The organism is Streptomyces sp. NPDC058470, assembly GCF_042721055.1.
Classification (GTDB): domain Bacteria; phylum Actinomycetota; class Actinomycetes; order Streptomycetales; family Streptomycetaceae; genus Streptomyces.
This window is the reverse complement of the sequence record NZ_JBHXMF010000032.1, coordinates 56,689-107,139: the sequence shown is the minus strand read 5'-3', so window position 1 is coordinate 107,139 and position 50,451 is coordinate 56,689. Positions and strand designations below refer to the sequence as shown.

49 protein-coding genes and 1 pseudogene (1 of these 50 only partly in view) are annotated in these 50,451 nt (G+C 70.8%); 25 read left to right on the top strand and 25 right to left on the bottom strand.

Features of this window, described 5'->3' with window-relative positions:
* Nucleotides 1-498: 498 nt before the first annotated feature.
* Nucleotides 499-762: a peptidoglycan-binding protein gene (locus ACFWP7_RS23755; RefSeq protein ID WP_384384226.1), complete on the bottom strand. Its 264-nt coding sequence runs from the start codon at nt 760-762 to the stop codon at nt 499-501.
* Between ACFWP7_RS23755 and ACFWP7_RS23750 the strand changes: the two genes are divergently transcribed.
* Nucleotides 752-1,303: a hypothetical protein gene (locus ACFWP7_RS23750; RefSeq protein WP_384384224.1), complete on the top strand. Its 552-nt coding sequence runs from the start codon at nt 752-754 to the stop codon at nt 1,301-1,303. The two genes, ACFWP7_RS23755 and ACFWP7_RS23750, sit on opposite strands and share 11 nt — an antisense overlap.
* A gap of 349 nt (nt 1,304-1,652) precedes the next feature.
* Nucleotides 1,653-3,827 carry a DHA2 family efflux MFS transporter permease subunit gene (locus ACFWP7_RS23745; protein WP_384384221.1) on the top strand — a complete coding sequence of 725 codons (2,175 nt, stop codon included), beginning with the start codon at nt 1,653-1,655 and terminating at the stop codon, nt 3,825-3,827.
* 3 nt (nt 3,828-3,830) lie between these two features.
* On the opposite strand, the gene ACFWP7_RS23740 is transcribed toward ACFWP7_RS23745, so the two are convergent.
* Nucleotides 3,831-4,364 (bottom strand): GNAT family N-acetyltransferase, encoded by a 534-nt coding sequence (locus ACFWP7_RS23740; RefSeq protein ID WP_384384218.1) that lies wholly within the window; start codon nt 4,362-4,364, stop codon nt 3,831-3,833.
* Between the two features lie 140 nt (nt 4,365-4,504).
* On the opposite strand from ACFWP7_RS23740, the gene ACFWP7_RS23735 reads away from it, so the two are divergent.
* Nucleotides 4,505-5,200, top strand: coding sequence for a hypothetical protein (locus ACFWP7_RS23735; protein ID WP_384384215.1), 696 nt, complete (start codon nt 4,505-4,507; stop codon nt 5,198-5,200).
* Nucleotides 5,201-5,205: 5 nt separating this feature from the next.
* Nucleotides 5,206-6,054, top strand: coding sequence for a hypothetical protein (locus ACFWP7_RS23730; RefSeq protein WP_384384213.1), 849 nt, complete (start codon nt 5,206-5,208; stop codon nt 6,052-6,054).
* Nucleotides 6,055-6,141: 87 nt separating this feature from the next.
* On the opposite strand, the gene ACFWP7_RS23725 is transcribed toward ACFWP7_RS23730, so the two are convergent.
* Complete coding sequence (locus ACFWP7_RS23725; RefSeq protein WP_384384211.1) at nt 6,142-6,564, bottom strand: DUF1992 domain-containing protein; 423 nt, start codon at nt 6,562-6,564, stop codon at nt 6,142-6,144.
* A gap of 118 nt (nt 6,565-6,682) precedes the next feature.
* Between ACFWP7_RS23725 and ACFWP7_RS23720 the strand changes: the two genes are divergently transcribed.
* A complete protein-coding gene (locus tag ACFWP7_RS23720; RefSeq protein ID WP_384384209.1) occupies nt 6,683-7,078 on the top strand; it encodes a hypothetical protein in 396 nt (131 codons plus the stop codon).
* A gap of 9 nt (nt 7,079-7,087) precedes the next feature.
* Here the strand turns inward: ACFWP7_RS23720 and ACFWP7_RS23715 are convergent, their stop codons facing one another.
* Nucleotides 7,088-7,759: an O-methyltransferase gene (locus ACFWP7_RS23715; RefSeq protein WP_384384206.1), complete on the bottom strand. Its 672-nt coding sequence runs from the start codon at nt 7,757-7,759 to the stop codon at nt 7,088-7,090.
* A gap of 362 nt (nt 7,760-8,121) precedes the next feature.
* On the opposite strand from ACFWP7_RS23715, the gene ACFWP7_RS23710 reads away from it, so the two are divergent.
* Nucleotides 8,122-10,173, top strand: a complete 2,052-nt coding sequence (locus ACFWP7_RS23710; RefSeq protein ID WP_384384204.1) for a bifunctional glycosyltransferase 87/phosphatase PAP2 family protein — start codon at nt 8,122-8,124, stop codon at nt 10,171-10,173.
* Here ACFWP7_RS23710 and ACFWP7_RS23705 read toward each other — a convergent pair.
* On the bottom strand, nt 10,127-11,764 hold the full coding sequence (locus ACFWP7_RS23705; RefSeq protein ID WP_384384201.1) for a hypothetical protein: 1,638 nt from the start codon (nt 11,762-11,764) through the stop codon (nt 10,127-10,129). The two genes, ACFWP7_RS23710 and ACFWP7_RS23705, sit on opposite strands and share 47 nt — an antisense overlap.
* Before the next feature lie 134 nt (nt 11,765-11,898).
* Here ACFWP7_RS23705 and ACFWP7_RS23700 point away from each other — a divergent pair, with 134 nt between their 5' ends.
* From ACFWP7_RS23700 to ACFWP7_RS23690, 3 genes are all read left to right on the top strand, one after another.
* Nucleotides 11,899-13,647, top strand: coding sequence for a LuxR C-terminal-related transcriptional regulator (locus ACFWP7_RS23700; protein WP_384384198.1), 1,749 nt, complete (start codon nt 11,899-11,901; stop codon nt 13,645-13,647).
* A 174-nt stretch (nt 13,648-13,821) separates the two neighbouring features.
* Entirely contained in the window at nt 13,822-14,979 is a 1,158-nt protein-coding gene (locus tag ACFWP7_RS23695) for a flavin-containing monooxygenase (RefSeq protein ID WP_384384196.1), read from the top strand.
* 20 nt (nt 14,980-14,999) lie between these two features.
* A complete protein-coding gene (locus ACFWP7_RS23690) occupies nt 15,000-15,191 on the top strand; it encodes a hypothetical protein (protein ID WP_384384193.1) in 192 nt (63 codons plus the stop codon).
* Between the two features lie 7 nt (nt 15,192-15,198).
* Here the strand turns inward: ACFWP7_RS23690 and ACFWP7_RS23685 are convergent, their stop codons facing one another.
* The gene (locus ACFWP7_RS23685) at nt 15,199-15,618 is read right to left on the bottom strand and encodes an ATP-binding protein (protein ID WP_384384190.1); all 420 of its coding nucleotides are present in this window, start codon (nt 15,616-15,618) and stop codon (nt 15,199-15,201) included.
* Nucleotides 15,619-15,705: 87 nt separating this feature from the next.
* Between ACFWP7_RS23685 and ACFWP7_RS23680 the strand changes: the two genes are divergently transcribed.
* Nucleotides 15,706-16,554, top strand: coding sequence for a helix-turn-helix domain-containing protein (locus ACFWP7_RS23680; RefSeq protein WP_384384187.1), 849 nt, complete (start codon nt 15,706-15,708; stop codon nt 16,552-16,554).
* The gene (locus ACFWP7_RS23675) at nt 16,514-16,777 is read left to right on the top strand and encodes a DUF397 domain-containing protein (RefSeq protein ID WP_384384184.1); all 264 of its coding nucleotides are present in this window, start codon (nt 16,514-16,516) and stop codon (nt 16,775-16,777) included. The genes ACFWP7_RS23680 and ACFWP7_RS23675 overlap by 41 nt, the downstream gene beginning before the upstream one ends.
* A gap of 16 nt (nt 16,778-16,793) precedes the next feature.
* Here the strand turns inward: ACFWP7_RS23675 and ACFWP7_RS23670 are convergent, their stop codons facing one another.
* The gene (locus tag ACFWP7_RS23670; protein WP_384384181.1) at nt 16,794-17,681 is read right to left on the bottom strand and encodes an SAM-dependent methyltransferase; all 888 of its coding nucleotides are present in this window, start codon (nt 17,679-17,681) and stop codon (nt 16,794-16,796) included.
* 181 nt (nt 17,682-17,862) lie between these two features.
* Between ACFWP7_RS23670 and ACFWP7_RS23665 the strand changes: the two genes are divergently transcribed.
* A complete protein-coding gene (locus ACFWP7_RS23665) occupies nt 17,863-18,282 on the top strand; it encodes a hypothetical protein (RefSeq protein WP_384384179.1) in 420 nt (139 codons plus the stop codon).
* Between the two features lie 6 nt (nt 18,283-18,288).
* On the opposite strand, the gene ACFWP7_RS23660 is transcribed toward ACFWP7_RS23665, so the two are convergent.
* Nucleotides 18,289-18,879 carry a cysteine hydrolase family protein gene (locus ACFWP7_RS23660; RefSeq protein ID WP_384384176.1) on the bottom strand — a complete coding sequence of 197 codons (591 nt, stop codon included), beginning with the start codon at nt 18,877-18,879 and terminating at the stop codon, nt 18,289-18,291.
* Nucleotides 18,880-18,953: 74 nt separating this feature from the next.
* On the opposite strand from ACFWP7_RS23660, the gene ACFWP7_RS23655 reads away from it, so the two are divergent.
* Nucleotides 18,954-19,973 (top strand): GlxA family transcriptional regulator, encoded by a 1,020-nt coding sequence (locus ACFWP7_RS23655; protein WP_384384173.1) that lies wholly within the window; start codon nt 18,954-18,956, stop codon nt 19,971-19,973.
* An 82-nt stretch (nt 19,974-20,055) separates the two neighbouring features.
* Here ACFWP7_RS23655 and ACFWP7_RS23650 read toward each other — a convergent pair whose 3' ends face one another.
* Complete coding sequence (locus ACFWP7_RS23650) at nt 20,056-21,300, bottom strand: cytochrome P450 (protein WP_384384171.1); 1,245 nt, start codon at nt 21,298-21,300, stop codon at nt 20,056-20,058.
* Nucleotides 21,301-21,610: 310 nt separating this feature from the next.
* Between ACFWP7_RS23650 and ACFWP7_RS23645 the strand changes: the two genes are divergently transcribed.
* The gene (locus tag ACFWP7_RS23645) at nt 21,611-22,780 is read left to right on the top strand and encodes a steroid 3-ketoacyl-CoA thiolase (protein WP_384384168.1); all 1,170 of its coding nucleotides are present in this window, start codon (nt 21,611-21,613) and stop codon (nt 22,778-22,780) included.
* Between the two features lie 25 nt (nt 22,781-22,805).
* On the opposite strand, the gene ACFWP7_RS23640 is transcribed toward ACFWP7_RS23645, so the two are convergent.
* Entirely contained in the window at nt 22,806-23,441 is a 636-nt protein-coding gene (locus ACFWP7_RS23640; protein WP_384384165.1) for a TetR/AcrR family transcriptional regulator, read from the bottom strand.
* Nucleotides 23,442-23,626: 185 nt separating this feature from the next.
* On the opposite strand from ACFWP7_RS23640, the gene ACFWP7_RS23635 reads away from it, so the two are divergent.
* Nucleotides 23,627-24,562 carry an SMP-30/gluconolactonase/LRE family protein gene (locus ACFWP7_RS23635; protein WP_384384162.1) on the top strand — a complete coding sequence of 312 codons (936 nt, stop codon included), beginning with the start codon at nt 23,627-23,629 and terminating at the stop codon, nt 24,560-24,562.
* Between the two features lie 20 nt (nt 24,563-24,582).
* Here the strand turns inward: ACFWP7_RS23635 and ACFWP7_RS23630 are convergent.
* Together ACFWP7_RS23630 and ACFWP7_RS23625 are read right to left on the bottom strand one after the other, a co-directional pair.
* A pseudogene (locus ACFWP7_RS23630) lies at nt 24,583-25,268 on the bottom strand (YoaK family protein).
* A gap of 130 nt (nt 25,269-25,398) precedes the next feature.
* Entirely contained in the window at nt 25,399-25,812 is a 414-nt protein-coding gene (locus tag ACFWP7_RS23625) for a transglycosylase SLT domain-containing protein (RefSeq protein ID WP_384384159.1), read from the bottom strand.
* A 460-nt stretch (nt 25,813-26,272) separates the two neighbouring features.
* Here ACFWP7_RS23625 and ACFWP7_RS23620 point away from each other — a divergent pair, with 460 nt between their 5' ends.
* Nucleotides 26,273-26,962 carry a phosphotransferase gene (locus ACFWP7_RS23620; protein WP_384384156.1) on the top strand — a complete coding sequence of 230 codons (690 nt, stop codon included), beginning with the start codon at nt 26,273-26,275 and terminating at the stop codon, nt 26,960-26,962.
* Nucleotides 26,963-26,965: 3 nt separating this feature from the next.
* On the opposite strand, the gene ACFWP7_RS23615 is transcribed toward ACFWP7_RS23620, so the two are convergent.
* Entirely contained in the window at nt 26,966-28,192 is a 1,227-nt protein-coding gene (locus ACFWP7_RS23615) for a PP2C family protein-serine/threonine phosphatase (protein WP_384384154.1), read from the bottom strand.
* Nucleotides 28,193-28,478: 286 nt separating this feature from the next.
* Between ACFWP7_RS23615 and ACFWP7_RS23610 the strand changes: the two genes are divergently transcribed.
* Entirely contained in the window at nt 28,479-31,097 is a 2,619-nt protein-coding gene (locus ACFWP7_RS23610) for an NB-ARC domain-containing protein (protein WP_384384152.1), read from the top strand.
* A gap of 28 nt (nt 31,098-31,125) precedes the next feature.
* Here ACFWP7_RS23610 and ACFWP7_RS23605 read toward each other — a convergent pair whose 3' ends face one another.
* The gene (locus tag ACFWP7_RS23605) at nt 31,126-32,151 is read right to left on the bottom strand and encodes an MBL fold metallo-hydrolase (RefSeq protein WP_384384150.1); all 1,026 of its coding nucleotides are present in this window, start codon (nt 32,149-32,151) and stop codon (nt 31,126-31,128) included.
* 251 nt (nt 32,152-32,402) lie between these two features.
* Here ACFWP7_RS23605 and ACFWP7_RS23600 point away from each other — a divergent pair, with 251 nt between their 5' ends.
* Together ACFWP7_RS23600 and ACFWP7_RS23595 are read left to right on the top strand one after the other, a co-directional pair.
* Complete coding sequence (locus ACFWP7_RS23600; protein WP_384384147.1) at nt 32,403-33,860, top strand: aldehyde dehydrogenase; 1,458 nt, start codon at nt 32,403-32,405, stop codon at nt 33,858-33,860.
* 2 nt (nt 33,861-33,862) lie between these two features.
* The gene (locus ACFWP7_RS23595; RefSeq protein ID WP_384384144.1) at nt 33,863-34,096 is read left to right on the top strand and encodes a ferredoxin; all 234 of its coding nucleotides are present in this window, start codon (nt 33,863-33,865) and stop codon (nt 34,094-34,096) included.
* Between the two features lie 14 nt (nt 34,097-34,110).
* Here ACFWP7_RS23595 and ACFWP7_RS23590 read toward each other — a convergent pair whose 3' ends face one another.
* Nucleotides 34,111-34,851, bottom strand: coding sequence for a TetR family transcriptional regulator (locus tag ACFWP7_RS23590; RefSeq protein ID WP_384384142.1), 741 nt, complete (start codon nt 34,849-34,851; stop codon nt 34,111-34,113).
* Between the two features lie 250 nt (nt 34,852-35,101).
* On the opposite strand from ACFWP7_RS23590, the gene ACFWP7_RS23585 reads away from it, so the two are divergent.
* From ACFWP7_RS23585 to ACFWP7_RS23575, 3 genes are read left to right on the top strand one after another with little or no spacing between them, the layout of a single operon-like run.
* On the top strand, nt 35,102-36,616 hold the full coding sequence (locus ACFWP7_RS23585) for a glycosyltransferase family 4 protein (protein ID WP_384384139.1): 1,515 nt from the start codon (nt 35,102-35,104) through the stop codon (nt 36,614-36,616).
* Nucleotides 36,610-37,410, top strand: coding sequence for a class I SAM-dependent methyltransferase (locus tag ACFWP7_RS23580; RefSeq protein WP_384384137.1), 801 nt, complete (start codon nt 36,610-36,612; stop codon nt 37,408-37,410). Before ACFWP7_RS23585 ends, ACFWP7_RS23580 begins: the two co-directional genes overlap by 7 nt.
* Nucleotides 37,407-38,477 carry a prenyltransferase/squalene oxidase repeat-containing protein gene (locus tag ACFWP7_RS23575; RefSeq protein ID WP_384384135.1) on the top strand — a complete coding sequence of 357 codons (1,071 nt, stop codon included), beginning with the start codon at nt 37,407-37,409 and terminating at the stop codon, nt 38,475-38,477. The genes ACFWP7_RS23580 and ACFWP7_RS23575 overlap by 4 nt, the downstream gene beginning before the upstream one ends.
* 34 nt (nt 38,478-38,511) lie before the next feature.
* On the opposite strand, the gene ACFWP7_RS23570 is transcribed toward ACFWP7_RS23575, so the two are convergent.
* From ACFWP7_RS23570 to ACFWP7_RS23530, 9 genes are all read right to left on the bottom strand, one after another.
* Nucleotides 38,512-38,805 carry a hypothetical protein gene (locus tag ACFWP7_RS23570; RefSeq protein WP_384384132.1) on the bottom strand — a complete coding sequence of 98 codons (294 nt, stop codon included), beginning with the start codon at nt 38,803-38,805 and terminating at the stop codon, nt 38,512-38,514.
* Nucleotides 38,806-38,868: 63 nt separating this feature from the next.
* On the bottom strand, nt 38,869-39,879 hold the full coding sequence (locus ACFWP7_RS23565; RefSeq protein WP_384384130.1) for an LLM class F420-dependent oxidoreductase: 1,011 nt from the start codon (nt 39,877-39,879) through the stop codon (nt 38,869-38,871).
* Nucleotides 39,880-39,990: 111 nt separating this feature from the next.
* On the bottom strand, nt 39,991-40,830 hold the full coding sequence (locus ACFWP7_RS23560) for a hypothetical protein (RefSeq protein WP_384384128.1): 840 nt from the start codon (nt 40,828-40,830) through the stop codon (nt 39,991-39,993).
* A gap of 163 nt (nt 40,831-40,993) precedes the next feature.
* Nucleotides 40,994-41,938 carry an N-acetylmuramoyl-L-alanine amidase gene (locus tag ACFWP7_RS23555; RefSeq protein WP_384384125.1) on the bottom strand — a complete coding sequence of 315 codons (945 nt, stop codon included), beginning with the start codon at nt 41,936-41,938 and terminating at the stop codon, nt 40,994-40,996.
* A 73-nt stretch (nt 41,939-42,011) separates the two neighbouring features.
* On the bottom strand, nt 42,012-42,659 hold the full coding sequence (locus tag ACFWP7_RS23550) for a LysE family translocator (RefSeq protein ID WP_384384123.1): 648 nt from the start codon (nt 42,657-42,659) through the stop codon (nt 42,012-42,014).
* A 55-nt stretch (nt 42,660-42,714) separates the two neighbouring features.
* On the bottom strand, nt 42,715-43,365 hold the full coding sequence (locus ACFWP7_RS23545; protein WP_384384121.1) for a class I SAM-dependent methyltransferase: 651 nt from the start codon (nt 43,363-43,365) through the stop codon (nt 42,715-42,717).
* Nucleotides 43,366-43,474: 109 nt separating this feature from the next.
* Nucleotides 43,475-45,214, bottom strand: coding sequence for an MFS transporter (locus ACFWP7_RS23540; RefSeq protein WP_384384118.1), 1,740 nt, complete (start codon nt 45,212-45,214; stop codon nt 43,475-43,477).
* Nucleotides 45,215-45,413: 199 nt separating this feature from the next.
* Entirely contained in the window at nt 45,414-46,046 is a 633-nt protein-coding gene (locus ACFWP7_RS23535; RefSeq protein ID WP_384384236.1) for a response regulator, read from the bottom strand.
* A 5-nt stretch (nt 46,047-46,051) separates the two neighbouring features.
* The gene (locus tag ACFWP7_RS23530; RefSeq protein WP_384384115.1) at nt 46,052-46,564 is read right to left on the bottom strand and encodes a MarR family winged helix-turn-helix transcriptional regulator; all 513 of its coding nucleotides are present in this window, start codon (nt 46,562-46,564) and stop codon (nt 46,052-46,054) included.
* Nucleotides 46,565-46,746: 182 nt separating this feature from the next.
* On the opposite strand from ACFWP7_RS23530, the gene ACFWP7_RS23525 reads away from it, so the two are divergent.
* Nucleotides 46,747-47,712 carry a zinc-binding alcohol dehydrogenase family protein gene (locus ACFWP7_RS23525; RefSeq protein WP_384384112.1) on the top strand — a complete coding sequence of 322 codons (966 nt, stop codon included), beginning with the start codon at nt 46,747-46,749 and terminating at the stop codon, nt 47,710-47,712.
* Here ACFWP7_RS23525 and ACFWP7_RS23520 read toward each other — a convergent pair.
* Complete coding sequence (locus tag ACFWP7_RS23520; protein ID WP_384384110.1) at nt 47,696-48,910, bottom strand: sensor histidine kinase; 1,215 nt, start codon at nt 48,908-48,910, stop codon at nt 47,696-47,698. The genes ACFWP7_RS23525 and ACFWP7_RS23520 overlap by 17 nt on opposite strands.
* A 411-nt stretch (nt 48,911-49,321) precedes the next feature.
* On the opposite strand from ACFWP7_RS23520, the gene ACFWP7_RS23515 reads away from it, so the two are divergent.
* On the top strand, nt 49,322-50,197 hold the full coding sequence (locus tag ACFWP7_RS23515; protein WP_384384107.1) for a MaoC/PaaZ C-terminal domain-containing protein: 876 nt from the start codon (nt 49,322-49,324) through the stop codon (nt 50,195-50,197).
* A 58-nt stretch (nt 50,198-50,255) separates the two neighbouring features.
* A protein-coding gene (locus ACFWP7_RS23510; RefSeq protein WP_384384104.1) for a Zn-dependent alcohol dehydrogenase crosses the window boundary here: on the top strand, nt 50,256-50,451 show its 5' end (the start). It continues 881 nt past the right edge of the window; only the first 196 of its 1,077 coding nucleotides appear in the window; its start codon is at nt 50,256-50,258; its stop codon lies beyond the right edge, outside the window.

Below are 50,451 nucleotides of genomic sequence, written 5' to 3'. Positions count from 1 at the left end.
CGCCCCTACCCGTCCCTTGTTCCTGGGGGCTGCCGCCCCCAGACCCCCGCTGTCGCGCTGAACGCGCTTGTCCTCAAACGCCGGACGGGCTGAAAGTGCTGCCCCCGTGGGTGGGTGGGGGATCGGGATGGCGTCGCGTCGCGGTCGAACGCCAGGCGGGCTGAAAGATCTCTGGGTCGGGGCTGGGTGGTAGCGCCTCGTCCTCAAGTACTGGGCGGGCTGAGAGGTTTCCCCCGGGTGGGAGGTCGGGATGGCAGCGCATCTCTCGCCACCCGCCGCAGACCCGGAGACCGCCGGGCCGGAGCCGAAAAGCATTGCTGCCGCCCCACGGCCCGCAGCCGAAGGGCGGCGGAAGGGGGCGTGCCGGTACGTCCAGATGCCCGTCGCGTACGTTCGCGTCACCGGACCCGCCACTCCCTGCCCGACGTCTGATCCGGCGGCGACGGGCGGGACGTACCGGTGCGCCCCCGACCCACCCACCCACTCAGCCGGGCGCGTTCACGGCTCCGCGGTCTTCGCCTCCAGGCTCGTGCGAGTCGCCCGGCCGTACGTCCCCGGCTCGTCGGCCGTGATCCCCCATGTCCGCTGGAAGAGGGTCACGGCATCCTCGACCTGACTGTCGTAGTCGCCGTCGGCTTCACCGATGTACAGGGCCAACTCGGCCAGGCGCAGCTGAAGTTCGGTGACCTCGGGGCCGCTGTCGCCGCGGTGCAGGACCTCGACGGCGGTCTCGTCGTCCGGTGCGACGCCGGTGGCCTCCACCGCGTCGTCGGCGTTCTCCGGCGTGGTCGTCCGCGTTGGGGTGGCTGAGGAGGACGCGGTCGCGGCGGAGCTCGATGCGGGTGGCGCCGAGGCCGACCGGCTCGTGCTGGGCGACGGGGCCGGGGCGGCCGGCGCCGGCGTCGCCGACGACTCGCTCGCGGACGGCGACGCTGAAGGGGACGAGGGCGACGCGTCCGGCACGCTCGCCCGTATGAGGTCCGGCGCGGCCTCGTCCCGGGAGGGAGACTCGTACGTGAAGAACCCGCTCGCGAACCCCGCAGCGGCCACCACCGTGGCCACGGCCCCGCCGACGCCCAGGAACACGAACCGCCGCCGACGCCGGGCCGGCTCATCCGGACGCTCGCCGACGCCGACGCCGACGCCGGCCCCGGCCGCGACCCCGCCCGGCACCGCGGCAAGCCGCATCGTCGCCGCCGAGGCCTCCTCGGAGACCTCCGGCACGGCGACCGGCACCGGCGCGTACTTCGGCACCAAACCACTGGTGCCGCTACCCGCCTCCCCCGCCTCCAACTCCACGTAAGGCCGAATCCGCAGCGGATCAAAGTCCTCCGCCGCAGCTGCCTCCGCGGTACGCGCATCCCGCAGCGCGTCCGACGCCCGCTGGGTGCAGCCGCATGTCGGGGTGCCCTGCGGCGTGCGGGGTGCTGTGCACTCGGGGCAGACATGCTTGTTCGGTTCAGTCACGCGTGGGTCCCTCCCCTCTCCTCCCCCTGAGGAACTCCAGAGATTATCCGTATGTCCCCCATAAACTCCCCGGAGCCCCCGGAATCTCTCCCTCCGCAGGAGCAGACGGGACTCAACAGGCCATAATCGGTCACACCGATCAGGATGGAGGATGACCGAGACGCGGGGACCGGCGGGAGGTCCGCATGACCGAGGACGGGCACGGCACGGACGGCGAGCAGCCCGGGCCGCAGGGTGGGAACCCCGCCCCGCTGGGACAGGGGGGAACCCCCGCTCCGCTGGGACAGGGTGAGAACCCCACCCCGCGGGGTGTGAACGAGAGCGCCGACCGGCGCCGCGACGCGGCCGCCACCGATGCCGGCGAGACCGCCCACGGCAGCGTCATCGTCTCGATCGGCGCACTGCTGCTCGGCATGCTGATCGCCTCCCTCGACCAGACGATCGTGTCGACCGCGCTGCCGACCATCGTCAGCGACCTGGGCGGCATGGAGCACCTGTCGTGGGTCGTCACCGCGTACCTGCTCGCGTCGACCGCGGCGACCCCGCTGTGGGGCAAGCTCGGCGACCAGTACGGCCGGAAGAGGCTTTTCCAGACCGCGATCGTGATCTTCCTGATCGGTTCCGCGCTGTGCGGCCTCGCACAGAGCATGCCTCAGCTGATCGCCTTCCGGGCGTTGCAGGGCCTGGGCGGCGGCGGACTCATCGTGCTGTCGATGGCGATCGTCGGAGACATCGTCTCGCCGCGCGAACGCGGCAAGTACCAGGGCCTGTTCGGCGCGGTCTTCGGTATGTCGAGCGTGCTCGGCCCGCTCCTCGGCGGGCTCTTCACCGAACACCTGAGCTGGCGCTGGGTCTTCTACATCAACCTGCCCATCGGCATCGTGGCGCTCACCGTGATCGCGACCGTCCTGCACATTCCGGTCCGCTCCAAGAAGCATGTCATCGACTACCTCGGCACCTTCCTCATCGCCGCCGTCGCCACATGCCTGGTCATGGTGGCCTCGCTCGGCGGCAGCACCTGGGGCTGGGGCTCGCCGCAGATCATCGGCCTCGCGGTGCTGGGCGTCGCACTGGCCGTGGTCTTCGTCAACGTGGAACGCAGGGCGGCCGAACCCGTCCTCCCGCTCAAGCTCTTCCGCATCCGCACCTTCGTCCTCGCTGCCGTCATCAGCTTCATCGTCGGCTTCGGGATGTTCGGTGCGATGACCTATCTGCCGACGTTCCTCCAGGTCGTCCAGGGTGTGACGCCGACGATGTCCGGCGTGCACATGCTGCCTATGGTGTTCGGCCTGCTCATCGCCTCCACCGGCTCCGGGCAGATCGTCAGCCGCACCGGCCGCTGGAAGGTGTTTCCCATCGCCGGTACGGGGGTCATGGCCCTCGGCCTGCTGCTGCTCCACCAGCTCGACGAGTTCAGCGGCACCTGGGAGATGAGCGCGTACTTCTTCGTCTTCGGTCTGGGCCTCGGTCTGGTCATGCAGGTGCTGGTGCTGATCGTGCAGAACTCGGTCTCGTACGAGGATCTGGGCGTCGCCACCTCCGGCGCCACCTTCTTCCGCTCAATCGGCGCCTCGTTCGGTGTGGCCATCTTCGGCTCGCTCTTCGCGAGCCGTCTCGGCGACAGGCTGACGATCGCGCTGAGCGGACAGCAGCTCCCGGCGGGCATCAGCGTGAACACGCTCAAGGCCGACCCGAAGGGCATCGCCGACCTGCCGTCCGCGCTGCGACCGCCGGTCGTGCACGCGTACGCCTCCTCCATCACCGATGTCTTCCTGTACGCCGCCCCGGTCGCCCTTCTGGGCTTCGTACTGGCGTGGTTCCTGCGCGAGGACAAGCTGCGCGGGTCGGTCACGGCGCCGGACGCCGCCCAGACGCTCGCGACCAATCCGGTGCAGCGTTCGTCGTACGACGAGGTGTGCCGGGCGCTGTCCGTGCTCGGCACCCGCGAGGGGCGGCGGGAGATCTACGAGAAGATCACCGCGCGGGCCGGCTACGACCTGCTGCCCGCCGCGAGCTGGCTGCTGCTGCGGATCAGGAAGTACGGATGGGCCGAGCCCGCCCAGCTGTCCGAGGGCAGCGCCGTACCGCTGCCCGTCGTGATGGCCGCGGCCCGGCAGATCGAGGAGCGCCGGCTCGCCGTCCGCGAGGGACTCGACCTCGTGCTGACGGACGAGGGCCGGGAGGCCGCCGGGAAGCTGTCCCAGGCGCGTGAGGAGTCCCTGGGGGAGTTGCTCGGCGACTGGTGGGGCCCGGACCGCCCGGCCGATCTGGCAGGCCTGGTCAAGGAGTTGAACGCGGAGCTGTGCGGCTCCGACGGAGAACGCCCCCACAACGGCACGGTGCCCCGCCGCACCACCTGACCCTCACCGGCCCGACGTACCCACCCGCTTCTGGAACCAGTGCTCGGCGTAGACGTCGTCGTTGTGCGCCGCGGTCTCCACGTAGCCGTGCCGGGCATACAGCGCACGCGCCTCCACCAGGTCACCGCGGGTGTCGAGAACCAGCCGCTCGGCGCCGAGACGCCGCGCCGCCTCCTCGGCCGCCGCGAGGAGCACGGGGCCGCCGCCCTTGCCGCGCAGGTCCTCGCGCACGAAGACCCGTTTCAGTTCACCGGTGCCAGCGTCGAGCAACCGCACGCCCGCCGTGCCGCCGGGCTCCCCGGCGTACCGGGCGACCAGCAGTATCCCGCCCGGCGGCACGAAACAGGCCCCGTCGTCGGCGGCGACCTCCCGCTCCAGCTCCTCGGGATCCGTCGGGTGCCCCTCGTGCAGCCGGTACCAGCGGTCGCTGACCTCCGTGTAGTACGACCGCCAGAGCGCGGCGGCGATCGGGGAGTCGAAGGGTTCGGGGGCGACGGTCCAGGAAGCCGGCGTACGGGGCGTGGTCATGGCGGGCATTGTCGCGGGTCGTCGTGCCGGGCAGGCAAGCGGATTTCGGTGGACGGCCCTGCGGCGCGCACTGTTTGAGAGGCGCTGTGCGGGCAACCCGGTTGGTGCACCGGCCCGACGTTGGGCCGGGAATACCTCGGAAGGCACCCATGTCCACAGGCGTGATCATCGCTCTGATCGTGATCGTGGCGGCCGTTGTCGTTGTCGCGGCCGCCGTGACCCTCCTCGCTCGAAGGCCGCAGGGCGGGCGCAGCCTGCAGCGGCGCTTCGGGCCCGAATACGACCGGGCCGTCGCCCGGCACCACGGAGACGTGAAGGCCGCGGAGCAGGACCTCGCGGAACGCGTGAGCCGGCACGGTTCGCTGCGGGAGCGGGCCATCGAGCCCGCGGTCCGCGAGCAGTACGCGGCCCGCTGGGCGGCCGCCCAGGAACGTTTCGTCGAGTCGCCGCAAGAAGCCGTGGCCGAGGCCGACCAGCTGCTCGGCGAAGTGGCCGGCGCCCGGGGGTTCCCCGACGGCGGCCAGTACGACGAGCAGTACGCGGCACTCTCCGTCCACCACGGCCCGCACGTCCACGGCTACCGCCGGGTGCACCGGGCCGCGCAGGCCCGCGTCCCGGACGGTCATGGCAGTACCGAGGAGCTGCGCGAGGCCATGATCGAGGCCCGCGTCCTCTTCGAGGAACTGGTGACCCCCAGCGGCCAGGACGCCCCCCGTCACCGGACGGACGCGGACGAGAAGTCGTCCACCGCACGGACCACAGCCACCCGCCCCGAGGGCTCCGCCCCCGAGGGCCGATCCCACCTGCCCTGGTCGGTCAACAAACGCCAGGCGAAGGGGAGTTGAGAAACGTGAAGGACATCTCGGACGACGGCACCAAGGACCCGGCCCGCCGCGACGAGTCACGCCCCGACGCGGTCCGCCCGGACCCGACCCGCCGCGATGAGCCCCGCCCCGACGCGACCCGTTCGGACGCGGCCCGCTCGGACTCGACACGTTCGGATCCGACCCGCTCCGACCCGATGAAGGGCCGCGTTCCCCCGGTGCCCGGCGAGGCCCCTCCGGCCCGCGAGGTTCCCGCGGGCCAGAAGTCCCCGCTGGGCGAGGACACGAACGCCCGCCGGACGGACCCGGCCCGCCCCACCGCGGCCCCCGCCTCCGCCCCTGGTAGCGCGCCCCGTGAGGGCATCGGCACCTCCGGCATGGGTTCCCGCGAGGGCACCGGCGCCCTCGACCGGGAGACCGGCGACAGCGCGAACCGCGACAGCGCGAACCGCGAGAGTGCGGCCCGCGAGGGCAAGGGCGCCACACCTACGGGCGCCCACGCACGGCCCACCGCGCAAGAAACCCGGCAGCTCCCGGACCAGGATCACGATCACGATCACGATCACGATCACGGCACCCGTCTGCTCCCGCAGGACGAGTGCGACAAGTTCGAGCTGCGGATGCGGCACGCGGTCGGTGGGTTCGTCGACGGGCCCCGGGACTCCGTGGCGGAGGCCGACCAGGTGCTGGAGGAGCTCGCCGCACGGTTCTCGGACGCCGTCACCCGGCGGCGCAGCACGCTGCGTACGTCGTGGCAGCAGAAGACCGGCGAGAAGAAGACCGACGAGAAGACCGGCAACGGCGCCGACACCGAGCAGCTCCGGATCGCCCTGCGGGACTACCGCGAGGTGACCGAACGCCTGCTCCACTTCTGAACCGGCGACGCACCCGGCGTACGGGTGCACAACAGGCACCTAGTGAGGCCGCGCCCCGGACCATGTCCCGGGGCGCGGCCTCAGTCGTCACCGGGCGGCGGCGGCCGGACCTTCCCGGCGCTCGCGCCACTCCCGGACGATCTCCTCGACGTCGTACGGCTTGAGCCCGAGGGGAGGGCCGGGCGGCGGCTTGAACATGACCTCGCGGATCTTGGCGTTGATGTCCTCGACGATGCGGCGCACGACCCGCTCCGAGGGTGCCGCGGAAGCCGCCACGAGCGCGTCCTCGGCCTCTTTGCGCAGGGCCAGCGTGGGAGGCAGCACGGAGAGGCCCTCGCGGACCATCTTCCGCTTGATCCACCACAGTTCGTCGTACGACGTGTCCGTGATCTCGGGCATCGGCTTGCCCGCACCGGGGAGATCCGCGAACTCCCCGCGCGCCTCCGCTTCACGGATCTGCCGGTCGACCCACGTCTCGAAGCTGACACCGGGTGGCTTGCGCTCGGTCATGGGTCCATTGTGCAGGAGGCTGCACGCAGGGGCGACGGGGCGAACTATCATTCGGCGGCGGCGCGTCAAGCACGCTCCGTAGGTGGACAATTGGACGGCGGGAACCGAAGGAGCGCACGTGCTCGAACTCACCATGGCATCGGTCACCGGGGCGGACGCGGGCGCGACGGCCGGGATGCTGATGGCCGACGCGCCGAGCGACCCCGGTGCCATGCTGCGGGTGGGCCGGGACAAGGCCGTGTGCCGTCTCGTGACCCCGGATGACTGGCTGTTCGTGTCCAGGGTGCACCTGGAGTTCCTGTGCGGCCCGGACGGCTCCTGGCAGGTCACCTGGCTCCAGGGCTCCCAGCCCGAGCCGTCCTCCGAGGTGCGGCTGACGCTGGCCGGCGAGCTGACCCAGCCCCTCCCGTACGGCGGTACGGCCAGGCTTCCCGCAGGCAGCTCCGGCGAGATCGTGATCCTGGACCGCACCGGCCCGTACAGCGTGAACGTGGGCTTCTACCACGAGGTGTGACCGGTGTATCTAGGCCAATACCCGCGCCAGCGCGAACCCGTCGTACCCCTTGCTTCCCACCGTCTGGATCGCCGTACCGCTCAACTTCGGGTGAGTGGCGATCAGTTCGAGCGCGGCCCGGGTGCCCCGCACGCTCGGGTCGGTGCTGCCCGCGTCGGTGACCGCGCCGCTCCGGACGACGTTGTCGACGATGATCAGGCTGCCCGGCCGGGTGAGCTTGACGGCCCACTCGACGTAGTGCGGGTTGTTTACCTTGTCCGCGTCGATGAAGACGAGGTCGAACGGCTCCGGGTTCTCCTCGGCCAGCTTCGGGAGCGACTCCAGGGCGGGCCCGACCCGTACCTCGGCGATCTTGTCGAGGCCCGCGCGGGCGAGGTTGCCGCGGGCGACCTCGGCGTGTGTGGGGTCGTACTCGAAGGTGATCAGGCGGCCGTCGGCCGGGAGGGCGCGGCCCAGCCAGATCGTGCTGTAGCCGCCGAGGGTGCCGATCTCAAGGATGCGGCGGGCGCCCTGGATCTGGGCGAGGAGGTGGAGCAGTTTGCCCTGGTTCGGGGCGACGTGGATGGGGGGCAGTCCGGCCGCGTCGCTGTCGCGCAGTGCGGCGATGAGGGCCTCGTCGGCGGGGGCGAGGAGGGTGGTGAAGTAGTCGTCGACGTCGTTCCAGAGCTGCGACTCGGTCATGCACCATGCCTTTCGTATGCCTAGTTAGATGCGCTAACTAGTCCATGAGGGGAATCTAGTCGCGGAAGCCGGGCGTTGTCAGTGGGTTTCGCCCTGTTCACGCCCGGAACCCGGTCGGGCGACGGTGGTTTCGAGCCAGGCCCAGGCGGTGGTGGGAGGCTCTCTGTGACCTGCGTCGCGGACCCGGGGTGGAACGGAACCGTGCGCCGACTATCGTCATCCGGACAAAAGACGGAAGGACGTCAGGTGAAGAGGGGGTTGCCTGCGTCTTTCACCGGAGGCGGTGCGAGCCTCATGGGGACCGGGACGGGAACCCGCGCACGGGACGCGTGGGACGAGCGGGGCGGGAGGGCCGGCGCGGCGTGGCGAATGTGGAGCACGGCGGAAGAGCGGGTAATGCCTTCGGCGCGGGGGCGGCCGAGCGGGCGAAGGCACGGCTGAGGGTTCTCCGCATCGGGCTGTGGGTGATAGCCGGGATCCTCGCGGTACGGCAGCTCGCCGTGGTCCTGAGCACCCCGAAAGGGGAGCGGGTGACGGATCTGGAGACCTGGGTCGGCACGAACGGCGTGCTTCATGTGAAGGGGTCGCTGTACGACTCGACCAAGTTCACCGGCACCCCCTTCGGCGGACTCGTCCTCAAACCTCTCACCCGTTCCGCGGAGCAGGCCCTCGGCTGGGGCTGGACCTTCGGCACCCTGCTGCTGGTCGTCGCGCTCGGCCTGGTCGCGGCACGCGCCCTGCCCAAGCCCGTGACCCGGCGGGCGTCCCTGCTCGCCGCGCCCGTCACGATCAGCCTGCTGATGCTGTCGCTGCCGGTGCGCAACACCCTCTACCTCGGCCAGACCAGCATCATCCCGGTGCTGCTCGTCCTGCTCGGCTGCTTCGCCGTACGCGGGCAGCGGGCCAGCGGCGTCCTGATCGGCCTCGCCGCCGCCCTCCAGCCCACCGTGCTGCTCTTCGCACCGCTGCTCTGGTTCACCGGCCGCAGACACGCGGCCGTGTCCACGGGGGTCACCTTCGCCGCCCTCACGGCGGTCGCGTGGGCCGCGATGCCGCACGACTCGTACACGTACTGGGTGCACCACCTGGCCGGCGTCGGGCTCGGCGGCAAGGCGGACGACCTCGCCAACCAGTCGCTGCACGGGGCGCTGCTGCGGCTCGGCCTCGAAGGCCCGCTGGAGATCGGGCTGTTCCTGCTGCTCGGGGCGGCCGTCGCGGTCCTCGGCATGCGCCGCGCCGTGCGCTACGCACGCGACGGACAGCTGCTCCTGGCCGTCGCGATCACCGGCTGTGTCGCGGTCGCCGTCTCACCCACGACCTGGCAGCACCAGCTGCTGTGGGTGCTGCTCGCGGTCGTCGGCCGGGTCGGCAAGAAGACCTCGGACCGCTATATGTGGCCCGTCGCCGTCGTCCTCGTGATGACGCTGCCCGCCAAGATGATGCTGCCGAACATGCCGGCGCTCTACCCGCTGCGCGACAACGTGGTGCTGATGGCCGCGCTCGCCGCCGCCCTCCTCGTGCCCTTCCTGTCCCGCACGTCCGAGTACTACCGACGGCCGATCCCCACCGAGTACGCGCCCCCGGTCCCCACCCGGTGGAGCCGTCTCCCGCTGCTCCCGTTCCTCGGCAGGGTCTTCTCCCGCCCGAACCTGCTGCTCGAACTCCTGCTGATCCGGGTCGGCTACTCCGCGTACCAGCAGGTCAGGCTGGCCGCGACGGGCGGCAGCAACGCGGGTGGCCGGGTCACCGCCGAACAGCACGGCGACCAGATCCTCTCGATGGAGCGGTTCCTGCACATCGACATCGAGCGCTGGGTCAACCACACGGTCGTGAAGATCGACTGGCTGCGGAGCTTCTTCGACTTCTACTACGCGTCGTTCCACTTCATCGTGCCGCTGTCGGTCCTCGCCGTCCTCTACGTCCGCCGCCCGGCCGACTACCGCTGGGCGCGCTCGGCGCTCGGCTTCGCCACCCTGGTCGCGCTCGTCGGCTTCTGGCTCTACCCGCTGGCCCCGCCGCGCCTGATGCCCGGCCTCGGCATCGTCGACACGGTGCACGGCGTCCAGGACTTCTCCAAGCCGGACTACGGCACTCTCACCGCCCTCACCAACCAGTACGCGGCGATGCCCTCGCTGCACTTCGGCTGGTCCCTGTGGTGCGGTGTGGTGATCGCGATCCTGGCGGCGAAGTGGTGGATGAAGGCGCTGGGCCTGCTGCACCCCTTCTTCACCGCCTCGGCGATCGTGGCGACCGGCAACCACTGGATCCTGGACGCGGTGGGCGGCGCGATGGTCGTGGCCGCGGGCTTCGGACTGACCTATCTGCTCCAGGGGCCGCGGCCCCTGGAGCAGCTGAAACCGGTCGAGGTCAGCACGAGGGAGCGGGTTGCGGTGACGGGCCGTACTCGGAGCTGATCCGGTACTCGCCCGAGCGGAAGACCGTCAGCCGCGTGAACTCGCCTTCCTGCGCGAGGCAGGCCCCGTCGGCGTGCAGCCACGGTGAGTACGCGATCCGCACGGTCACCGAGCCGGTCCGCGGCACCCGCACGTCGACCTCGGCGCTCGTGGTCCGCGCCACGGTGGCGGGCGCCGTCACCAGCGGCACCGCGTCACGCACCCGGAACACCCGCCAGTGGGCGTCGCTCCACACCGGCTCCAGCCACGCGGGCGGGTTCTGGACCAGGCGGGCCTCCTCCTCGGCGAACCCGTCCGGCTTTCCGTCGGGCAGGACGACGAGGCCGACGGCCCAGCGGTCCAGCCAGGCACGGTAGGTCGCCGCCGAGAAGGTGCCGTCGTAGAAGAGCCGGCCGCGCTCCATGTCCAGCTGGCGGTTCCAGCCGCGCGCCATGTTCACGTGCGGGGCGAGCGCGGTGGCCTCGCGGTGGTTGCGGGCCGGGACCACCTCGACGCGGGTGCGGTCCGCGCCGAGCCGGTCCAGGGCGCCGATGACTCCCTCGGTGTCGGCGGCCCAGGCGGGCACGACGGTCGACACCTCCAGGTCATCGACGGTCTTCTGGCCGACCCAGAAGAGCGAGTAGCACAGGGCCGCGATCAGCGCGGTGCGCCGGACCCTCCGCAGACGCGGCGTGCCCAGCAGCACCGCAAGCAGCACGGCCGGTGCGAACAGCTCCGCGAACCGCTCGACGTTCGTGCCGACGGGCGAGGCGATCAGATACGTCAGCACGGTCCCGGCCGCGTAGACGACGCCGCTCCACCGCGCCACCCGCCAGCCGCGCGGGGCCAGCACGGCCACCACCAGCCCGAACAGCACAGGTGGCCAGATACGGCCGGGCGGCATCAACTGCTCGCCGCTGAACGGGAACAGCAGCGTCGTCGCCCCGACCACGACAGCCGGCGGCGCCAGCAGCACACAGGCCCGCACCCGGTCCCGTGCGACGAGATACGCCGCCCCCACCACCGCAAGGAACAGCCCGGCCACCGGACTTGCCATCGTCGCGAGGGCCGCGTACGCCGTCGCGAGCAGCAGTCGCCGCTCGCGGGTCAGCAGGACGCAGGCGGCGAGCCCGAAGGCCACGCCGAGCGTGAAGGTGGCACGCCCCGACGCGACGTTGCACCACAGCGCGAGCGAGGCGAGCAGCGCCGGGCCCAGCGGCCGCCGTATCCCCGTACGGCCGATCAGCACAGCCGCCAGCCAGCAGGCGGCGAGCCCGGAGACCACGGTGACCGTGCGCACGCCGAGCCCGGCCATCAAGTACGGCGAAATCAGGCTGTAGTTGGCCGTGTGCATCCCGCCGTACCAGAACAGGTTGTACGCCGATCCGCCGTTCCGCGACGCGAAGCCCGCCCAGGCCTCCTGGGCCGCGAGATCGCCGCCGCCGGTGGCGAGGAACACCCACCACACCACGTACAGCGGAAGCGTGGGGAGCGTCGCGAGGAGCGGGAGGCGGTGTCGGCGCAGGAAGCCGCGGACGCGATGGTTCCGGGGCGGAGCCGAAGTGTCCGGCCGGACGGCGGTTGTCAGGTCGGTCAGTTCGGCGGAGACCACGGCTCTGATTCGTCCATTCGAAGTCTTTGAAGGTGTGGGTTGGTTGCGCCCAGTGTGAAGACGCGAGATGGATCAGAAACGTTCATCAGGATGCCGCGGGAAGTCGGGCCAAGGACAATGTCGGTGGAGGCCGCATGGACGGTGACGACATGGGCAACGGTGACGGTGTGGAGACGGACCTCGTGAGGGGGCGGGAGGCCTGTCGGCGGGGGGCCTGGGACGAGGCGTACGAGCTGCTCGTACGGGCCGACGCGGGGAGTCCGCTGCCTGCCGGTGACCTGGAGCGGCTCGCCGAGGCCGCCGACATGGTCGGGCGCTGCGACGACACGGTGCGGCTGCTGCGGCGGGCATATCAGGAGCACGCCGGGTCCGGCGCCGTCGGGCCCGCGCTGCGCTGTGCGTACTGGCTGTGCAAGACGCTGGCGTGGGGCGGCGAGTTCGCGCAGTCGGGGGTCTGGTCGACGCGGGCGCGACGGCTGGCCGATGCCTCTGCCTCGCAGGACTGTCCGGAGTTCGCCTACCTGCTCCTGCTCGACGCGGAGCTGCTGTTCAGGGCGGGGGAGTACGCCGAGTGCCTTGCGGTGGCGCGGCGGATGGGCCCGTTGGCCGAGGCGGGCGAGGATCCCGACCTCGTGGCGTGCGTGGCGATGACGCTCGGGATCGGGCTGGTCAAGAGCGGCGAGATCGGGGCCGGGCTCGCCCAGCTCGACGAGGCGATGACGGCGGTTGCCGGCGGAGAGCCGTCGGCACGGGCGACCGCGATGGTCTACTGCGTCGTCATCGGCGTCTGCGAGGAGTACCAGGAGGTCCGCCGGGCCCGTGAGTGGTCCGACGCGCTGGCCGACTGGTGCGCGGCGCAGCCCGACTTCACCGGCGCCTACCGCGGCCTGTGCCGGGTGCACCGGGTGGCGATCCTCCGGCAGGGCGGCGAGTGGCCGGACGCGGTCCGCGAGGCACGGCTGGCCTGCGACCAGCTGACGGGCGGATACGGTACGGCCGTCGCGGGCGGGGCGTACTACCAGCTCGGCGAAGTCCACCGGCTGCGTGGTGAGTTCGCCGACGCCGAGCAGGCGTACCAGGACGCCCTGCGGTACGGCTGGGATCCACAGCCCGGCACGGCGCTGCTACGGCTGGCCCAGGGCAGGCGGGACACGGCCGTGGCGGTGATCCGCAGGGCCCTCGCCGAGACGTCCGGGACGACCGCGACGCCGGGACCGGGCGGTACGGCCGGCGCGGGGGAGCCGATGTCCCGGGTACGACTGCTGCCCGCGGCCGTGGAGATCCTGACCGGCACGGAGACGGCTGCCGTTCCCGACGACGACCTGGCCGATGCCGCACGGGCCGCCGCCGAGCTGGCCGCCTTCGCCGAGGCGTACCCGGACACCACGGCACTGCAGGCGATGTCCGGGCACGCCACCGGCGCGGTGCGGCTCGCCGGGGGAGCCGCGGGAGACGCGCTGCCGCTTCTCCGCCAGGCCGTCCGGCTCTGGCACGAGCTGGACCTGCCGTACGAGTCGGCCAGGACGCGGGTGCTGATCGCCCGGGCCTGCCGGACGCTGGGCGACGAGGACTCCGCCGCGATGGAGCTCGACGCGGCCCGCCAGACGTTCGCCCGGCTCGGCGCCGCCCCGGACCTCGCCCGCGCCTCCTCCGCCCCCGGCGGGCGGGACGGCGACTGCGGGCTGTCGCCCCGCGAGCTGGAGGTGGTCCGGCTGCTCGCGGCGGGCGGCACCAACCACGCCATCGCGGCCGAACTGGTCCTCAGCGAGCGCACGGTTGCCCGGCACGTGAGCAATATCTTCGGCAAGCTCAAGGTCGGCTCGCGTACGGCGGCAGCCGCGTACGCCTTCGAACACGGGCTCGTAGGGCGGGACAGACCTTAGAGCCCCCGGTGCGGCGCGGCCGGGACCTGGGCCTGCTGCGGCGACCGGGCGTGATGCGTAGAACTGCCCATGCCCGCTCCTGCCGGTTGGGCATTCCTGTCGATGCGGGCGGGGTCGGTGCGCGGCGAGTATCGATATCCGGCCGGATGTCCGGCAGGAGAGGAGCACGCTGTGATGAGGACCGAGCGGATCGAGACCGTGGTCGTGGGTGGCGGCCAGGCAGGGCTCGCGACGGGATACCACCTGGCCCGGCGCGGGCGGTCGTTCGTGATCCTGGACGCGGGTGAGCGGATCGGCGACGCGTGGCGCAAGCGCTGGGATTCACTGCGGCTGTTCACCCCGGCCCGCTACGACTCCCTGCCCGGCCTGCCGTTTCCCGGCCGGAGCTGGTCGTTCCCCTCCGCCGCCGAGTTCGCCGACTATCTGCGGGACTACGCGGCGTGGTGCGAACTGCCGGTGCGCACCGGTGTCTTCGTACGACGGCTGTGGCACGACGGGGAGCGATACGTCGTCGAGACGGCCGAGTCGGCGGACGACGGGTCGGCGGACCGGGAGTGTCGTTACGAGGCGGAGAACGTCGTCGTGGCCGCGGGCTTCGACCGCCTCCCCAAGACCCCCGACTTCGCGGCCGACCTCGCCCCCGACGTCGTACGGCTGCACGCCGTCGACTACCGCGGCCCCGCCCAACTGCGGGACGGCGACGTGCTGGTGGTCGGTGCCGGAAACTCGGGGGCGGACATCGCCCTGGAACTGTCCGCGACCCACCGCGTCCTGCTGTCCGGCAGGCATCCGGGGAACCTGCCATGGCGGATCGACTCCGCGGCGGCCCGGGTGCTCAGCCCCCTCCTCTTCTTCGCCTTCCGGCACGTCCTGACCGTACGCACACCGATCGGCCGCAAGGCCCGGCCCCGCATCCTGACGCACAGCGGCCCGCTGATCCGGGTGAAGTCCAGGGATCTCGCCGCCGCGGGAGTGGAACGCGTGGGCCGCGTGGTCGGCGTACGCGACGGGCAGCCCTTCTTCGCCGACGGCTCCGACGGCTCCGACGGAGGCGCGGCCCGGGTTGCCAACGTCGTGTGGTGTACGGGCTTTGCCCCGGACCACAGCTGGATCGACCTGCCGGTCTTCGGCACGGACGGCGAACCGCGGCAGCGACGCGGAGTGGTGGACGCACAGCCCGGCCTCTACTTCGTGGGCGGGCTCTTCCAGCACTCCTTGTCCTCGTCGATGGTGCAGGGGGTTGGGCGGGACGCGGGCCATGTCGTCGAGCACCTCGACGCGCGAGCGGGGCGGGTGACGCGGGCGGCACGGCTCACGGGTGCGCGCGGCTGAGGAACCGGGTGGTCCGGGCGATGGCCCGGTTCCCGGGCCGCGTCGGTGTCCTGCTCCGCCGGTTCACCGGCGCGGGGCGGTCGCCGGACGCCCCTGGAGTCCGGCGTGGCGCAACTGGTGGGCCGGGCCCGTCGCCCGGAGAGGTTGTCGTACCCGCCGCCGCAGCCGCGGCGACCATCGCCTCCGCCGACATCTCCAGCCGCACCCCCTGAACAACCGTCACGTCTCCGACGGGGCGAGAGTTCCTCCCAGGCACTCGAACCACACGGTCTTGCCGTCCCCGGTCGGCTCCACGCCCCACTCGTCGGCCATCGCCTCGACCAGGACGAGGCCACGGCCGCCCTCCGAGTCGCTGTCGTGGGCCGCGACGGTCGGGAGGTCGGCCGAGCTGTCCGACACCTCGACGCGGACGCCGTACGGCTGTCGCAGGACCAGCAACTCGCAGCGGCGGTCCGGCACATGACGCAGCACGTTGGCGAGCAGCTCGGTGACCGCCAGGCCCACCGGGTCGGCCAGTTCCGGCATCTCCCAGTAGCGGAGGTACGCGCGGACGATCCGCCGGACGTGACCGGCCGAGTGTTCGCCTACCGTGAAGCGCATGCCGTACTGGACAGGTGGGGGAGGAATGAGTTCGTTCACAGGACGAGCGTGACGGCCACTCGCTACGCTGAGCTACCGAGCGAACACAACTGACTCGCGGGCCGAGTTGGGCGAGAGGGGCCGTGCGTGACCAACATCAGCATCCTCGATCCGAGCGCGTCGCCGCTGGACTACTACGGCTTCGAGCTGCGGCGGCACCGGGAGGCCGCAGGACTGACACAGAAGCAGTTCGGAGACATCGTCAACTACACCGGGTCACTGGTGGGACAGATCGAGACGGCTCGGAAGCTGCCGACGGTGGTGTTCAGCGAGCGGGCGGATGCGGCGCTGGGGACCGGGGGGTTGTTGTCGCGGTTGGTGGGGCTGGTGTTGCGGAGTCAGCTTCCCGGGTGGTTTCAGCAGGTGGCGGAGCTTGAGGCTCGGGCGATCGAGATCTGTACTTTCCAGGCGCAGATGGTGCACGGGCTGTTGCAGACCGAGGCGTACGCGCGTTCCGTGCTCGGAGCGCTGGACAGCAGCAGGCTGGATGACCGGACGGCCGTGCGGCTGGCACGGCAGCGCATCTTCGAGAAGGCCGAACCGCCGGTGCTCTGGGCGGTCATCAGCGAGGCCGCGCTCTACCAGGAGATGGGCGGTCCGGAGACCATGCGGGGTCAACTGGCCCAGCTGTTGGATTTCGAGGCGAACCCTCGGGTCAACATCCAGGTGCTGCCGTACTCGGCCGGTGCCCATACCGGGCTACAGGGTTCCTACACCCTCTTCCGCTTCGCGAGCGACCCGGACATCTCCTACACCGAGGGTTACGGGATGGGTCATCCGACCGCCAACCCGGACACTGTCAAGGACTGTTCGCTCCGTTACGATCATCTTCAGGCCGCCGCGCTGTCCCTCAGGGACTCGGCGGAGGTGATCCGGCGCGCAATGGAGGAACGCTATGGGGAACAACGCGATTCCGACCGGCATCCAGTGGCGTAGGTCCAGCTACAGCGGCGACCAGGGGGGCGAGTGCGTCGAGTGCGCCCCGCTCGGCCCGCTGGCCTGGCGAAAGTCGACGTACAGTGGCGACCAGGGCGGCAGCTGCGTCGAGATCGCCCCAACTCCCTGCGCCGCCATCGCCGTTCGCGACTCCAAAGTTCCCGGGGGCCCCGCCCTCACCCTGACCCCGGCCGCCTTCACGGCCTTCGTCACCCAGCTCTAGCCCCCCGGGGATACGGCTACCGGGTCTTCTCACCCATGATCCATCGAGATTTCTCAATGGCGTCATGGACGTCGGGCTCTGGCCCCCTGCCGTATTTCTCGGTGAAATGGGAAACGGGGTGGCTGGACAGCTCCCACCCGGACCGGCGCAGTGCTTCCGCGGAGTCGGGGCGGGCGTCGGAGTTGAACAGTGAGCTGAGGTGTACGCCCATTTTCTCTTTGGTTTCGGCGTAGATCTCGCTGGCGCGCAGCTCTTCCTTGTCCTGGTCGACAAGGATCTCGTAGCCGATCCGGCTTCCTGGAGCCGATGCCGCGTTGATCGCCGCGAACATGCGCGTCTCGGTGTCCGCGGACAGGTACGGGACGACGCCTTCGATGGACCACACGGTTTTCCTGTTGCGGTCGAAACCTGCCGTCAGCAGGGCGTCGTCCCAGGCTTCTTCCAGGTCTGCGGGCACGTAGTGGTGATCAACAAACGTGGTTGCCTCGATCTCCGCGAGAACGCTTCGCTTGAAGCGGTGTACGGCGGGCCGGTCGATTTCATGGAGAGTGGTTCCCGGCTTCCAGTCGAGCCTGGCGACCCTCATGTCCAGCCCTGCGCCCAGGAGCACAACCTGTTGAATTCCGTCGTGATTCGCCTTGAGAAGGAAATCGTCGAACGCTCGGCAGCGCAGTCCGAAGTACCTTCCGCCGCGTCCCCATACGGAATCGTCGTCGCCTTGCTCAACGTCTTCAATGCGCAGGGGAAGCTGGTGTGTGGCGTCGGCGGCCTTCACGAAACGCTCCGCGTAGGGGTCGCTGATCAGGCCGTTGACATGGTGAGTCTCGATGGACCGCGCCGCGGCGACCACAAGGGCGGTCCAGCCGAGCTCGTCGACAACGGGAGAACGCTCGGGCTCACTCATGGCCGTCTCTCCTGTGTGGGGGATTGCAGGAGTAAACAGTAGCTAGGGCCGTTGTGGATTCGGTAAGAGCCCGCACTCCAAGGGCTGTCCAGTAAGTGATCTCGGGGCCGGTTCAGACACCCCGCGCACACGGTTGACCAAGCCTCGATGACAGGATGGTCGCCCACGATCCTGAGGGGCCATGTCCGTGCACACGCCTGCCGAGAAGCTCGAACTGGCGCGCGCCGAGCAGGACAGCTCCGTCCTCCATCCACTGGCGCGATGTCCGTACCCCTTTGTCTGGCATGCGCTGGCCGCCAATCCCCATACGGCGCCCGAGACTCTCCTGGAACTGAGCACGGCTCAAGACAGTTCCTGGAACGACAACAGGCTCCTTCGCCTCCTGGCGGAACATCCCCGCGCGGACCGCACAGTGCTGCGAGCCGTCCGTGATGCCGCGGCGGCCAAGCTCACCGAGGGCGAGCGACCCTATGCCGCCGTGCTCGCGCTGGCAGGACGGACGGAACTTGCGGCGGAAGAGGTGAGACAGCTCGGTGCTCTCCGTGGAACATCTGCTCGGCTGCGCAGCCACCTCGACCGGCGCCTGAAGCTTCGCGCTTGACCCGCTTCAGGCGGACCGGACCGCGGACACCAGCTCCTCCGCGGTGACCACCCGGGCGAAGCCCCCGCCGTGCAGGGTCACGGCAGTCGCTCGGGACAGCTCGTCGGCCGTCAGGGACCAGCCGAACGGGCCCGCCTGGTCGAAGGTGTACGTGGCGTCGTAGGCGAACAGGACGTCGTAGCCGAGGTTGCCGCCCATGCGGGCGGTCGTCTCAGCGCACATGTTGGTCTGGATACCGGCGACGGCGATCTGGGTGATGCCCTCGGCCTTGAACCAGGCGTCCAGGTCGGGGGTGCCGTAGAACGCCGAGTTCACGGTCTTGGTGATGAACAGTTCCGGGCCCTTGCCCAGTCCGCGCCGTTGCTCGACGTAGTCCTTGAGGTCGTTGCCCGGCTGTCCGGGCCGCAGCGGCGAATCGGGCTTGACCGAGTCGTGCCGTACGAAGACGACCGGGCGGCCGGTGTCCTGCCAGGCGGCGAGGAGGGCGGCGATGTTCTCGTCGGCGGCGGGGTTGTTGCGTGGGCCCCAGGACCCCAGGTCGTCGAAGCCCTGCTGTACGTCCACCACTACCAGCGCCGCGTTCTCTGTGATCTCCATGCTGACCATCGTGCCGCCGTCCGCACATTCGGGCCAGGGGGCAGGAAGCCAGCGTTCGATGGTTTACTGCCAGGGTGACCAAGTCGACCACACTGTCTCATCGCATCGCCCTTCTCGCCTTCCCCGGCGTTCGGGCCTTCGACGTCAGCGTGATCACCGAGGTGTGGGGTGTGGACCGTACCGACCGTGGCGCACCCGCCTTCGACCTGCGGCGGGTCGCCGCCGACCCCGCCCCCGTGGCGATGCGCGGCGGGCTCGCGGTCACCCCGGACCGGACGCTGGCGTGGCTGGCGAGGGCCGAGCTGATCGTGGTGCCGGGGCTCGATGATCACGTGACGCCCGCGCCGGAACCCGTGCTGGAGGCGCTGCAGCGGGCCCATGCCCGGGGGACGACCATCGCGGCGCTGTGCGGCGGCGCTTTCACGCTGGCGCAGGCGGGGCTTCTGGACGGCCGGCGCGCGCTGACGCACTGGAATCTGATCGACCAGTTGCGGCAGCGGCATCCGGGGGTGCGGGTCGAGCAGGACGCGTTGTTCGTCGAGGACGGCAACATCTGGACGGCCGCGGGGACGGCCGCCGGGATCGACCTGTGCCTGCATCTCGTTCGTACCGCTCATGGCGCGGAGGCCGCGGCGGCGGTGGCCCGTTCGATGGTCACGGCGCCGTTCAGGACCGGGACCCAGGCGCAGTTCATCGAGCACCCGGTGGCAGCCGCGGACCCGGACGCCGACGCGCTGGCCGCCGTACGGGAGTACGCGCTCGGGCATCTCCACGAGCCGCTCACCGTGCCCCGGCTCGCCGCCCGCGCCGGGATGTCACCGCGTTCGTTCGCACGGCACTTCGTGGCGGCCACCGGGTCAACTCCGGTGCGCTGGTTGCTGGATCAGCGCGTCGCGGCCGCGCAGAGGCTGCTGGAGGGAACCGGTCTGGCCATGCCCGAAGTGGCCCGTCGGGCGGGTTTCGGGAGTGAGGTCACCATGCGGCAGCACTTCGCGGCGAGGCTGGCGACGAGCCCGCGCGCGTACCGTGCGTCGTTCGCAGGGGCAGGGGCAGGGGCAGGTGGAGAGGGCGGGGGAGGCAGGGGCGGGGCGTAGGGACGGTGGGTGCCCCTGCCTCCCCCGAGACGGGCCGACGGTGCCGGGAGGGCGTCGGCCCGAGCGCGGATGCGGCGTTGCGTTATGTGTGGCTGACCTGGAGTTCCTTGACGCCGTTGAGCCAGGCGGAACGGAGGCGACGGGGGTCGCCGGCGAGGCGGAGGTTCGGCATGGCGTCGGCGATGGCGTTGAAGATGAGGTCGATTTCGAGGGTGGCGAGGGACTTGCCCAGGCAGAAGTGCGGGCCTCCGCCGCCGAAGCCCAGGTGGGGGTTCGGGTCGCGGGTGATGTCGAAGAGTTCCGGCCGGTCGAAGACCTCGGGGTCGTTGTTGGCGGAGGAGTAGAAGATGCCGACGCGCTGGCCCTTCCTGATCTGCTGCCCGCCCAGCTCGGTGTCCTGGGTCGCGGTGCGCTGGAAGGAGACGACGGGGGTCGCCCAGCGGACGATCTCCTCGGCGGTCGTCTTCGGGCGTTCGCGCTTGTAGAGGTCCCACTGGTCGGGGTGGGTGAGGAAGGCGTGCATGCCGTGGGTGATGGCGTTGCGGGTCGTCTCGTTGCCGGCGACGGCCAACAGCAGGACGAAGAAGCCGAATTCGTCGGAGGCCAGGTTGCCCTCGTCCTCCGCCGCCACCAGCGTGCTGACGATGTCCTTGGCCGGGCACTGCTTGCGGTCGGCAGCCAGGTTCATGGCGTACGAGATGAGTTCGGTGGCCGACTCGGCGCCCACCTCCTCGGTGATCGCGTACTCCGGATCGTCGTACGCCACCATCTTGTTGGACCAGTCGAAGATCTTGGCGCGGTCGTCCTGCGGGACGCCGATGAGCTCGGCGATGGCCTGGAGGGGCAGTTCGCTGGCGACCTGGGTGACGAAGTCGAAGGCGCCGTCGGGGCCCGCGCCCGCGAGCGCGCTCTCGACGATCGAACCGGCCCGGGCGCGCAGGGCGTTCTCCAGGGAGCGGATCGCGCGCGGGGTGAAGCCGCGCTGCACGATCTGGCGGACCCTGGTGTGCTCGGGCGGGTCCATGTTGAGCATGATCAGCCGCTGGACCTCTATCGTTTCGCGCTTCATGTGCTCGTTGAAACGGATGACGGCGGCGTTGAGGAACGAGGAGAAGAGTTCGGGGTGTGTGGAGACGTACTTGACGTCCGCGTGCCGCGTCACGGCCCAGTAGCCGTCGTCCTGGAAGCCGGCTATTCCGTGCCGTTGGGCGATCCAGTGGACCGGTTCGGTCGCGCGCACCTCGGCGAACTCCGGGAGAGGCACCCGGTGGTGCAGCAGATCGGGGTCGGTGAAATCGAACCCTTCGGGCAGCGCTGGACAGGGCATCGGCAACTCCCGCCGTTCAGACGGCCTTCTGGTCTTCTCGGTGTCCCCGACTGTTCTGACGGTCCATCAGGGATGGGGAAACTGCCGTGAAGGTAGTAACGGGTTCTACAACCCGCAAGGGGCACGGCAGCCCGAATCGTGTGCGGGATTCGTACGGAACGCGAGTTCTACGGCTGCACGACCCTTGCGGCACCGGGGGGTTGCTCAGCAGACTGCACACAGAACTAGAACGCGTACTAGTTCGGCGCGGCGGGTGGCCGGGACGCCCGCGCCGCGCGGGTGGACAGGCCCAAGGAGAGGACGAGCCCCCATGGTCGCGGAACCCGTCATCGTCGAAGCCGTACGCACCCCCATAGGCAAGCGCGGCGGCGCGCTCGCCAATCTGCACCCCGCCTACCTGTTGGGCGAGACCTACCGTGAACTGCTGGGCCGCACCGGCATCCAGGCCGACTGCGTCGAGCAGATCGTCGGCGGCACGGTGACCCACGCCGGCGAACAGTCCATGAACCCCGCCCGCATCGCCTGGCTCACCATGGGCCTGCCGTACGAGACCGCCGCGACGACGGTCGACTGTCAGTGCGGCTCCTCGCAGCAGGCCTCGCACATGGTCGCCAACATGGTCGCGGCGGGCGTCATCGATGTCGGGATCTCCTGCGGCGTCGAGGCGATGTCGCGGGTGCCGCTGGGGTCCGGGTCCAAGCACGGGCCGGGCAAGCCGTTCCCCGACGAGTGGAACGTCGACCTGCCGAACCAGTTCGAAGCGGCGGAGCGCATCGCGCGCAATCGCGGTCTGACCCGCGAGAACGTCGACTCGCTCGGGCTGATCTCGCAGGAGCGCGCCGCGGGCGCCTGGTCCGAGGAACGCTTCAAGCGCGAGACCTTCGCCGTACAGGTGCCGACCACGGAGGAGGAGCAGCGGGCCGGGCAGGGCATGTGGCGGCTCGTCGACCGTGACGAGGGTCTGCGCGACACGTCCATGGAGGCACTGGCCCGCCTGAAGCCGGTCATGCCCACCGCCGTTCACACGGCCGGCAACTCCTCCCAGATCTCCGACGGCGCCTGCGCGATCATGTGGGCGTCCAAGCGGATGGCCCGTGCGCTGAAACTGCGCCCGCGCGCCCGGATCGTCGCCCAGGCCCTGGTCGGCGCCGACCCGCACTTCCACCTCGACGGGCCGATCGACGCGACGCGCGCCGTGCTCGGGAAGGCCGGCATGTCCCTGAAGGACATCGACATCGTCGAGATCAACGAGGCCTTCGCGTCAGTGGTGTTGAGCTGGGCCCAGGTCTTCGGGCAGGACCTGGAGAAGGTCAACGTCAACGGCGGCGGAATCGCCCTTGGGCATCCGGTCGGCGCGACGGGGGCGCGGCTGATCACCACGGCCCTGCACGAACTGGAGCGCAGGGGCAAGGAGTTCGCGCTGGTGACCATGTGCGCCGGTGGGGGGCTGGCCACCGGGACGATCATTCAGCGGTTGTAGGCGTTTGGCCGAGGGTTCGTCATTGTCAGCCGGCCGGGCGATCGTCAGCTCGGTCGGCGTCGTCCTGTGAGCTTGGCAGCCGTAGTCCCGCGATCAGGAGCTCGACCAGGCGGCGGGCGTCGTACTGGGGGTCGTCGTGTGCGCCGATGCAGAGGTTTCCGACGCCTCGCATGAGTTCGTAGGCCTGGATGTCGGGGCGGATCTCGCCGGAAGTGACTGCCGCGTCGAGGAGTTGGGTGCAGACGGGCAGGAGGCGGTCGAGGAAGTAGGCGTGCAGGGTTTCGAAGCCGGTGCTGTCGGACTGGAGTGCGGCGGCGAGGCCGTGTTTGGTGACCAGGAAGTCGACGAAGAGGTTGATCCACTGGCCCAGTGCGGCGTGCGGGGTCGCGCTGGTCGCCAGCAGGGCCGGGCCGGCCTCGGCGCAGGCTTCGACCTGGTGCCGGTAGACGGCGATGATGAGGTCCGCCCGGGTCGGGAAGTGGCGGTAGATCGTGCCGAGGCCGACGCCCGCCTTGGCCGCGATGTCCCGTACCGGCGCCTCCACGCCCGAGGTGACGAAGACCGCGGCGGCCGCGGCGAGCAGGGTCTCGTTGTTACGCCGGGCGTCCTTGCGCTTGGACGGGGCCGCTGCCTGGCCGGCTCCCTCTTCGCTGTCGTTCACGGTGCCGCCGCTCCTTTCGCCATGGCTCGCTGTCGCGCGCTAACGGAACATGGTTCCGTTTGCTCATGATGCCACGACGCCTGACGATCTTCTCAGGCCGGTGACAGCTTCACGTGTGAGCATGGGCGCCGCCCCGGCGGGAGCGTTTCCGGCGGCGGCCGTACTGCTTTTCTGTGGAGGTCCATATGAGTTCCTACCGAGCCATGTCCCTGCTGACCACCGTCCTGGCGGCGGGAATGGCGACGACGCTCGCGGTAGCCCCCGCGTTCGCGGTCACCGCACCGCTGACCCACCCGACGGTGGTCGCGCACTTCGACGTCGCTACCAAGCAGCAGCCCGAGAACATCACCGTGGAGCCGAACGGGTCGGCCGACGTCACCTTCGCCCGGGCCCGGCAGATCGCCCACATCGACAAGGACGGCAAGGTCACGGTCCTGGCGACGCTGCCCGCGGCCACCACGGGCACGGCGTCCGCGTCGGGCATCGTCCGCACCTCCGACGGCACGCTGTACGTCAACTACAACGCCGGTGCGAACTCCGGCATCTACCGGCTGCGGCCGGGCGGCACGCCTGAACTGATCGCCTCCCTTCCCGATGTCGGCGCCCTCAACGGGCTCGCGCTGGACCAGAAGACGGGGACCCTGTATGCCACCGACTCCAAGAAGGGCGGAGTCTGGCGGGTCTCGCTGAAGACCGACGCGGTCGATCTCTGGGCCTCGGGTGAGCAGTTCGATCCCGGCGCCGCGGGAATCGCCTCCAACGGCATCAAGGTGCACAACGGTGCGGTGTGGGTCGGCAACACGGACCAGGGCACCCTGACCCGTATCCCCATCCGCGCCAACGGCAGCGCCGGCACCTTCACGACGGAGGCCACCGGGCTGGGCGGCATGGACGACTTCGCGTTCACGGGCAAGGGTGACACCGTGCTGGCGGCGATCAATGTCGCGAGCGAGGTCTACCTGGTGAAGCCCGACGGCACCCACACGACCGTGCTCACCAGCGCCGACGGGCTGTCCAACCCGACCTCGGTCGCGGTACGGGGGAACACCGCGTACATCGCCAGCGGGGCGTACTTCACGGCGAAGGACCCGAACCTGCTGGAGGCGCAGATCGCCCACTGACCGGACCTCTCGGTGATGGGTCACCGCTCCCGGCCGAACGCGGTCACCGCAAGGAGCCCCACCGCCAGAGCGGCGATCAGGAGCGGAATCCCCAGACCGTGGTGGAGCATCAGCCACGCGCCGAGCAGCGCTCCCGCGAGAAGCGCGAGCACTGAAGCGGCACGGCGCGTGGCTCGGGTATTCTTTCTGCCGGTCAGGTGGGAGTCCGAGACCAGGCCCGTCAGAGTCATCGTCATGACGGTGGTCGTCAGGTCGGGTACGCCGAGCTTGCGTGCGGTCGCGTTGCGCGGGCCCATCGCGAGGGCGCACAGGGCGATGACCGCGTACGTCGTACCGGTCGCGTCCGGGGCCGCGAAGATCACCGCCGGCGCCGTGCCCACCAGCACCGCCTCCGCGGCGAGGGTCACCGGGTCCAGGTCCGCCGCGAACCGCCGCCGAGCCAGGTCGCGACGCGCCCTCCGGCCGGCGCACCCGCCAGGAAGCAGCCAAGCGATGTCGCGGTGTGGGGCGCCGAGAAGCCAGGCGCCCCGGCGGCGGCGAAGCCGAGCACGACCACGTTGCCGGTCATGTTCGCCGTGAAGACGTGACGGAGCCCCAGATAGCTCACCGCGTCGATCAGCCCACTGACCACCGTCAGCGCAAGCAGCACGACAACGAGGGGCAGGCCGCGCGCTTCGGGGTCGCGGGTCGGTGGCTCGGTGCTCACCGGTCCAGTGGACGATGGACGTGGTGGTTGGTCATGTAGGGCAGTACCTGGGCGTGACCGGCCGTTCGTGGGTGTGCGAAAGCGGCGGCCCCGGGGATCGGGGGCCGCCGCGTTCTGCGTGTGTGGTGGCTTAGTACCAGCCGTTGGCCTGCCAGAAGTTCCAGGCGCCGACCGGGCTGCCGTAGCGGTCGTTCATGTAGTTGAGGCCCCACTCGATCTGGGTCTCGGGGTTGGTCTTCCAGTCGGAGCCGGCGGAGGCCATCTTCGAGCCGGGCAGGGCCTGGACCAGGCCGTAGGCGCCGGAGGAGGAGTTGGTGGCGTCGACGTCCCAGCCGCTCTCGTGCTCGACGATCTTGCTGAACGCGCTGTACTGCGAGGCGTCCGGGATCATCTTGTGCGCGATCGTCTTGGCGGAGGAGGCCGAGGTCGTCGCAGCCTGCGCCGGAGCGGCGGTCAGCACCATGCCGGTCGTGGCGGCGGCCAGGGCGACGGCGGTGAGGGCCTTCTTCGGGGAAGCGATGCGACGGATGACGGAGACGGACACGGAGAACCTTTTTCTTCGGGGACAAGGAGTCGTCGTACGCATGCCGGAGCCACGCGGTGCGTGGTGGGAATGCGTCGGCGCCGAGGCCCGGGTGGGCTCGTCGGCGCCTGGCGACTGCTCCAGAGAAACAGGCTGGAGGCCCGTCCGCAATGACCCCTTTTACTAGTGGTGGTCGCATGCGAGTAGAAAGTACCTTGTGTGATGTGGCTCTCAAACCCCAGGTCAGAGGGGTTGCGGACGCGTACATGCCATCACTTTCACCTACGACCGCGCTTCGTATGTGACCAAGGTCCTGTGGGACGGCTCACCCTCCGTGTGACGGACGGCGTGCGCCTGTGCACCGCGTGCTGCCGGACGGTGTGACGGGCACCACGGAACGCCCGGGTTCGAAGGTGACCAGGGTCTCGAAAGCGGCCCGGCCCAGGGCCTTGCGCCGGTGAGCCCCCGGTAGGTTCGGCTCATGAGGTCAACGGGGAGACTGCTCGGCTCGGGGCGTTCGGCGGACGTCTACGAGATGGACGAGGCGTGGGTGCTGCGCCGGATCCGTGGAGGATGGGGCGATGCCACCGCCGAAGCCGCGGTGATGGCACACGTACGAGGTCATGACTTTCCGGCGCCGGGTGTGCGGCTGGCGACCCGCACGGACCTGGTGATGGAGCGGCTGTCCGGGCCGACCATGCTGGAGGCGTTCGTTGCCGGGGAGCTCGACCCCCAGGAGGCCGGCGTCACGCTCGCCCGACTGCTCCGCGCCCTGCACGCCGTGCCCGCCCGGCTCTCCGCCGACCCCGCCGTCCGCGTCCTGCATCTGGACCTGCACCCCGACAACGTGATGCTCACCCCCGAAGGCCCCAAGGTCATCGACTGGGCCAATGCCGAGGAGGGCCCGCCCGGACTCGACTGGGGCATGTCCGCCGTGATCCTCGCCCAGGTCGCCGTCAGCGGCGAAGCGCACGCTGAGTCGGCCCGCGAGACGCTGGTCGCGATGCTCGGCGACGGCCCATCCGGCGTGACCGACACCGGCCTCAGGGAGGCGAGGCAGCGACGGGCGGTCAATCCGACGATGAGCGAGACCGAGGTGCAGATCCTGGGCGAGGCGGAGGAGCTGGTCCGTAGGCTGCTGCCGCCCTTTTCGCGGTCTGCTCGTCCTTGAACCTCACCATGTGCGCGCCGGGATCGTCGTTGCTGTGGGCTGCAACAGGACGAGGGCCAGATCGTCGGTGGGGGTGGCGGTGCCGGTGTGGACGGCCAGGCGGGCGCAGAGGGTGTTGAGGGCCTCGTCGGGGAGGGGTTCGCGCAGGGCCAGGGCGGCCTCGCCGAGGAGCGGGAAAGGGGTGCCCTCCGCGTCGCGAGCCTCGGTCAGGCCGTCGGTGTAGAGGAGGAGACGGTCGCCGGGCTGGAGGCGTACGCGGTACTGGCGTGGTTCCGGGTGCAGCCCCAACGGCGGTGTGGGGACGACGGGTTCGAGGAACTCGACTCGGTGGCCGGAGCGCAGGGGCGGCGGGTGGCCGCAGTTGACGAGCCGCACCTCACCGGGCGCGAACTCGGCGAACACGGCGGTGACGAAGTCCTCGGGCCCCAGCTCCGGGGCGAGCCGGGTGTCGAGGGCGCCGACCAGGACGGTCAAGGTGGGTACGGTATAGGCGAGTTCACGGAAGGCCGCGATGGTGTCGGCGGTCAGCCGGACGGCGTCGAGGCCGTGACCGCGTACGTCACCGATGAGGACACGCAGTCCGTACGGCGTCACCGCGACGTCGTACAGATCGCCCCCTACGGTCGACTCGTGGGCGGCGCTGTGGTAGCGGGTGCACACCCGAGTGCCGTCCAGCGTGCGGGAAATGGGCCGCAGAATCGCCTCCTGGGTGATCCGGGCCACCTCGCGGGCCTGGGCGAGTGTCATGGTCAGGCGCTCGCACTGCCGGGCCGCGTACACGGTGAGGGCGCACCCGAACAGCAGCCCGATCCACCGCACGCCGAACTCGAAACCCGGCACCGTGCCGTCACCGATGCCCATTGCCAGGCCCAGCGCCGCGGACCAGCAGCAGACCACCACGGTGTGCCGCACCCCGAACCTGACGCAGGCCAGCAGCGGTCCGATCAGCAACAGCGTGATGAGCGGCGGCACCTGGGAGACGAGCAGATCCGGCAGGGCGATCAGCAGGCAGGCGACCAGCGGGGCGAGCAGTAGCCGACGGGCCCGCCACTCGGCCCCGGGCGGCAGCGGCACCGGCAGGGGGCGCCGCGTGCGTCTTCCGACGCCCGGCGGGGGCGCCAGCAGTCGCGCAGGTCTCTCGGTGTGCTGGGCCGGCATCCGTCGCGTCAGCCTCTCGGCGCCCGCGGGCCGCCTCCCGATGCCCCCACCGCCTCCGCCCGTGGCGGCCATCCGTTCCCCAGCTCCCTCTCGTCCGTTCATCACTCACCCGACAATCACCGAATATCGGCCTTCTCGCCCTCACCAACAGGGAGTTGATCGCATCTCGTCGAAAGCTGCCCGGAAGTGATTGAGCTCCGTCGTCTTTCTGTCCGAGTTGTCGGACATCGGCAACGGGTGGGTGTGATCGGGTCAGACTGGTCGATGTGTCCGACGAGACGAACATCGGTGTGTCCGACGAGGCGATCCGACGAGACGAGACGGTATGAGCGCGCGCCCGGCGAGGGATGAGCCCGAGATGAGCGAGAGCGGTGGCCGGGCCGCCGCCCAACCCGGTCGTCCCGGCGATCCGCATCCCGGTCGTCCCGATGGTTCCGGCCGTCCCCAACGTCCCGGCAATCTGCTTCCGGAGACACGGAGCTTCGTCGGGCGGGTCGAGGAACTCGCCTGGCTGGACGAGGAGTTGAATCCGGGGAGCGGTGTCGGCCGGCTAGTGAGCCTCGTCGGAGTCGGCGGGGTCGGCAAGACCCGGCTCGCATCGCGGGCCGCTGCCCGGGTCCGGGACGCGTACCCCGACGGCGTCTGGCTGGTGGAGCTCTCCGCGCTGCACACCGCCGGCCTGGTGGGCCTGGCCGTCGTGGAGGCGCTGCGGCTCGCGGACCAGTCGACGGGCCCGGTCACCGAGGTGGTGGTCGAATGGGCCAGGGGCAAGCGGCTGCTGCTGATCCTCGACTCCTGCGAACACGTCCTCGCGGACTGCGTGGCGCTCGCCGAGACGCTGCTGCCCGTCCTGCCGGGGCTGCGCATCCTCGTCACCAGCCGGGAGCAGCTCGGCCTGCCGGGTGAACGCGTGCTCCCAGTGGATCCGCTGCCGGTCGCCGACGACGCGGTGGCTCTGTTCGCCGAACGCGCGGCCGCCACCGGATTCACACTCGACGACACCAATCGGCCCGCCGTGGAAGCCGTCTGCCGCCACCTCGACGGCATCCCGCTCGCCATCGAACTCGCGGCCGTACGCCTCTCGGAACTCTCCCTGACCGAACTGCACGGCCGCCTCGGCGAACACCTGGCATCCCGCCTCGACGTGCTCGTCCCGCGAGGCGAGGACCCGGGGACCGGCGGCGAGGGGGGCGGCGGCCCGCGGAACGGCGACCCGCGGAACGGCGATCAGGGGAGCCGTCTCCCGGGGGGCGGCAAGTCGGGAGACGAAGGCTCGCGACACGGCGACGTGCGGGGCGGTGACGTGTGGGGCGGTGAAGGCCTGCCTCGTGACGTGCAGGGCGGTGACGTGCGGGAACGCGACGGCCTGCCTCGCGACGTGCGGGGCGGTGACGCACGGGACCGCGAAGGCTCGCCTCGCGAGGCACAAGACCGTGACGCACGGGACCGCGAAGGCTCGCCTCGCGAGGCATGGGACCGCGAGGCATGGGACCGCGAGGCATGGGACCGCGAGGCATGGGACCGCGAGGCACAAGACCGTGACGCACAGGACCGCGAAGGCTCGCCTCGCGAGGCACATGACCGCGACGCACAAGACCGCGAAGGCCCGCCCCGCGACGGACCGTGGCCCGAAGGTCTGCTCCCCGAAGGCCCACCCCGCCACCACACCCTCCGTACCACCATCGGCTGGAGCCACGAGCTGTGCGAACCGCTGGAACGGCTGCTGTGGGCCCGCCTCTCGGTGTTCACCGACGGCTTCTGCGTGGGCGCCGCCGAGGAGGTCTGCGCGGGCGGCCCGCTGCCCGCCCGGCGCATCGCGGGGCTGCTGACCCGCCTCGTCGAGCAGTCCATCGTGCGACGCCACCGCACCGACCCGGCCCGCTTCCAGTTCCTCGACACGTTGCGGGAGTTCGGCGCCGACTGGCTGCGCGCCCTCGGTGAGGAGCGCGCCGTACGCCTGCGCCATCGTGACCACTACCGGCGCCTGGCCCGCGAGGGCTGCGCAGAGTGGAACACCGGACGCCAGGTCGCCTGGTGCGAACGCGTCCTCATCGAACACGCCAACCTGCGCGCCGCCGTGGACTGCGCGCTCACCGAACCCGACAGCCGCGTCGCCCTCGAAATGGCCGCCGACGTCGGCTTCCTCTGGCGGCACTGCGGCTATCTGCGCGACGCCCAGCACTGCCTGGACCTGGCGCTCGCCACCGACCCGGCCCCCGGACCCGACCGCACCCGCGCCCTGTGGGTGCGCGGCTCGGTCGCCCTGTTCCAGGGCGACCTGAAGGTCGCGGCCCACTGGGCGGTGCGCTGCGCGGACGCGGCCCAGGAGCAGGGCGATCCGGTGTCGATGGTCGCCGCCACATATCTGACGGGCGGTCAAATCGCTTTGAGCGGACGCCTGTCGGAAGCGGTCGACGTCCTGTCCTCGGCTCCCCGGCTGCCCATCGGGGCGGACGCGTTCGGGGCCGCCCAGCTCCAGGTCCGCGTCGCGCTCTCCTTCACGCACCTGCTGGGCGGCGACTACGAACGCGCCCGCACGGTGGCCGACGAGGCGCGCGAGGCCAGTGCGGAGTGCGGCGAGTCCTGGGCGGGTGCCTTCGCCGACGGAATCGTCGCGCACGCGGACCTGGCGTCCGGCAACGTCCGCGCGGCGGTCCGCAACGCCCGCACCGCACTGGCCGGGCACCTCCTGATGCACAACACCGTCGGCGCCGCCCTGGCCCTGGACGTTCTCGCCGCCGCCGTCGTCGCGGCCGGCGACGGGCCCCGCGCCGCCCGCCTCCTCGGCATAGCCGCCCGCGTCTGGGAGCTCACCGGCCGCGCCCAGATGGACTCACCCGACCTCATCGCCACCCGCCGCTCGCACGAGCTCCGCGTCCGCGACGAGATCGGCGAAACGGCATACAAGAAGGCGTACGAGGAGGGGCGCACCATGCGCTACGAAGAGGGGCTCGACTACGCGGTCCACGGCCACTGACGGTGCTCACCGCAGAGACACGGTTGCCCTAGACAGCCACGTACGTCACCGGATCGGTCCCCGTCACGGCCTCAGCTCGCCCCAGTTTCACCAGCCGCCGCACATGGGCCTCCGCCTCCGAGACGGCGATGGTCCTTGATCCGTACGGGATCTGGTCCCAGGGCCGGTTCCATTCCATGCGCTCGGCGAGCTGCCAGGGGGTGAGCGGAGCCGAGAGGAGGGTGTGGAGGCCGGTGAGGCGGTCCTCGTGGTGGTCGAGCAACTCCCGTACGCGGGCAGGGGCGTCGGCGAACGCGTGCTGGTGGGCCGGGAGGACCTCCGCGGGGGCCAGGCGCCCGACGCGCTCCAGGGAGTCGAGGTAGTCGCCGAGCGGGTCGGTGACGGTGGCGTCGTCCGGATCCTCGTACAGGCCGATGTGCGGGGTGATCTCCGGGAGCAGGTGATCGCCGGAGAACAGGCGTCCGTTTCCCGGGAGTTGGGCGGGATGGGCCTCCTCCAGGTGGAGGCAGACATGGCCGGGGGTGTGGCCGGGGGTCCAGATCGCGCGGAGGCGGCGGCCGGGCAGACCGAGGAGTTCGCCGGGGACGATCTCGCGGTCGGGGAGCGCGGGGGAGAAGCCGGGCAGGCCGCCGGGGCGGGCCCTCCGCAGGGGTGCCAGGTGCTCCTCGGGCGCGCCGGCGGCCGTCAACTTCGCCGTCATGTACGCGTACCACCGCTCGGGCCGGTTCTCCCGGGTGCGCCGTACGACGGAGGCGTCCGCCGCGTGCATCGCGAGCCACGCCCCGGACGCCTCCCGCACCTTGCCCGACAGGCCGTGGTGGTCGGGGTGATGGTGGGTGATGACCACACCGTGCACCTCGGCGACGGAGGTGCCGCAGGCGGTGAGCCCCTCGGCGAGAGTGTCCCAGGAGGTGGGGTCGTCCCAGCCGGTGTCGATCAGGACGGCGCCGCGGTCGGTGTCGACGACGTACACGAGCGTGTGGCCGAGGGGGTTGTCCGGGATGGGGACCCGGATCGACCGTACGCCGCCGCTGTGATCGGTCACCTGCGTCATGGGCTTCCACCAATCGCCGCGTCCCGGGTACCGGCCAACTATAACTAGAACCAGTTCCAATGGGAGCCCGAGACGACTGTCCGCCCTAAGGGCCCGAAGAGCCGAAGAGCCGAAGAGTCGAAGAGTCGAAGAGTGAACCGAAGGGCCCGAAGAGCCGCGAGTCCGACCCGTGGACTCCACTCACCGGAACTGGTATCAGTTCTAGTCATCTGATGCATCGTCAGAGAACGTCCCCGGGGAGGCAGTCGGCCATGACCGAACTCACGGAACACGGACAGTTGTTCATAGGCGGGGAGTTGACGGACCCCCTGGGCAAGGACGTCATCGAGGTGATCTCGCCGCACACGGAGGAGGTCATCGGGAGGGTGCCGCACGCCTCCACGGCGGACGTCGACCGGGCCGTCGCCGTCGCGCGGCAGGCGTTCGACGAGGGACCCTGGCCACGGATGAGCCTCGACGAGCGGATCGAGGTGGTGAACCGGATCAAGGACGGGATCGCCGTACGGCACGAGGAGATCGCCCGTGTCATCTCCTCCGAGAACGGCTCCCCGTACTCCTGGAGCATCCTCGCGCAGGCCCTCGGCGCGATGATGGTGTGGGACGCGGCGATCACGGTCGCCCGCGGCTTCACGTACGAGGAGACACGTGACGGTGTCCTCGGGAGGATCCTCGTCCGGCGCGAGCCGGTGGGGGTCGTGGCGGCCGTGGTGCCGTGGAACGTGCCGCAGTTCGTGGCCGCCGCCAAGCTCGCACCCGCGCTGCTGACCGGCTGCACCGTCGTACTGAAGCCGTCGCCCGAATCGCCCCTGGACGCCTATCTGTTGGGGGAGATCGCGAAGGACGCCGGGCTGCCCGAGGGCGTCCTTTCGATCCTTCCGGCGGACCGCGAGGTGAGCGAGTACCTGGTCGGGCACCCTGGAATCGACAAGGTGTCCTTCACCGGGTCCGTCGCGGCGGGCAGGCGCGTGATGGAGGTCGCCGCTCGCAATCTCACCCGCGTGACACTGGAGTTGGGCGGCAAGTCGGCGGCGGTGGTCCTGCCGGACGCGGACCTCGCGACGTCCGTCCCCGGCATCGTCGCGGCGGCCTGGATGAACAACGGCCAGGCGTGCGTCGCCCAGACCCGCATCCTGCTGCCGCGCTCGCGCTACGACGAGTTCGCGGACGCCTTCGCGACGGCGGCGAGCGCGCTGGTCGTCGGCGACCCACTGGACCCGGCGACCCAGGTCGGCCCGCTGGTCGCCAGGCGGCAGCAGCAGCGCAGCCTCGACTACATCCGCATCGGCCAGGAGGAGGGCGCCAAAATCCTTACCGGCGGCGGCCGTCCGCCCGGTCTGGACCGTGGCTGGTACGTCGAGCCGACCCTCTTCGGCGACGTCGACAACTCCATGCGGATCGCCCGCGAGGAGATCTTCGGCCCGGTGATCTGTCTCCTGCCCTACGGCGACGAGGCCGAGGCGCTGAAGATCGCCAACGACTCCGACTACGGGCTGAGCGGCAGCGTCTGGACGGCGGACGTCGCGCACGGCATCGACATCGCACGCCAGGTCCGTACCGGCACCTACTCCGTCAACACCTTCAGCCTCGACATGCTCGGCCCCTTCGGCGGCTACAAGAACTCAGGGCTGGGGCGGGAGTTCGGGCCCGAGGGCTTCGGCGAGTTTCTGGAGCACAAGATGATCCACCTGCCGGCCGGCTGGGAGGCCTAGGGATGGGTGACCGCTGGCAGGTCGAGGTCGACCGCTCCATCTGCATCGGCTCCGCCCAGTGCGTGCACCTCGCCCCGGACGCGTTCCGCCTCGACACCGGCAGGCAGTCCCACCCGACAGACCCGGAGCCCGACGCCAACGAGAAGATCCTGGAGGCGGCGGAGGGGTGCCCGGTGGAGGCGATCATGATCACGCTGCTGGGGAGCGGGGAGCCGGTGTTCCCGCCCGAGGAGTAGTTGTACGAGGTGAATCAGCCCTTGTCATCCGGGGACGTCAGGTCGATCAGCCGGCAGACCGTCTCGATGTCGATCTTCACCTGGGCGATCGAGGCACGGCCGGAGAGCCAGGTGATGAGGGCCGAGTGCCAGGTGTGCTCGATGACGCGGACCGCGGAGAGCTGGGCGGCGGTCGGGTCGTCGAGGCCCATCGCGTCCAGGATGATCACCGTGGTCATCCGGGAGACCTGGTCGACCTCGGGACTGACGCTGCGGTCCGCGAAGGTGAGCGCGCGGACCATGGCGTCGGCGAGGTGCGGCTCGCGCTGTAGGGCGCGGAAGGCCCGCATCAGGGTCTCCGCGACGCGCTCGGCCGCCGTGTCCCCGGACGGCGGCTTCTTCCGCAGGGTGCCGTGCATGTGCTCCAACTGGTCCTGCATCGTGGCGACCAGCAGATGGACCTTCGACGGGAAGTAGCGGTAGAGCGTGCCCAGGGCCACCTGGGAGGACTCCGCGACCTCGCGCATCTGCACCGCGTCGAAACCGCCCCGACTGGCCAGCTGCGCGCTCGCGTGCAGGATCCGGCGGCGGCGCGCCTCCTGCCGCTCGGTGAGCGGGGGAGAGGCGGGGAGCGCGGTGGAGTACGAGAGGGGGCGAGGGGAGCGCTGCGCGGTGGGGTGCGACTCCGGTCGCGCGTCTGCTCGCGAGTCCGGTCGAGACGCCGGTCGAGAGTCTGTTCGCGCGCTGTTCGTGTCCGCCTTGGCTTCCGCAGGCATGGGTCCCGTTCCGTGACATTCCGTGACATCAGCGAGAGGAGTGGCGAGTCCGCACGGCAGGGCTCACGACCGTCGCGTGGACCGGGCGACCACGCCACGCGGTCGTGGCGTGAATCACCTGATCCACCGCTCACAGCGGGGCTACCTGCCGGTAGATTCAAAGCTCCTTGAACGATCAAGTCTGAAACTTGTTCTAGATTAGCGTCCCGGCGTAATCTCGCGGGAATGTGCAGGGAGAAGGGGGCCGAGAGTGACCGCTGAGGCCATGGAGGCGGGCCCCGGCGAGGGCGCGGCCGCCGACGGCGAACGACCGTTGCGCATCGCGCTTCTCACCTACAAGGGGAACCCGTTCTGCGGCGGCCAGGGTGTGTACGTACGACACCTCTCGCGTGAGCTCGCCCGACTCGGACACCATGTCGAGGTCATCGGCTCCCAGCCCTATCCGGTGCTGGACGAAGGCCTTCCTGCCCTGAGCCTCACCGAGTTGCCCAGCCTCGACCTGTACCGCCAGCCGGACCCCTTTCGCACCCCCAGGCGCGGGGAGTACCGGGACTGGGTCGACGCGCTGGAGGTCGGCACGATGTGGACCGGCGGCTTTCCCGAGCCGCTGACCTTCTCGCTGCGCGCCCGCCACCATCTCCGGGCCCGGCGCGGCGAGTTCGACGTCATCCACGACAACCAGACACTGGGGTACGGGCTGTTGGGGGATGTCGGTGCCCCGCTGGTCACCACCATTCACCATCCCATCACCGTCGACCGGCAGTTGGAGATTGACGCCGCCGACGGCTGGAAGCGACGGATGTCCGTCCGCCGCTGGTACGCCTTCACCCGCATGCAGAAGCGGGTCGCGCGCCGCCTGCCTTCCGTGCTCACCGTCTCCGGTACGTCACGCCAGGAGATCGTCGAGCACCTCGGCGTACGCGACGACCGCATCCACGTCGTCCACATCGGCGCGGACACCGACCTTTTCTCGCCGGATCCGGCGGTGCCTCAGGTGCCGGGCCGGATTGTCACCACGTCCAGCGCGGACGTACCGCTCAAGGGGCTCGTCTTCCTCGTCGAGGCGCTCGCGAAGGTACGTACCGAGAACCCCGGCGCGCACCTCGTCGTCGTCGGCAGGCGTGCCGAGGACGGGCCCGTCGCCCAGGCCATCGAGCGGTACGGCCTCGAAGGCGCCGTCGAGTTCGTCAAGGGGATCTCCGACGCCGAACTCGTCGACCTCGTACGGTCGGCCGAGGTCGCCTGCGTGCCCTCCCTGTACGAGGGGTTCTCGCTGCCCGCCGCCGAGGCGATGGCGACGGGGACACCGCTCGTGGCCACCACCGGCGGTGCGATCCCGGAGGTCGCCGGGCCCGACGGGGAGACCTGCCTCGCGGTGCCCCCCGGTGACTCGGGTGCGCTGGCCGCCGCGCTCAGCCGCGTCCTGGGCAACCCCGAACTCCGAGCCCGCCTCGGCTCCGCCGGACGCGCGCGCGTACTGGCCCGCTTCACCTGGGCCCGCGCCGCCGAGGGCACGGTGACCCACTACCGCGAGGCAATGACCCGCTCCGCGGGCACGTCCCCCAGCGGCCCTGCGTCCGGGGCCGCCGCCGATCCTGCGGGCGGGGCCGTAAGCCGCTCCGCGCCAAGTCCTCACCGCTCCGCGGCCCAAGCTCCCGGCCACTCCGCGGCCTCAACGGATCCCGTCTCCGCAGCAGGCGCCGCGGCGCCCACGGCACCCCCCGCACCCCCCACCCCCGACCGCGAAAGCAGGGCCACGTGCTGACCGTCGACTTCTCCCGGTTCCCGCTCGCCCCGGGTGACCGCGTACTGGACCTCGGGTGCGGTGCCGGCCGGCACGCGTTCGAGTGTTACCGGCGCGGTGCCCAGGTGGTCGCGCTGGACCAGAACGGCGAGGAGATCCGCGAGGTCGCCACGTGGTTCGCGGCGATGAAGGAGGCGGGCGAGGCGCCCGCCGGGGCGACCGCGACGGCCATGGAGGGCGACGCCCTGGCGCTTCCCTTTCCCGACGAGTCCTTCGACGTCGTGATCATCTCCGAGGTCATGGAGCACATCCCGGACGACAAGGGCGTACTCGCCGAGATGGTCCGGGTGCTCAGGCCGGGCGGCCGTATCGCGATCACCGTCCCGCGATACGGGCCGGAGAAGGTCTGCTGGACGCTGTCCGACGCGTACCACGAGGTCGAGGGCGGCCACATCCGCATCTACAAGGCGGACGAACTCCTCGCCAGGATCCGGGAAGCCGGGCTCAGGCCGTACGGCACCCATCACGCGCACGCCCTGCACTCGCCCTACTGGTGGCTGAAGTGCGCGTTCGGCGTCGACAACGACAAGGCGCTGCCCGTGCGGGCGTACCACAAGCTCCTGGTCTGGGACATCATGAAGAAACCGCTCGCCACCCGGGTCGCCGAACAGGCACTGAACCCGCTGCTCGGCAAGAGCTTCGTGGCGTACGCGACCAAGCCGCACCTGCCGGTCGAGTCCGCCGAATCTGTCGACTCCGCGGACTCCGCCGAGTCGGCCGAGCTCGTCGAGTCCGTCGAGGTGGCCGGCCGGTGACGACTCCCCGGACAGAACACCTCGTCCTGCCCGGGGTCCTCACCGCCGAGGAGGCTGCCGCCACGGTGCGCGGGATCCTCGCGGTGCAGCGCCCGGACGGTGCCATCCCGTGGTTCCGCGGGCATCATCTGGACCCGTGGGACCACACCGAGGCTGCCATGGCGCTGGACGCGGCGGGGGAGCACGAGGCGGGGGAGCGCGCGTACGAGTGGCTCGCGCGCCATCAGAACCATGACGGTTCGTGGTACGCGGCGTACGCCGACGGGGACTTCGCGGACGTCACCGACCGCGGCCTGGAGACCAACTTCTGCGCGTACGTCGCGGTGGGCGTCTGGCACCACTATCTCGCGACGGGCGACGACGCGTTCCTGGACCGGATGTGGCCGACTGTGTACGCGGCGATGGAGTTCGTGCTGCGGCTCCAGCAGCCCGGCGGGCAGATCGGCTGGAAGCGTGAGGAGGACGGACGGGCCGTCAACGACGCACTGCTGACCGGGAGTTCGTCGATCCACCACGCCCTGCGCTGCGCGCTCGCCATCGCCGAGCAACGTGAGGAGCCGCAGCCCGACTGGGAGTTGGCGGTGGGCGCGCTGCGGCACGCGATCGCCAGGCACCCCGAGCGGTTCCTCGACAAGGGCCGCTACTCGATGGACTGGTACTACCCGGTACTCGGCGGGGCGTTGACCGGCGCCGAGTCCAAGTCCCGTATCGAGGAGGGCTGGGCCCGCTTCGTGGTTCCCGGGGTCGGCGTCCGCTGTGTGGTCCCCAACCCGTGGGTGACCGGCGGTGAGTCGGCCGAACTGGCCCTGGCACTCTGGGCCGTGGGTGAATCCGACCGCGCCCTGGAGATCCTCCAGTCCATCCAGCACCTGCGCGACCCGAAGACCGGCCTGTACTGGACCGGCTATGTCTTCGAGGACCAGGCCGTCTGGCCCGAGGAACTCACCAGTTGGACAGCCGGTTCGCTTCTGCTGGCCGTGGCCGCACTGGGCGGTGACGAGCCCACCTGCGCCGTCTTCAGCGGCGAACGCCTCCCGACCGGCCTGGACCCCGACTGCTGCCGGTAGCAGACTCAGCCGGAGCCCCAGGACGCGCAGGTTCTCAGTACCGGTGCATACGGTTGGCGATGGCGTGGCCGATGAAGAGGTACACGACGGCTGCGAGGCCGTAGCCCGCGACGACGCGCGCCCACTCCTTGTCGAACGTGAACAGGTCGCGGGACCAGCCGGCCAGCCACGCTGCCACGTTGTGGATGAACTGCACCAGGTCGTTGGCGCGGTTCGCGTCCAGTAGGTACATCAGGATCCAGACCCCGAGGATGAGCGCCATCACGTCTGCGACGATCGCGATGACCCTCCCCGCTTGGTTGGAACCGTTGCGGTTTCGAGAGGACATGTGTTCCGTGTTGCCCGAGAACGGTGCATGAAACCCGAACGGGTTCGCCCGGCCGGACAGGTCCTAGGAGTTGAGCTCGGCGAGTACGCGGAGTGTGTGCGGGTCGGGGGAGAGGACGAGGAGGTCGGTCACCGGGCCCTTGCGCCACAACTCCAGGCGTTCCGCGATGCGTTCGCGCGGACCGACGAGGGAGATCTCGTCGGCGAAGGCGTCGGGCACGGCGAGCACGGCCTCCTCGCGGCGCCCCACGAGGAACAGCTCCTGGACACGCCGGGCCTCCTCCTCGAAGCCCATCCGTGCCATCAGGTCGGCGTGGAAGTTGCGTGCCGCGTGCCCCATCCCGCCGATGTAGAAGCCGAGCATGGCCTTGACGGGCAGCAGTCCTTCGGCGACGTCGTCGCAGACGTGGGCGTGGGCCATCGGGGCGATGAGGAAGCCGTCACGAAGGTCGGTCAGCGAGGCCTCGTACGCCTGCGGACGTGTCGGCGACCAGTACAGCGGCAGCCAGCCGTTCGCGATCCGCGTGGTCTGCGCGATGTTCTTCGGGCCCTCGGCGCCCAGCAGGAGGGGCAGGTCGGCCCGCAAAGGATGCGTGATGGACTTGAGCGCCTTGCCGAGGCCGGTGCCGTCGGCGCCGCGGTAGGGGTGGGAGTGGAAACGTCCGTCCAGCTCGACGGGGGCCTCGCGCCTGAGGACCTGGCGTACGACATCGACGTACTCCCGGGTCGCGGTCAGTGGCGACTTCGGGAACGGGCGCCCGTACCAGCCCTCGACGACCTGCGGGCCCGACAGCCCGAGGCCGAGCATCATGCGCCCGCCCGAGAGATGGTCGAGCGTGAGCGCGTGCATCGCGGTGGTGGTGGGGGAGCGGGCGGCCATCTGCGCGACGGCCGTGCCGAGTCGGATGCGGGAGGTCCGCGCGGCGATCCAGGTCAGCGGGGTGAAGGCGTCGGACCCCCAGGACTCGGCCGTCCACACGGAGTGGTAGCCGAGGCGCTCCGCTTCCTGTGCGAGCGGTACGTGGTCGGCGGAGGGGCCGCGGCCCCAGTAGCCGAGTGCGAGACCAAGTCGCATGTGCCCTCCAGACGCGCTGCTCTGACGGAGTGTCAACTGTCGGCCGGGTGAGCGTACGACAACGGCCCCCCGCCCGGAAGGGCGAGGGGCCGGGCGGGACCGTGGTGCGCGTCAGCCGCGCTGGATCCCCGAGGTGTCCTGCAGAACGCCACGACGGCCGTCCTGTGTCTGCGCCACCAGGCTCGGGCCGCGCTGCTCGACGGCCAGGTACCAGGTGCCCGGCGCCAGTTCGGCGATCGGCGTCGGCGAACCGTCCTCCGCGTACAGCGGACGCGGCACCGGCACCGCGAACCAGAACGGGGAGAAGTCCCCGGCCGGCTGCTGCACCTGCGGAGCCGGCGCCTGCTGCGGCTGGCTGGGCTGCCCGCCGAACGGCTGGCCCGGCTGCGGCTGCGCGCCGTAGGGCTGACCGGGCTGCTGGGCGCCCGCGCCCGGGTAGCCGTATCCACCCTGGGGCTGGCCGCCGTAGGGCTGGGGGGCGGCCGGCTTGGGGGCGGGGAGCAGCGCGACCTTCAGTGCCGGGACGAGGGGCGTGGCGATGGCGCCGCCGGCGAGGATCAGGGTCGCGACGAGGCCGAGGACGGCGCCGGTGCCGGCGTCGGGGCCACTGCCGGTGAGGCCGCCCAGGTTGTTGTAGCCGCCCGCCGGGTCGAAGACGTTCCCGAGCGCGCTCCAGGCGGCGAAGACTGTGAAGGCGACGCCGAACTGGCCGAGGTCGAGGCCGACGACCTTGGGCACCTGCGGCAGACCATGGGCGACGACGATCAGCGCGGCGCCGATGATGCCGGCCAGGAAGACGCTCATGAGCAGCGGTGCGCTTCCCCAGGCACTGGGGAGGTCGACGCCTTCGGCACCGTCGGCGGAGTAGATGGCGAAGAACGAGGCGATGAACAGCAACACCGCTGCTCCGATCACCACGCCGTCGCCTCGAGTGAGGGAGCGGATATTCACTTCAGTCGGTCCTTCGCAGGTCGTCTCGTCATCGGTCGGGAGGCGTCGCTGTCACCTTGTCCCCGTAAGGCCGTGGTGTGAAGCGCGGGGGTGGCCCCTCATCGTAGGGGCGACACTATCTCCCGTCCCACCAGGGTGTCCGCCGGGTTGAGCGCACTGATCGTCACCCGCGCAGGAAACTCACGATTCCCTCAGAGATCCCCCGTGCCGCCTGCTGCCGCCAGGCGCCGCTGGTCAGCAGTGCCGCGTCCTTGCTGTCACGCATGTTGCCGCACTCGATGAACACCTTCGGAACTGTTGACAGATTGAGACCGCCGAGGTCCGTCCGGACGTCGAGGCCGGTGCCTTCGCCGATGTAGTTGGAGGGTGCGGTGCCCGTCTCACGGGCGAAGTCGCCCGCGATGCGCTCGCCGAGTTCGCGGGACGGGACGACGATCGGGCGGGTGTCGGCCGCGCCGTCGTGGACGGGCCCGGGAAGGATCACGTGGAAACCGCGCTGGCCGGCGCCCGCGCCGTCCGCGTGGATCGAGACGGCCGCGTCGGCGTGCGCCTCGTTGCCGATCGCGGCCCGCTCGTCGATGCACGGACCCCAGGAACGGTCTCCGTTCTGGGTGAACTTCACCGTGGCGCCCTGCTGTTGCAGGATCGTGCGCAGCCGTCGCGCGACGTCGAGCGTGAACTGCGCCTCCGCGTAACCCGCGTTGGTCGCCGTACCCGTCGTATCGCATTCCTTCGAGTTCGTGCCGATGTCCACCTTGCGGCTGATCTCGGCCGTGTGCTGGAAGTTGCCGGGGTTGTGCCCCGGGTCGATGACGACGACCTTGCCCTTGAGGGGGGTCGCGGCGGCGGACGCGGACGACGCGGGGCTTGCTTCCTTGCCGTCGTCGGTGCTCGTGCTCGGCGCCTGAGGGGATCCGGCCGCGGCGGGGGCGGCCCCCCGCGCCTGCTGCTGCGGCGCGGCCCCGTCCCCGGAGTCGTCACCCACCGCCTGCCACACCAGCCACCCGGCCAGCGCACCCGGCACCAGCGCGGCGACCGCCACGGTCAGCGGCCCGCGCCGGGGACGGCGCGGCTGGGAAGGATTGAATTCAGGGCCCAGGTACGACACGGGTGCCACCCTACGGGTCGGCGCTCCACGCGGTCCGCAGGGTGCCGCGAGCGCCGTGATCCGCTCGGCGGAACTACTCCTTGCGGCCCGTCGCCGCGACCGCCACGCCGAGGCCGATCATCGTGAGCCCGCCGAATCCGCCGATCAGGGCGAGCCGCCGCGGCGACGAGGCGAACCAGCCGCGCGTGGTGGCCGCGACCAGCCCCCAGGCGCTGTCGGACACCACCGCGATGAGGTTGAAGACCAGACCGAGCAGCAGCATCTGAGCCGTGACGTGCCCCTGGCTCCGGTCGACGAACTGCGGCAGTACGGCGGCGAAGAACACGATGGTTTTCGGGTTGGCCACCCCGACCGCGAACCCCTCCCACAGCGTCCGCAGACCGCTGTGCGTGGGACCGTCACCGGTGAACGCGGCCTGCAGCGAACGGCGTTGGCGCACCGCCCGCACGCCGAGATACACCAGGTAGGCGGCGCCCACCAGCTTCAGCGCCGTGAAGACGAGGACCGAGCGTTCCACCACGGCCCCGACCCCGAGAGCCACCGCCACGACGAGCACGTACGCCCCGAGGGTGTTCCCCGCGACCGTCGTCAGCGCGGCGCGACGCCCCTGCGCCAGCGCCCGCCCGATCACGAACAGCACGCTGGGGCCGGGTATCACGATCAGCAGGAACGACATGGCCGCGAAGGCCAGGAGCCGGTCGGCAGACATCATGCGGTCCATGTGAGCACGGAGGCCGTGACCGCCTCCAGGCATTTTCCAACGGACGCGCCCTGCCTCAGATCCCCGGCCCCGTACGCCGCAGCACCCGCAGCGAGTCCGTCACCGAGACCTCCGTGAACGCGCCGGACTCCAGGGCCCGCAGATAGACGCGGTACGGAGCCTGCCCGGTGAACTCGTCGGCCGGGTCCGGGAACACGTCGTGGATCAGCAGCAGCCCGCCCTCGGCGACGTGCGGCGCCCAGCCCTCGTAGTCGCCGGAGGCGTGCTCGTCGGTGTGACCGCCGTCGATGAAGACCAGGCCGAGGGGGGACCTCCAGAAGGCGGCGATCTGCGGCGAGCGGCCGACGACCGCGACCACGTGGTCCTCCAGGCCCGCCTGGTGGAGGGTGCGGCGGAAGGCGGGGAGGGTGTCCATGAGGCCGATTTCCGGGTCGACCGTCGACGGGTCGTGGTATTCCCAGCCCGGCTGCTGCTCCTCGCTGCCCCGGTGGTGGTCGACCGTGATCGCCGTGACTCCGGCCCCGCGCGCCGCGTCGGCGAGCAGAACGGTGGAGCGCCCGCAGTAGGTGCCGACCTCAAGAAGCGGCAACCCCAGCCGGCCGGCCTCGACGGCGGCCTCGTACAGCGCGAGCCCCTCGCCCGTGGGCATGAACCCCTTGGCGCCCTCGAAGGCGGCGAGAATCTCCGGCTTGGGTGCCGCGGGCATGGGGGTCCTCCATAAGGAGCAGTACGAACAGGGTGTACGTGTGTGTGGGCGCTCCATGGTGCACCAGCACCCCCGTCGCCTGGGCGACGGGGGTGCACACGATGACAGGTCAGGCCCGAACGGTCTTCCCCGGCAGTGCCAGGTCCACGTCGACCGTACGGTCGTCCCCGGCGTGTGTCGCCGAAGAGGCGAGCGGGCCGTGGCCGGTGGCCCTGGCGGCCAGGACGTACGGGCCCTCGGCGGGTACGGCGAGCACGTAGCTGCCGTCCTCGGCGGAGAGCGTGGCACCGGCCTGCTGGCCGCGCCGGTCGATGAGGGTGACCTTGGCGCGGGCGACGGGGGTACCGCCGGCGTCGAGGACGCGGCCGCGGAAGCCGCCGAGAAGCTCCTGGGCCCGCTCAAGGGCGGCGTCCTCCTCGCTGCTGGCCCGCAGTTGCGGTGCGGTCGACCGGCGCCCGCGAGGCAGGAAGAGGGCCATCACCAGGCCGACGGCCACCGCGCCCGTGGCGATCATGAAGGAGACCCGGAAGCCGTGCATGGTGGGGACGGCGACGCCGCCGACGTCGGTGGCCGTGTTCGCGAGCACCATGCCGATGACGGCGCTCGACACCGACGTACCGATCGATCGCATCAGGGTGTTGAGGCCGTTCGCCGCGCCGGTCTCCGAGGCGGGGACGGCACCGACGATCAGCGCGGGGAGCGAGGAGTACGCGAGGCCGATACCGGCGCCCAGGACCACCGCGATGACGATGGTCTGCCAGGCGGCGCTCATCAGGCCGAGGCCCGCGCCGTAGCCGATCGCGATGATCAGCATGCCGAGGATCAGGGTGACCTTGGGGCCGTACTTGGCGGAGATCCTGGCGTACACCGGCGCCGTGAACATCATCGTCAGGCCGAGTGGCGCCACGCACAGGCCCGCGACGACCATCGACTGGCCGAGGCCGTAGCCGGTGGACTTCGGGAGCTGGAGCAGTTGCGGCAGGACGAGCGAGACGGCGTAGAAGGCGACACCGACCATGATCGAGGCGAGGTTGGTGAAGAGCACCGCGCGGCGGGCGGTGGTGCGCAGGTCGACCAGCGGGGCCTTCACGCGCAGCTCCATCACTCCCCACAGGAGGAGGACGACGGCCGCTGCGGCGAACAGACCGAGTGTGGTGACCGAGGTCCAGCCCCAGTCGCTGCCCTTGGTGATCGGCAGCAGGAAGAGGATGAGGCCCGCGGAGAGCCCTATCGCGCCGAGGACGTCGAAGGTGCCCTTCGCGCGCATCGGGGACTCCGGTACGGCGACGAGGGTGAGGCCGATGGAGAGGACGCCCAGGCCCGCGGAGAGGAAGAAGAGCGCGTGCCAGTCGGCGTGCTGCGCGACCAGGGCCGCGAGCGGCAGCGCGAGTCCGCCGCCGACACCGATCGAGGAGCTCATCAGGGCCATCGCCTTGCCGAGCTTCTCGCGGGGCAGCATGTCACGCATCAGGCCGATGCCCAGCGGGATGGCACCCATGGCGAAGCCCTGGAGGGAACGGCCGACGATCATCACAATGAGCTGGCTGGTGAATCCGGCGATCAGGGAGCCCACGACCATCACGGACAGGCTCAGGAGCAGCATGCGCCGCTTGCCGTACAGGTCACCGAGGCGGCCCATGATCGGCGTGGCCACGGCTCCCGCGAGCAGGGTCGCGGTCAGCACCCAGGTGGCGTTGCTGGGCGAGGTGCCGAGCAGCTCCGGCAGGTCCTTGATGACCGGCACCAGCAGGGTCTGCATCACCGCGACAACGATGCCCGCGAAGGCCAGCACCGGCACGATCGCGCCGCTCGGCCTCCGGGTGGGCTGTTCGGTCGTCGTGTGCGTCATTACGTGAGGCCTCCAGGCCGGAAGAGAAGAAAGGGGGTGAGCGATCCGTGCGGGATACGTGCAAGGTGAACCCGGTGTGCCCGGGCAACTATTCCGATACTTCGGCGCGCTAACGAATTCTTGACCTACGCATGAAGATCTGACCTGGCGTCAGAGGGGCCCATGTCGCACGGGCGGGGCTCGGCCGCCCGGTCGGTGGCTACAGCCAGCCCTGCTGCCGTGCCTCCCGCATCGCCTCCATGCGGTTGCGCGTGCTCGTCTTGCCGATGGCGGAGGAGAGGTAGTTGCGGACGGTCGACTCGGAGAGGTGGAGCTTGGCCGCGATGTCGGCGACGGTGGCGCCGTCCACCGAGGCGTTCAGTACGTCGCACTCGCGGGCGGTGAGCGGATTGGGCCCGGCGCTCAGTGCGACCGCGGCGAGCGCCGGATCGATGACGCTCTCGCCGGTCAGCACCCGGCGAATCGACTGGGCGAGTTCCTCCACGGGCCCGTCCTTGACGAGGAACCCCGCCGCCCCCGCCTCCATGGCCCGCCGCAGGTACCCGGGGCGCCCGAAGGTCGTGAGGATCAGTACCCGGCAGTCCGGCACCTGGTCCCGCAGTTCGGCCGCCGCGTCCAGCCCGCTCATCCCCGGCAACTCGATGTCCAGCAGCGCCACATCGGGCCGGTACGTCAACGCCGCGTCCACGATCGCGTCGCCCGCCGACACCTGCGACACCACCTCGATGTCCGCCTCCATGCCCAGCAGCAGAGCGAGCGCGCCCCGCATCATCCCCTGGTCCTCGGCGAGCAGGACGCGAATGGACTTGGCGGGCCGGTGGTCCCGGGGCATCTCGTTCACGGGGTCAGAGTATGGGCCGGGGGCCTGTGCAGGAGCTTCGCGGCCAGGGCGAGGATCTGCGTGTGTTCGGCGCCGGTCAGGGACGCGGTCAGGGCGGTGATCTGCTGCTCGGCCTCAGCGGTGCATGTCTCGGTGAGCTGACGGCCTTGCGGGGTGAGGCCGACCAGGACGGCGCGGCCGTCGTCGGGGGAGGGCAGGCGCTGGACCAGGCCGCGTTTCTCGGCGCGGGTGACCAGGCCGGTCATGGAGGACTTGTCCAGACCCAGGTGACGGGCGAGTTCGAGCATGCCGGGCGTGCGGTCGCGCAGGATGCCGAGAAGGCGGACCTGGATCAGGGAGAGGTCGTGGTCGGAGGCGATACGGATCAGGACGCCCTGGACCAGGAACGACAGCTGGACCAGGGCGTCGACGGCGTTCTGCGGTTCAGCGCCTCCCCGGGCGGCCGGGTCGCCCGCCGGGTCCGAGGTGGGGCCGGGGGAACTGGGGGAACTGGGGGAACTTGGGGTCATTGTCGCCGCCTCCGCTTGACTTGGTACGTGGCACAAACTACCTTCGAATTGGTACGTGACGCAAACTATCGCGTCCGTCGAGACGCAAGTAGTACGCGCCACGAACCGTGCGCCGCACATCACGCGCCGCAAACCATGCGCCGCACATCATCCGGGTGCCCACCCGCCCCAGGAGGCCAGTCATGCACGCAGCCGTCGTCCGTTCCTTCGACACCCCGCCCCGCTTCGACATCATCGACACACCCCGGCCCGCCGGGGAGCACGAGATCCTGGTGGACGTGCTGGCCGCCGGTCTCCACCCCCGGGTGCGCTCCGATGCCGACGGCACCCACTACACCTCCGGCGGTGTCCTGCCGCTGGTACCCGGCGTCGACGCGGTCGGCCGTACGGCGCAGGGCGAACTGCTCTACTTCGTCGGCGACGACACCGGCCTGGGCACCATGGCGGAGCAGGCCGTCGTCGACCGCCGCCGCGCCATCACCCTGCCGGCCGGCACCGATCCGGTCGCGGTGGCCGCCGCGATGAACCCCGCCATGTCCTCCTGGGTCGCCCTCCGCAGCCGCGTCACGCTCAAGCCCGGCGCCCGCGTCCTGGTCCTGGGCGCGACCGGCAACGCCGGACAACTCGCCGTCCGGATCGCCAAGCATCTCGGCGCCGCCCATGTCGTGGGCGCCGGCCGCGACGCCGAGCGCCTGGACCTGCTGCCCGGCCTGGGCGCCGACGAGACCGTCTCGCTGCTGGACGACCCCGAGAAGGTCGCCGACCGGCTCGGCCGGAGCGCGGGTGACGCGGACGTGGTGATCGACTACCTGTGGGGCCCGACCGCCGAACACGCCATGCCCGCCCTGCTCGCCGCCCGCTCCGACCGTGCCAAGCCGCTGGCCTGGATCCAGATCGGCTCCATGGCCGGCGCGGACATCACCCTGCCCTCCTCCCTGCTGCGCGCGGCGAACCTCCAGATCATGGGCAGCGGCCAGGGCTCGGTCAGCACCGCCGGAATCCTCGCCGAACTGCCCGCCCTCGTCGCGGAGATCGCCTCCGGAACCCTGGCGGTCGACCCCCTCGCCGTGCCCCTGTCCGAGGTCGAGCAGGTATGGAACACCCCCACGGCGCCCGGTCGGCGCATCGTGCTCACCCCCGGTGACTGACCAGCTGCGGTTCTCCCGGATCCCTCAGGCCCAGCGGGTCCACCGGCTCCACCGGAAGTTCGGCCGACACCGTGAACCCGCCGCGCGAACCCTGCCCCGCCTCCAGTGAGCCGCCCGCCGCCGCGAGGCGCTCCGTGAGGCCCTTGATGCCGGTACCGGTACCCGGCTCCTGTGTGGTGGCAGGGGTGGTGCCGTCGTCGGTGACGGTCAGGCGGACCCGTTCGGAGGTGCTGTCGACGGTGATGTCGCACTGTGTGGCGCCGCTGTGCCGTACGACGTTGGTGACGGCCTCGCGGACCACCCAGCCCAGGAGGACCTCGGTCTGGGGCGCGAGAGGTATGCCCGACCGGCGGACGGCCGGCTCGACTCCGGCCGCGGAGAGCGCGGAGCGGGCGCCGTCCAGTTCCGTGTCGAGGCTGCCCTCGCGGTAGCCGGTGACCGCCTCACGGATCTCCGTGAGGGCCTGGCGGCCGACCGACTCGATGTCCGTCACCTGGACAAGGGCCGCGCTCACGTCGCGGTGGGCCAGACGGCGGGCCGCCTCCGCCTTCACCACGATCACCGAGAGCGTGTGGCCGAGCAGGTCGTGCAGGTCGCGCGAGAAGCGCAGCCGCTCCTTCTCGACCGCGCGGCGCGCCAGCTCCTCGCGGGCCGCGCGCAGTTCACGTACCGCGTCGGAGAGGGACAGGATCGCGGCGGTCACCGCTGTGGACAGGAAGGTGCCGTAGGCGATGTTGACCGCGGCCCAGCCCTCGTGGAACCAGGCGATGGTCCCCGCGAGGACGCTCAGGCCGAGCGCGATCCGGCCGAGGGGTTTGCCCCTGACCACCGCGCCCACGGCCAGGCCCAGCAGCGGGAAGAACCACAGCCACGTGTCGCCGTACCCGATGGTGAGGCCAGAGGTCAGCAGTGCCATCAGGGCGAGCGCCACCCGGGTGGAGCGGGCCTCCCGCGTCTCCTTCGCGAAGGCGCGGAACACGACGTAGATGTAGAGGGAGTTGAAGGCGAGCAGACCCAGACCGGCGATCAGGGGGTTCGGTGTCCTGCCCTGGACGAGGTTGGAGAACGAGCCCATGCCCATCAGCAGCCAGGGCAGCAGCGCGAAGCCGCTGGGCGGGTGGCCCACGTCGTCGGGCCGCGACTCCCCGGACTTCCCGAGCGCGGTGATGCGACAGTTCCTCTTCTTCGTCCCGGCCATCGCGTCTCCCCCTCGTCGAATGCGATGGGTACGACGCTACGGACAGGGGGCCCCGACCGGGAGATGCGTTTGTAAGGAGTTGGGCGGGACAAATGTCATGACTCCTCGATCCCGCCCCGATCTGACATGGTGTCAGGAGCCTTCACAACTACCCGGTGCTGGGCTATACAAGGGGTCGCCGGACTGGAACGCGTTCTAGATGTGGCGGGTTCCGTGGCCCAGTGTCGACCTCGGTGCGGCCGACGGTGCGGACGGCCGTACCGAGGTTTTCTACTGGCGAGCACGAGAGCGACGGCCGATCACGAAAAAACGACGACCGAGCACGAGAACGACGACCGATTGCCGGCGATCGCGAGCGATGGCAAACGATGACGACCGACTTGCGGGCGATCACGAGCGACCAGGAGCCCCATGCCCATTGACGCTGCCAAGGCCCTCGCCGCCGAACCCCGGTCCGGAGAGATCGCCTGGGGTCACAAGGACGTCCAGCTCTACCACCTGGGCCTCGGCGCGGGCGCGAATCCCGACCGGGAGAACCCCGCGACCGACCCGGACGAGCTGCGCTACACCCTGGAGTCCAGGCTGCACGTCCTGCCGAGCTTCGCGACCGTCGCCGGTGCGGGCCGCCCGGGTGTGATCGGCGGTCTCTCCATGCCCGGCGTCGAGGTCGACCTCGCCCGCGTCCTGCACGGCGGCCAGAGCCTGACGCTGCACCGCCCGATCCCGGTCGAGGGCAGGGCGACGGCCACCTCGCGGATCGCCGCGGTGTACGACAAGGGCAAGGCCGCGATCCTCGTCATGCGCACCGAAGTCACCGACACCGAGGGCCCGTTGTGGACGAACGACGCCCAGATCTTCGTACGGGGCGAAGGCGGCTGGGGCGGCGACCGGGGACCCGCCACCCGCCTCGAAGCACCAACGGGGCCGCCGGACAAGGAAGTTGAGCGCCCGGTCCGTGAGGACCAGGCCCTGCTCTACCGGCTCTCCGGTGACTGGAACCCGCTGCACGCCGACCCCGAGTTCGCCAAGGTCGCCGGGTTCGACCGGCCGATCCTGCACGGGCTGTGCACGTACGGGATGACGCTCAAGGCGGTCGTCGACACGCTGCTCGGCGGAGACGTGGCCCGCGTCCGCTCGTACACGACCCGCTTCGCCGGTGTCGTATATCCCGGCGAGACCCTGCGTATCCGGATGTGGCGGCGTCCCGGCGGGATCCAGGTGGCGGTGGCCGCGGCGGAGCGGGACGACGCTCCGGTCCTCGCCGACACGATCGTTGAGCACGCCTGACTTTCGTACGTACCTCCGTGACGTCCTTCCCGACGTCCTTCCCGAGGGGAGCCGCACCATGCGCGCAGCCGTACAGCACGAGATAGGCCAGGACAAGCTGGAAGTCCTCGACGACATCGAGGCGGTGGGCTTCGGTCCTGGCCGGGTGAGGATCCGGGTACGGGCCACGGGGCTGTGCCACTCGGACCTGTCGGCGATGAGCGGCGTACTGCCGCAGCCCGCGCCGTTCGTGCCCGGGCACGAGGGCGCCGGCG

Bases quoted from the DNA above. Each gene is read 5' to 3' on its own strand.
- ACFWP7_RS23645 (WP_384384168.1), top strand. From the start codon at position 21,611: ATGGTCGCGGAACCCGTCATCGTCGAAGCCGTACGCACCCCCATAGGC.
- ACFWP7_RS23715 (WP_384384206.1), bottom strand. From the start codon at position 7,759: ATGACCGAGTCGCAGCTCTGGAACGACGTCGACGACTACTTCACCACC.
- ACFWP7_RS23650 (WP_384384171.1), bottom strand. From the start codon at position 21,300: ATGCCCTGTCCAGCGCTGCCCGAAGGGTTCGATTTCACCGACCCCGAT.
- ACFWP7_RS23530 (WP_384384115.1), bottom strand. From the start codon at position 46,564: ATGACCCCAAGTTCCCCCAGTTCCCCCAGTTCCCCCGGCCCCACCTCG.
- ACFWP7_RS23610 (WP_384384152.1), top strand. From the start codon at position 28,479: ATGAGCGAGAGCGGTGGCCGGGCCGCCGCCCAACCCGGTCGTCCCGGC.
- ACFWP7_RS23695 (WP_384384196.1), top strand. From the start codon at position 13,822: ATGAGGACCGAGCGGATCGAGACCGTGGTCGTGGGTGGCGGCCAGGCA.
- ACFWP7_RS23745 (WP_384384221.1), top strand. From the start codon at position 1,653: ATGACCGAGGACGGGCACGGCACGGACGGCGAGCAGCCCGGGCCGCAG.
- ACFWP7_RS23565 (WP_384384130.1), bottom strand. From the start codon at position 39,879: ATGCGACTTGGTCTCGCACTCGGCTACTGGGGCCGCGGCCCCTCCGCC.
- ACFWP7_RS23600 (WP_384384147.1), top strand. From the start codon at position 32,403: ATGACCGAACTCACGGAACACGGACAGTTGTTCATAGGCGGGGAGTTG.
- ACFWP7_RS23550 (WP_384384123.1), bottom strand. From the start codon at position 42,659: ATGGACCGCATGATGTCTGCCGACCGGCTCCTGGCCTTCGCGGCCATG.
- ACFWP7_RS23525 (WP_384384112.1), top strand. From the start codon at position 46,747: ATGCACGCAGCCGTCGTCCGTTCCTTCGACACCCCGCCCCGCTTCGAC.
- ACFWP7_RS23620 (WP_384384156.1), top strand. From the start codon at position 26,273: ATGAGGTCAACGGGGAGACTGCTCGGCTCGGGGCGTTCGGCGGACGTC.
- ACFWP7_RS23670 (WP_384384181.1), bottom strand. From the start codon at position 17,681: ATGAGTGAGCCCGAGCGTTCTCCCGTTGTCGACGAGCTCGGCTGGACC.
- ACFWP7_RS23535 (WP_384384236.1), bottom strand. From the start codon at position 46,046: ATGCCCCGGGACCACCGGCCCGCCAAGTCCATTCGCGTCCTGCTCGCC.
- ACFWP7_RS23595 (WP_384384144.1), top strand. From the start codon at position 33,863: ATGGGTGACCGCTGGCAGGTCGAGGTCGACCGCTCCATCTGCATCGGC.
- ACFWP7_RS23675 (WP_384384184.1), top strand. From the start codon at position 16,514: ATGGGGAACAACGCGATTCCGACCGGCATCCAGTGGCGTAGGTCCAGC.
- ACFWP7_RS23690 (WP_384384193.1), top strand. From the start codon at position 15,000: ATGGCCCGGTTCCCGGGCCGCGTCGGTGTCCTGCTCCGCCGGTTCACC.
- ACFWP7_RS23545 (WP_384384121.1), bottom strand. From the start codon at position 43,365: ATGCCCGCGGCACCCAAGCCGGAGATTCTCGCCGCCTTCGAGGGCGCC.
- ACFWP7_RS23725 (WP_384384211.1), bottom strand. From the start codon at position 6,564: ATGACCGAGCGCAAGCCACCCGGTGTCAGCTTCGAGACGTGGGTCGAC.
- ACFWP7_RS23605 (WP_384384150.1), bottom strand. From the start codon at position 32,151: ATGACGCAGGTGACCGATCACAGCGGCGGCGTACGGTCGATCCGGGTC.
- ACFWP7_RS23515 (WP_384384107.1), top strand. From the start codon at position 49,322: ATGCCCATTGACGCTGCCAAGGCCCTCGCCGCCGAACCCCGGTCCGGA.
- ACFWP7_RS23735 (WP_384384215.1), top strand. From the start codon at position 4,505: ATGTCCACAGGCGTGATCATCGCTCTGATCGTGATCGTGGCGGCCGTT.
- ACFWP7_RS23615 (WP_384384154.1), bottom strand. From the start codon at position 28,192: ATGGCCGCCACGGGCGGAGGCGGTGGGGGCATCGGGAGGCGGCCCGCG.
- ACFWP7_RS23520 (WP_384384110.1), bottom strand. From the start codon at position 48,910: ATGGCCGGGACGAAGAAGAGGAACTGTCGCATCACCGCGCTCGGGAAG.
- ACFWP7_RS23570 (WP_384384132.1), bottom strand. From the start codon at position 38,805: ATGTCCTCTCGAAACCGCAACGGTTCCAACCAAGCGGGGAGGGTCATC.
- ACFWP7_RS23590 (WP_384384142.1), bottom strand. From the start codon at position 34,851: ATGCCTGCGGAAGCCAAGGCGGACACGAACAGCGCGCGAACAGACTCT.
- ACFWP7_RS23635 (WP_384384162.1), top strand. From the start codon at position 23,627: ATGAGTTCCTACCGAGCCATGTCCCTGCTGACCACCGTCCTGGCGGCG.
- ACFWP7_RS23700 (WP_384384198.1), top strand. From the start codon at position 11,899: ATGGACGGTGACGACATGGGCAACGGTGACGGTGTGGAGACGGACCTC.
- ACFWP7_RS23660 (WP_384384176.1), bottom strand. From the start codon at position 18,879: ATGGAGATCACAGAGAACGCGGCGCTGGTAGTGGTGGACGTACAGCAG.
- ACFWP7_RS23665 (WP_384384179.1), top strand. From the start codon at position 17,863: ATGTCCGTGCACACGCCTGCCGAGAAGCTCGAACTGGCGCGCGCCGAG.
- ACFWP7_RS23540 (WP_384384118.1), bottom strand. From the start codon at position 45,214: ATGACGCACACGACGACCGAACAGCCCACCCGGAGGCCGAGCGGCGCG.
- ACFWP7_RS23740 (WP_384384218.1), bottom strand. From the start codon at position 4,364: ATGCCCGCCATGACCACGCCCCGTACGCCGGCTTCCTGGACCGTCGCC.